Source organism: Klebsiella sp. SWET4 (assembly GCF_024296565.1).
Lineage (GTDB): Bacteria > Pseudomonadota > Gammaproteobacteria > Enterobacterales > Enterobacteriaceae > Klebsiella > Klebsiella variicola.
On the sequence record NZ_JANCOB010000001.1, the window covers coordinates 843,858 to 899,000 of the forward strand.

The window sequence follows — 55,143 nt, forward strand, 5'->3', positions numbered from 1 at the left end:
AGCGCCCTGTTTATCATGGTGGGGATTGGGATCTGCTCGCTGGAGAAACGCCAGGCGGCGGCAATTCGTCTGCGCGGCTAACGTACGCTACCGGGCGCCTGACGACGCCCGGTAGCAGAAGTTAACGGCTGGTGGAGAGCGGCTGGCGATGTCCCGCTCCTGCGGGCTGGATCACCCGTCCCTCGCGACCAAAGAAGGTCAGGACGGTAATGACAATCGCCACCGTACCGGCCACCAGGGCCATCGCCAGACCGTAGTTATGCCCATGATGCTGGGCGATTGACGCCTGGAGAGTGGCATTCACCGAAGCCAGCAGATTACCCAGCTGATAGACGAAGCCAGGCAGCACCGCCCGGGTGTTGGCCGGGACCAGTTCATTGAGCCAGGTGGGGATCACTCCCCAGGCCCCCTGCACCATAAACTGCATCAGAAACGCCCCCGCCCCCAGCGCCAGCGAGCCGCTGGCGAAAGCCCACAGTGGAATGACCGGCAGCGCCAGCAGGGCGGCGATCATAATCGCTTTGCGTCGGCCAATCTTCTCCGACAGCGAACCGAAGAACACTCCACCCATAATCGAGGCGATGTTGTAGCAGACCGCGATGATGCTGACCGTTTTAGGCTCGAAGCCGTGCTGGACTTTCAAAAAGACCGGGTAGAGATCCTGCGTCCCGTGGGAGAAAAAGTTGAAGGCCGCCATCAGCACCACCAGGTACAGGCACAGCTTCCAGTGACTACGCAGTACCGGCAGCAGCGCCGTGCTCGCTTTACTTTGCCGGGCCGCCAGCCAAACCGGGGACTCCTCGACGCAGAAATAGATAAACGGCAGCAGCAGCACCGGCGCGGCGCCAATCACAAACATCCCGCGCCAGCCGAGTTGTTCAAACAGCAGGCCGTAGGCGACGGCCGCCAGCAAATAGCCGAAGGGATATCCCGCCTGGAACAGGCCGGACATCAGGCCACGCGAGCGGTCGGGGATCGTCTCCATCGCCAGCGACGAGGCCACGCCCCAGATCCCGCCCATCGCCACGCCATACAGCACCCGCAGCAGAAAAAACAGCAGCAACGACGGCGCGGCGGCGGAGAGCAGCTCAAAGGCGGAGAAGAAGACGATATTCAGCATCAGAATGGGTTTGCGGCCATACTTTTCCGCTGCCCTGCCGAAAATCAGCGCGCCTATCGGCCGCACGGCCAGGGTAAGCAGAATCGCCAGGGTGACCTCTTCAAGGTCGACGTGAAACGAGTGGGCGATATCGCTCAGTAAAAAGACCAACAGAAAGAAATCGAAAGCATCGAGCGTCCAGCTTAAAAAACTGGCAATCGCCGCGTTGCGCTGTCGTGAAGTCCAGCCATGCATCTTGTCATCCCTATCCCGACGGGGTTGCCGGGAGCTTGCGCGGCGTCCGGCAGAGCAAGCTGGTGTCACCGCTTATGTAAATTGTTTGTATAGAAAGTTGCTCTTTTGTTAATTACACCCTTTTTCCGGCCGCCGGCAAGTTTATTAGCCTGCTAATTTGTTTCAAATTGCGTGTAACGGCCCACCGGATCGGCAATTTTCGACCAGAATTAAGGACAGGCTGGCGACAGTGAACCGCTGTCCATGCCGCATCCGCCCACAGGAAGGGAGAGAATCATGAAGAGAGTTGCCATCGTCGGCGTGGGGCCGACGGGGATTTACACGTTCTATGAACTGGTGAAGCGTGGCGAGCCGCTGGCGATCACCCTGTTTGAAAAAGAGGCGCAGGCCGGGGTGGGTATGCCCTACAGTGACGATAATACGGCGGCGCAAATGCTGGCTAACATCGCCAGCATTGAGATCCCCCCTATCGACCTGACCTATCTGCAATGGCTGCAGCAGCACAGCGACGCCTGGCTGGCGGCGCGCGGCCTCGAGCGGCACACGCTGCATGAGCGCCAGTTCCTGCCGCGAGTGATCCTCGGCGAGTACTATCGCGACCGTTTTCTGTATCTCACTGAGCGGGCCCGGGACGCCGGCTTCATCGTTAGCGTTTGTGAATCCTGTGAAGTGACGGATATTGCCGTCCAGCCCGCCGGGATCGCCATCCACACTGATAGCGCGGCAGAACCGGTTATCGTCGACCTGGTGGCGATTGCCACCGGCCATCTGTGGCCTGAGGAAGAGCGCGCCAGTCGACAGTATTTCCCCAGCCCGTGGACCGGACTGATGGACGCCCGGATCGCGCCCTGTCGGGTCGGGATCCTCGGGACCTCTTTAAGCGCCATTGATGCCGCCATCGCCGTGGTGGCCCAGCATGGTGTTTTCCATACTGAGAACGACAAAACGACCCATTTTACCCTCCATCCTGGCAGCGAGGCGCTGGAGATCACCCTGCTGTCGCGCAATGGGGTGCTCCCGGAAGCCGATTTTTACTGTCCGATCCCATGGGAGCCGCTGGAGATCGCCACCCCTGCCGCCCTTGAGGCTGCCGTCGCGCAGGGCAGTGACGGGCTACTGGATCGGGTATTCGAGCTGGTCGTGCAGGAGCTGGAATATGCCGCCCCGGCCTGGTGCGAGGCGACGGGGCTGCGCCAGCTAACGCCTGACAGCATCGCCGAGGCCTGGTTTGCCGACCGTCTCACCCATGACCCGTTCCAGTGGGCGCAACGCAATCTGCAGGAGGTGGAGCGCAATAAACGCGAACACCACACGGTGCCCTGGCGCTATGCCATTCTCCGCCTGCACGAGGCGATTGAAAGCGTGGTGCCGGAACTCAACGACGAGGACAGCCGCCGCTTCCGGCGCGGGCTCGCCCGGGTGTTTATCGATAACTATGCCGCCATCCCGCCGGAATCCATTCGCCGGCTGCTGGCCCTGCACCAGGCCGGTATTCTGCGTATTGTGGCGCTCGGCGAGGATTATGACCTGCAGCGCGAGTCTCACCGAACGCTGATTGTCCATCATCAGCAGCGCTGTGAATTCGATGTGTTTATCGATGCCCGCGGGCAACAAGCGTTGAAAACCCGGGACCTGCCCTTCCCATCGCTGCGCCAGCAGCTGCTGGCCTGCGGCGACGACATTCCGGACGTCGGCGATGACTACACGCTGCAGGCGCCCGAGACGCTGCGCGGCCGGGTCGCTTTCGGCGCCCTTCCCTGGCTGATGCACGATCGTCCCTTTGTGCAGGGGCTGACGGCCAGCGCCGAAATTGGCAGCGCGATGGCCCGTGCCGTGTCGCAGCAGGCGACGGGCCGCCGGCGCCGCCTGTGGTTTATCGAATAGCGGGCTGCTTAAACGCAATATCCGAATAAAGAAGGGTAAACAGGCGTGCTATAAACAGTGACTGTTCGCCCCCATGCAAGACCCTGTCTAACTTTTACGAGGTACTCATGAGCCATCTTTTTAGCGCGACGCGTATTGGTCAGCTGGCGCTGGATAACCGCATCGTTATTGCCCCCATGTGCCAGTACTCTGCCGACGAGGGTAAAGCCACCTCCTGGCACCGGATCCATCTTGGTCAGCTGGCTTTCTCCGGCGCTGGCCTGTTAATTCTGGAAGCCACGGCGGTAGAGCCAGCGGGACGTATCTCGCCGGGGGATCTGGGTTTGTGGGATGATGAAACCGAAAACGCGCTGCGCGCGGTGGTAGAGGATATTCGGGCCTGGTCGCCGATCCGCCTGGGGATCCAGCTGGGGCACGCCGGACGCAAAGCCTCCTGCGCGGCCCCGTGGCAGGGTGGTCATCAGCTGGCCCTTAATGAGGGTGGCTGGCAAACCGTTGCCCCCTCCGCCGTGGCGTTTCACGATGGCGACCGCGCCCCCGCCGAGCTGAGCCTTGCCGATATGGCGCGCATCAAAGCGGCGTTTGTCGCCAGCGCGTTGCGTGCCCAGCGTCTGGGCTTTGAGCTAATTGAACTGCACGCCGCCCACGGCTATCTGCTGCACCAGTTTCTCTCGCCGCTCAGCAATCAGCGCCGTGATGAGTACGGCGGTTCGCTGGAAAACCGTCTGCGCTATCCGCTGGAAGTGTTTAACGCGATCCGCGAGGCGGTAGGCAACACCATGGCGGTGGGCGTCAGGCTGTCGGCTACCGACTGGGTCGAAGGCGGCTGGGACTGCGAGCAGTCCATTCAGTTTAGCCAGCAGCTGGAAGCGCTGGGCAGCGATTATATTCACGTCTCCAGCGGCGGCTTGTCGCCGGAGCAGTCGATCACCGTCGGACCGGGTTATCAGTTGCCATTCGCCCACGACATTCGCCAGCAGGTTGCCATCCCGGTGATTGGCGTGGGGCTGATCACCGATCCGCAGCAGGCGGAAGCGGCGCTGGAGGATGGCGATGCCGACCTGATCGCCCTCGCCCGCGCGGTACTCTACGATCCGCACTGGCCGTGGCACGCCGCCGCCAGCCTCGGCGCCCAGGTTCGCGTCCCTTCGCAGTACCTGCGCTCCGAGCCACACGGCCTGAAAGGCACCCTGCTGCCAAACCGTTGAACCCGCAGCGCGCATAAAAAAGGGGTATCGTAAGATACCCCTGAGCAGGATGCTATTGCGGTCCACGTGCCGGGCGACGACGGCGCCTTGCCCGGCTTACACAAGGGTGATGCCCGGTCATTGCGCAGCCAACCCACCCCCTGCGTAGGCCCGCGCAAGCGCAGCGCCGCCGGGCAATCTATCAGGCTCCGCTCCCTATATTTCCTGGCGCGGGTCAGGCAAACAGCGCAGGTTACTGCTGGGCGGGCGGTGGCGTGGTGTTCTGTTTGTCCGCCGCGATACTGTCCTGGATGGCCTTGGTTTTGCTCGCCGCCTCCGCCGAGAGCTGATTGGCGTCGCCGATGGCATTGTCTTTGATTTGACCCGCCTCTTTGACTATGCGGTCACTTTCCTGCTTTGCGTTCTGCTTCACGGCATCGGCCTGGGCTTTCGCCTGCTGGGCGATGGCATCCGCTTTCTTGTCCGCCTCCGCCTTGATGGCGCTGGCCTGATCCTTCAGGCGGTCGGCCTCGGCGTCAGCCTGGCTTTTCAGCGTATCGATTTGCTTATCCGCATCCTGTTTAATCGCCTGCGCTTTGTCCGCCGCGGCATCCTTCATCTGCTCCGCATTATCTTTGGCCTTATCCAGTTTGTTATCCACTTTCGACGCATCGTCGCAGCCAAACAGGGTCAGACACAGAGCGGAAGCAAGTAGTGTTTTATTCCAGAGTTTCATCAGCATTCCCTTACAGGTTAAGTCGTTATCCAGCTTTGTGATTCATTGCTTAATAGCATTCACATTTTATATATAAACGCTCAGCCAGCAGAGTCAAGCCGACACCGATCGATCCAGGGTCGCTACCAGCCCCTGCAACCAGTCGGCAAAGACCCGCACCTTATGCGACAGATGCCGGTGCGGATAGAGCAGCGACAACGGTCGACGCGGCGCCGGAAAGTCCGGCAAAATTTCCACCAGTTGCCCGCTGTCGATATAAGGTTGCAAAAAGAAACGCATCCCCTGCAGCATCCCCAGCCCCGCCAGCCCGGCGGCAGTAAAGACTTCAGAGTTGTCCAGCACCAGTTTACCGGGAATGGCGATCTGCCTGATGCCCTCCGGGGTCTGGAATCGCCAGGGCATAATCTGCCGGCTGCTGCTGTTCACCCAGTTCACCGCCAGATGCGACTGCAGGTCCTCCAGCGTCGCGGGCACCCCATAGCGCGCCAGATAGCCCGGACTGGCGCAGGTGGTTAACGCCACCTCCCCCAGCGAACGCGCCACATAGTCGCCATCCTCAAGATCCCCCACCCGCAGCAGGCAATCCAGACCATCGCGCAGCATATCCCGGCGTACGTCGGAGCTGCTGAGGACAATCTCCACCTCCGGATGGGCCTGATAAAAATCCGGCAGATGCGGGATCACCAGCAGCCGGGCAAAGGCGATCGGCATATCAACGCGCAGCTGACCGCGGATCGGTCGGTCCGGCGCGAACGACTCCAGCAGATCGTCGGCCTGGGAGAGCAACGGTTTGCTGCGGCGATAAAACTCTTCCCCCTCCGGCGTAAGATACAGACGCCGGGTGGTGCGCTGCAGCAGCCGGACCCCGCTCTCCTGCTCCAGCTGCTGCAGCGCTTTGGTCACCGCCGGTCGGTGGATCTGCAAATTTTCCGCCGCCTGGGCAAAGCTGCCGGCATCGACGATTTCAATAAAAATTTTAATATTTTCAAACAGATTCATTTGCATGATGGCCCGCCTCCCACCTCTTCATCAGTTCACATTATTACTAATTTAATAATAGTGATGAAAGTTTTTGCTCATTTTTTAAAACAATAAAGACGCCTACACTGCCCTCATTGCCGCATCGCTGGGGCGAAGAAATTTATAACTTATTAACATAAAAGGAAAAATATCATGCAACCTAACCGCGTCGCCCGCATTCTGGGTATTGAAAAACCGGTGGTCCAGGGGCCCCTCTCCTGGCTAACCGATGCTCGTCTGGTGGCGGCCGTCGGCAACGCCGGTGGGCTTGGCGTGCTGGGCCCGAACGCCGGACTGACGGCGGCAACCGCCGTTTCCACCCCGGAGGCCACCGCCGAGAAAATGCGCGAAGAGATCCGTAAAACCAAACAGCTGACGGAGAAACCCTTTGGCGTCAACCTGATCCCGACGGCGGAAAATGACATCTGGACGCCGGCGATCCTGCCGGTGATCAAAGAGGAAGGGGTTAAGGTGGTGGTCTACACCGGCTACGGCGACGGTTCGTTAAAACCGGCGCTGTTCGACGAACTGAAAGCCGCCGGGATCACCATTATCTATCGTGACATCAACCCGACGCCGGAGAACAGCCGCCGCGCGGAGCAGGCCGGAGCGGATATTATTGTCGCCACCGGCTTTGACGAAGGCGGCACGCTGCCGGGGACCGCCCTCGGGACCTTCACCATCGTCCCGCTGATCGTTGACGCGGTACAGCGGGTTCCGGTGATGGCCGCCGGAGGGATCACCGACGCCCGGGGCGCGCGCGCCGTTCATGCCCTGGGGGCGGAGGGCGTCTTCGCCGGTTCGGTATTTATCAGCACCATCGAAAGCCGGGTTCCCGACTCGGTGAAAGCGAAAATTGTGGCCGCCAACGGTCTGGATCTGCGCCTGTTCCGTACTCTGCCGGACTACTACCGCGCGCTGCCCGGCAAACTGAGCGACACACTGGTGGCCATGGACCGGGCCGGCGCCTCCAGGACCGAGCTGGCCCAGGCGATGGGTGGTCTGCGCGGGATGCGGCTGGGCATGCTGGAGGGGAATACCGATGAGGGATATATCTCGGTGGGCGCGGGGATCGGCAACATCCATGCCATCACCTCCGTCGCCGAGGTGGTCAACCAGCTGGCGGTGTAAAGCCGCCAGCCGGGGCACGGTGACCGGCGCGATCAGGCGTCGGCCACCTTATCTACCGCCCGGGAGAAAGCGTCGATAGCCAGTCCGACGTCGGCGGCGGTGACCGACTCCGCCGGGTGATGGCTGACGCCCCCCAGGCAACGCACAAACAGCATGGCCGATGGCCAGCGCTCGGCGATGGCGATGGCGTCATGCCCTGCGCCGCTCGGCAGCGTCAGCGAACGCCCCTGCACCGCCATCACCGCCTCGCCCAGCACCGCGTGCAGGTGACTGTCGCAGGCGGTGGCGGCGATGCGATAATACTCCTCGGCGGCGAAACGCAGCTGGCGACGCCCGGCAATGGCCTGCGCCTCGCCCAGCAGCTCATCCAGCAGCGCCGTCAGCGGCGCATCCTGCGGGCCGCGAATATCCAGCGTCAACTGCACCTCGCCCGGTATCACGTTCACCGCGCCCGGCGCACAGCGCAGGGTGCCGACCGTCGCCACCAGGTTACCGCCGCGCTGCCGGGTCAGGTTTTCCACCTGCACCATCCATTCCGCCGCCGCGGCGAGGGCGTCCTTGCGGTGGAGCATCGGCACCGTGCCGGCATGGCCAGCTTCGCCGGTAAAGCGGCAGTTCAGCCGTCGGGCGCCGTTAATCGCCTCCACCACGCCGAGCGCCAGCCCCGCCTGCTCCAGGCACGGCCCCTGCTCGATATGCAGTTCCAGATAGGCGGCGATATCCCGCGGATGACGGGCCGCGTGGCCGATCCGCGCCGGATCGAGTCCGGCATTCACCAGCGCCTGGGCGACGCTCACGCCGTCGGTATCGCACTGTGACAGCCAGCTTTCAGGCCAGGTGCCGGTGACGCCGCGGCTGCCGAGCAGGGTAATACCAAAGCGGGTGCCCTCTTCATCGCCAAAGCCGACGATCTCGATTGCCTTTGCCAGCCGTCGCCCCTGCTGGTGCAGACGCTGGACCACCTCAATCGCCGCCAGCACGCCGAGCATGCCGTCGTAGCGCCCGGCGTTGCGCACGGTGTCAAGATGAGAGCCCAGCAGCACCGCCGGCGCCCCCTCCTGTTGTCCTTCATAGCGTCCGCAGATGTTGCCGACGCTGTCCTGCCACACCATCATGCCGGCAGCCTGCATCCACTGGCCCACCAACTGGTTGGCCTGCAGATGCTCGGGCGACAGATAGACCCGGGTCAGGGCATCGGCGGTTTCGCTAAGGGTGGCCAGCCGATCGGCACGCGCCATCACCCGGCTGGCAGCCGCTTCTCTCTCCGCCTGCTGGCGGGCGGTATCACTCATAGGGTGGCCTCGGTGCGGTAGTGATCCCAGGCCGCCTGCATCGCCGCGCCCTGAGTGGTGGTGAACTTGAGGTAGTTCAGGACCGCTTCCAGCGCGCTGAGCGTCTGCATCACGCAGTCTTTACGCGCGTTATAGCCCATGGTGCCAATGCGCCAGACTTTACCGTGCAGCGGACCAAACGAGGTGCCAATTTCAATGCCGAAATCTTCCAGCATCAGTTTGCGTACCTGATCGCCGTTGACCCCGTTGGGGATCACCACCCCCAGCACGTTATTCATTTTGTGCCGCAGGTCGCCAAAGGTCTCGAGCCCCATCGCCTGGATGCCCTTCAGCAGCGCATCGCCGTGCAGTTTGTGGCGGGCGATGCCGTTGTCGAGTCCCTCCTGGAGGATCAGGCGCGCGCACTCCCGGGCGGCGAACAGCGCCGAGGTCGCTTCGGTATGGTGGTTAAGGCGCTCCGGCCCCCAGTAATCCATCACCATGCCGAGATCGAAATAGTTGGAGTAGATCATCTCGTCGACGCCGTCGTGATGCGCATCGGTGCGGATCCCCTGCTCAATGCAGCGGCGGCGGCGGATGACCTCTTCCATCCGCGGGCTGAGGGTGATGGGCGAGGTGCCGGAAGGACCGCCCAGGCACTTCTGCATCCCGGCGGACACGGCGTCCAGCTGCCAGGCGTCGGTTTCCAGCGGGTTACCGCCGAGCGACGCGGTGGCGTCGGTATAGAACAGCACTTCGTGACGACGGCAAATCTCCCCCAGCTCCGCCAGCGGCTGCAGCATGGTGGTGGAAGTATCGCCCTGCACGGTGAGCAGCAGGCGCGGGCGCACGCGCTTGATCGCGTCCTCAACCTGATCCGGCGTAAAGACCTCGCCCCACGGCACCTCGATGGTGTGCACCTCTGCCCGGCAACGACGCGCGATCTCGCACAGCAGATGTCCAAACCGGCCGAACACCGGCACCAACACTTTGTCACCCGGACGGATCGCCGACACCAGAATCGCTTCGATCCCGGCGCGCGAGGTGCCGTCGACCAGCATCGTCCAGCGATTTTCGGTGCGAAACACACCGCGGTAGAGCGCCATGACTTCATTCATGTAGTGGGTCATCGCCGGATCGTACTGGCCAACCAGCTGGCTCGACATGGCGCGCAGCACGCGCGGGTCGGCATTGATCGGCCCCGGCCCCATCAGCAGGCGCTGCGGCGGGTTAATTTGCGAAAACTGAGTGATATCCATCTGCCATTCCTTACGTTAGTTAAGACCGCGCACCGAGGAGATAAACTGTTTCAGTTCGCTGGTCTGCGGGCTGGCGAACAGCGTTTTGCTGTCGCCCTGCTCCCAGACGCGTCCCTGATGCATAAACACCACGCGGTCGCCCACTTCGCGGGCAAAATTCATTTCATGGGTGACGAGGATCAGCGTCATACCTTCCGCCGCCAGTTGCTCCAGCACCTTCAGCACTTCACCCACCAGTTCCGGGTCGAGTGCCGAGGTGATTTCGTCACAGAGTAAAACTTTCGGCGACATGGCCAGCGCCCGGGCAATGGCCACGCGCTGCTGTTGGCCGCCGGAGAGATTGGCCGGATAGTAATCCAGACGGTCGCCAAGACCGACCTTCTCCAGCATCCGCTGCGCCAGCTCCCGGCATTCGGCCTGGGACTTCTTCAGCACCCGCCGCGGGGCCAGCATGACGTTCTCCAGCGCCGTCATGTGCGGGAACAGGTTAAAATTCTGGAACACCATGCCGATAGAGCGGCTGATCTCCCGGGCCTGTGAATCGCGGTCGGTGATGGTCATGCCCCCGAGCTTGATACTGCCCTCCTGGTAGCCCTCCAGACCATTGATACAGCGCAGCAGGGTGCTTTTACCCGAGCCGCTGCGACCGATGATCGAGATCACTTCCCCCATGTCGATATCCAGATCGACGCCCTTCAACACATGGTTGTCGCCGTAGTACTTCTGCATCTGATTAATGGTGATGAGAGGCATTGAATTTGTTCTCCAGATAGCGGCTGTAGCGGGACAGCGGATAGCACAGAATGAAATAGCCCAGCGCCACCAGGGCAAACACTTTAAACGGCTGATAAGTGACGTTGGTCAGCATCGTCCCGGCCTTGGTCAGCTCCACAAAGCCAATAATCGATGCCAGCGCCGTGCCTTTGATCACCTGTACGGCAAAGCCCACCGTCGGCGCGATGGCAATGCGCAGCGCCTGCGGCGCCACCACCCGGTACAGGGTCTGGCCGAAGCTCAGCCCGAGACACCGCGAGGCCTCCCACTGGCCTTTGGGCAGCGCGCGAATGCTGCCGAACCAGATATCCAGCAAAAAGGCGCTGGTGTAGAGCGTCAGAGCGACCGAGGCGGCGGTCCACGCCGAGACGTCGACGCCGAACAGCGCCACGCCAAAGAATGCCAGAAACAGCTGCATCAGCAGTGGCGTCCCCTGGAACAGCTCAATGTACCCGCGGATCAGCCGTTTCACCTGGCGTCCGCCGGTGAGGCGCAGCAGCAGTAACGGTAAGGTCACCAGCGCCCCGCCGGTGAACGCGACCAGCGACAGCAGCACCGTCCAGCGACCGGCCAGCAGCAGGTTGCGGATAATGTCCCAGTCAGTAAAAGTGGTCATCAGGCCTGTACCCCCAGCCATTTACGCCCCGCCGCCATCAGCAGCTGGCGCATCGCTATCGATAACGCTAAGTAGATCCCGGTGGTTACCAGATAGACCTCAAAGCTCAAAAATGTCCGCGACTGGATCAGGTTGGCGGCGAAGGTCAGCTCCTCATAGGAGACCTGCGACACCACTGACGAGCCGAGCATCACGATGATGCACTGGCTGACCAGCGCCGGGTAAATCCGCTGCAGCGCCGGGGGCAATACGACGCGAACGAAGGTTTGCGTCCGGCTAAGCCCGAGCACGCGACCGGCTTCCCACTGGCCCTTCGGCGTCACCTGAATACCGGCGCGGACGATCTCGGTGCTATAGGCGCCGAGGTTAACCACCATCGCCAGCAGCGCCGCTTCACCGGCGGTCATCTTCAGTCCAAGGTTCGGTAAACCAAAGACGATAAAAAAGAGTTGCACCACAAACGGCGTGTTGCGGATGATTTCCACATATCCGCCCCATACCCGGCTGAGCATTCCCGGGCGCCCGCTGCGGATCGCCGCCCCGAGGATGCCGATCGCCAGTCCGCCGATCGTCGCCAGCACCGTCAACTGCACCGTCACCCACAGGCCGGCCAGCAGCTCCGGCCAGTGCGGCCAGAGCTCAGAGAAATGAAGTTGCTCCGTCATCCCCAGACCTTACGCGCCGAGGCTGGCAGGCAGTGGCGCTTTCAGCCACTTCTCAGACAGACCGTTGAGGGTGCCGTCCTTAATGCCCTGCTCGATGAGGGTATCCACTTTCGCCTTCAGCGCCGGTTCGTTCTTTTTCAGACCGATAAAGCACGGCGAGTCCTTCAGCATAAAGCTCGGCACCGGCGCTTTGTCGGCGTTCTGCCGGGAGATGGCCGCCACCACCAGATTGCCGGTCGCGACATACTGCACCTGACCGGACAGGTAAGCCGACAGCGTAGTGTTATTATCCTCGTAGCGCTTAATCTGCGCTGCCTGCGGCGCCACGCTGGTCAGTACCATATCTTCCACTGCCCCGCGGGTCACCCCGATGCTTTTGCCGCTCAGCGCGGCCGCGTCCTTCAGTTCCGCCCCTTTCGGGCCAAACACGCCGAGGAAGAACGGCGCGTAGGCGCGGCTGAAGTCGATCACCTTCTCGCGCTCGGCGTTCTTGCCGAGGCTGGAGATCACCAGGTCCACCTTATCGGTCTGCAGATACGGCACGCGGTTGGCGCTGGTCACCGGGACCAGCTGCAGCTTGAGCTTCATCGATTTCGCCAGATAGCGCGCCATATCGATGTCATACCCCTGCGGCTGCAGGTCGGTGCCCACCGAGCCGAACGGCGGAAAATCCTGAGGCACGGCAATACGAATGACGCCGCGTTTTTCAATATCCTGGAGCTGGTCAGCCTGCACGGCAGAAACAGACGAAAGGAGACAAGCGGCCCCGGCCAGTGCGATCAACAGTTTCTTCATGATGTTTACCCGTTACGTTAGCATGAAACAAAAGATTCTTTGAATCTGTTTTTGCAACTAATGTGCCAGATACAGACGAGGCAAGGGTTGGCGAGGAATTAAAACAAAAAGTGAGAAAGGACAAGGATTAACGGGAAAGTGTTCAGCGAGCGGCGGCGCCATCACGTGGTTTTTATTGCACCATAATAATGCACAGCACCACGCTGGCGCCCCATTAGCGTTGTTCCAGCTCGTCCAGTTGCTGATAAAGCGTGGCGATATCGTGGATGCGCGGACGACCGCTGTCGAGCGTTTCATGGAGAAAGGCATTGGCCAGCAGATTAATCAGGCTGTTGACCGAGGCATAGCTGTCGTAGGCGGAGACGCTGTCCAGCGGCGCGCAGAGCTGCCAGCGGGAGAGCGGAAACAGGCTGTGGGCCTGCGGCTCGCACATTAACAGGACCGGCACCCCGTCGCGCTGCAGCTGCTGCAACAGCGGGCGTACTATTCGCGGCCGGCGGCGAAACGCCATCATTACCACCAGATCATCGGCGGTCAGATCGACCAGCTCTTCGCTAAGGCTCTGGCCCGGCTGGGGCAGCACCAGCACCTGGCCGCGGGCCTGCAGCAGCTGCTGGCGCAAGTGCAGCGCCGCCGGATAGGCGTTACGCATGCCCACCACCACAATGCGGCGCGCGGCCACCATCGCCGTCAGCGCCTCGGCGAACTGGCGGGCGTCGAGGGCGTTGACCCACTGGGTGAGATTCGCCATCTCCTGCTTATAATGGCGCGCCAGCAGCGTGTTACCCTGCACCGCGTCGCGCTGGTCGGTGAGCGGCATCCCGCTCTGGCGCAGGGTGCGCAGTTCATCGCGCATATCCTTATATTTGTCGTAACCGAGGCGCTTGAACAGCCGGCTGACGGTGGCTTTCGACACGCCGCTCAGCTGCGCCAGCTCGGCGCTGTTGTAGCTTATCAGGTCATCAAAGTGGTCAAAGATGAAATCCGCCACCCGCTGCTCCTGCGGCGACAGCGAGGCGTATTGCCCTTTCAGTCGTTCATCGAGTTGTTGCATAGCGCCCCTGTAACTTTCGTTTCATCATCCATCCCTCATCATACTGTATCTGCTATGCCTTACACATAGCGTGCCAGTGGGAAAATTCTGGTCATTGTTTTTATCAATGAAACGAAACGTTCAGAGATGGAACAGCTTTTGCAGTGTTCTGCGGGTGATTCGTTCAGAAAGGATAATTTATGCACAGTAGCAACGTTTCGACCCACGGCATGGCGGTGGCCCCCCATCACCTCGCCAGTCAGAGCGCGCTGGCGATCCTGCGCGAGGGCGGCAGCGCCATTGAAGCGATGGTGGCTGCCGCGGTGGCCATCGCCGTCGTCTATCCCCATATGAATGGCCTCGGCGGCGATGGCTTCTGGCTGATCGTACCGCCTGAGGGAGACCCCATCGCCATTGACGCCAGCGGGGCGGCCGGATCGCTGGCGACCCTCGAGGCCTACGCCGGACAGCAGCATATTCCCCACCGGGGACCGCAGGCCGCGCTGACCGTCGCCGGCACCGTCAGCGGCTGGGACGAGGCGCTGCGTATTTCACGGGACTTAACCGGCCGCGCGCTGCCGGTGGCCCGCCTGCTGGCCGATGCGATCGGCTATGCCGAAGACGGTATTCCGGTCACCGCCTCGCAAGCCCACGCCACCGCCAGCAAACTGGAAGAGTTGCGCCATCAGCCGGGTTTCAGCGAAACCTGGCTGGTATCGGGCGAGGCCCCGCGGCCCGGCAGCCGCTTTCGCCAGCCCGCCCTCGCCGGTACCCTGCGCATGCTGGCCAGCGACGGTCTCGACAGTTTCTATCGCGGGCCGCTGGCCGAGCGTCTCGCGCAGGGTATGGCCGCGCTGGGGATGCCGATCACCCTCGGCGACCTGCAGGCCCACCGCGCCCGGCGTCCGGCGCCGCTGACGCTCCAGCACCAGCAGGGCACGCTGTGGAATCTTGCGCCGCCGACGCAGGGACTGGTGTCGCTGGCGATCCTTGGCATCACCGACCGCCTGAACATGGCCGATGCCGACGACGCGCAAACGGTGCACCGTATTGTCGAAGCCACCAAGCGGGCATTTGCCCTGCGCGATGCGCATATCACCGATCCACGCCATCTGGATGTGGATGTACAGCAGTTGCTCACCCCGGAAGCCCTGCAGCCGCTGGCCGACAGCATCGACGACGCCAGCGCTTCCCCCTGGGGCCGCGGCAAAGGCCCGGGCGATACCGTCTGGATGGGCGTCGTGGATAACAGCGGACTGGCAGTGTCATTTATTCAGAGTATCTATCACGAGTTCGGCAGCGGCGTGGTGCTCCCGGACACCGGGATCGTCTGGCAAAACCGCGGGGCGGCCTTCAGCCTCGATCCGCAGCATCTCCTGGCGCTGGCCCCTGGCAAACAGCCATTCCATACCCTCAACCCTGCCGCCGCCCGCCTGAACGATGGCCGGGTGATGGTCTATGGCTCGATGGGCGGCGACGGTCAGCCGCAAACTCAGGCGGCGCTGTTTACCCGCTATATCCTGCAGGGGGTGCCGCTGCAGGAGAGCATCTCCCGTCCGCGCTGGCTGCTGGGCCGCACCTGGGGCCAGTCCTCCGATTCACTGAAACTGGAGGGACGCTTTGCCCCCGCCTGTATCGCGCGCCTGCGCGAGCTGGGGCACGAAGTGGAAGTGCTGGCCGACTTCAGCGAAGCGATGGGTCACGCCGGCGCCATTGTCCGCCATCCCAACGGCCTGCTTGAAGGGGCGACCGATCCACGCAGCAACGGCGCCGCCGCCGGATACTAAGGAGCAGACTATGACCACACAGCCAGACTGGAGCGAGTATCTGACGCAGATGACTCACCTGTTGGATATGGAGCTGGATGCGCCGCGTCGTGAAGAGCTGGAGCGCCAGTTTGCCCGCATCGCCGCCATGGCGCAGCCGCTGATGGACTATCCCCTCGGGCCGCGCGAGGAGATTGCGGGGGTGTATAAAGCATGACTCTTCATCACTTCACTATCGCCGAGATCCAGCGTGCGCTGCACGAGGGCGAACTCAGCGCCCGGGAGATCGCCCGCCAGACGCTGGACGACATCGCCCGTGTGAATCCGCAGATCAACGCCTGGACCGAGGTCACCGCCCAGCGCATGCTGGCGGAGGCCGACAGCATCGACGCCCTGCGCCGGGAAAAGCGCCCCCTGCCGCCGCTGGCAGGCATTCCCTATGCGGTAAAGAATCTGTTTGATGTCGCCGGGCATACCACCCTCGCCGGGGCGGAACTGCTGAGCGACCGGCCACCGGCGACCAGCGACAGCTGGGCGGTGCGCCAGCTGCACAGCGCCGGCGCCCTGCTCAGCGGGATGCTCAATATGGACGCCTACGCCTACGGCTTTACCACCGAAAACAGCCACTATGGCGCGACGCGCAATCCGCACGATCTGTCGCGGATCGCCGGCGGATCGTCCGGCGGTTCGGCCGCGGCGGTGGCGGCCGGGCTGGTCCATTTCAGCCTCGGCAGCGACACCAACGGCTCGATCCGCGTCCCCGCGTCGCTGTGCGGGATCTTTGGCCTGAAACCCACTTTCGGTCGCCTTTCGCGCTCTGGCAGCCATCCGTTTGTCGCCAGTCTGGATCATATTGGTCCTTTTGCCCGCCGGGTGGCCGACCTCGCCGCGGTGTATGACGCCCTGCAGGGGCGCGACCCGGCCGATGACTTTCAGGCTGATAAAGCCAGCGAGCGCACCGGTAATCTGCTGGAGCGCGGACTGGAGGGGCTGCGCTGCGCGCGGCTGGGCGGCTATTTCACCACCTGGTGCGATGACGACGCCCGGGCGGCCGTGGATCGGATCGCCCACGCGCTGGGCGCCGACAGCGAGCTGCAGTTCGCGGATGCCGCGCTGGCCCGCTCGGCGGCCTTTATCATCAGCGCCAGCGAAGGCGGCAATCAGTACCTGACGGATCTTCGCCACTCGCCAGAGCGTTTTGAACCTCACTCCCGCGAGCGGCTGCTGGCCGGAGCGATGATCCCCTCCGCATGGTATCTGCAGGCTCAGCGTTTTCGCCGTCATGCTCGCCAGGCAATGAAATCCCTGTTCAGCCAGGCCGACGTGCTGATCGCCCCCGCCACCCCATGCAGCGCCACGCCGATAGGCGCGGAGGAGATGGTAATTAACGGCCAGCCGCTGCCGGTGCGCGCCAGCATGGGAATGCTAACGCAGCCGATCTCCTTCCTCGGTCTGCCTGTAGTGACCGTGCCCCTGCGTACCGCCAGCGGTAAGCCGATTGGCCTGCAGCTGATTGCCGCGCCGTTTAACGAACAAGCCTGTCTTCGCGCCGCGCGGGCGCTGGAAGCGATGGGCATTACCGATGCCCGAGTGGCGGAGAGTGCAGCATGATCAATCTGGATAATGTAGACCGCCCGGCGATCCTCGCCGAGGTGACGGCGGCGTTTTATCAGTATGAAGAGGCGCTGGTCAGCAATAACATCGAGGCGCTGGATGCGCTGTTCTGGCACGACCCGCGCACCGTACGGCTGGGAGCCGGCGAAAATCTGTATGGCATCGAGGCGATCCGCGCCTTTCGCGCCGCCCGCCCCGCCGCCGGTCTGGCCCGCGATCTGCGCCATACCACCATTACCACCTTTGGCGCGGATATGGCGGTGTGCAGCACCGAGTTCACCCGCGAAGGCAGCGCCCGCCTGGGCCGCCAGCAGCAGACCTGGGTACGCTTCCCCTACGGCTGGCGCATTGTCGCCGCCCAGGTCAGTCTGATGGACTGAGTGGCGTATACGGGAGCGGACCGGAGAATAAGGTATCCACCGGCCCGCTTCCGGTCCGGTAACACGCTATTTGGAGTCGAAGATCATGGTGTTCATCAGAGCGGCTGAATCAAAAGATATCCCCTCGCTGAAAACGCTATTTCTGCAGCTGGGCTATCAGACGGAGACGGCGATCATAGAACAACGCATCACTGCCCCGCAGAGTATGATGAGTGCGCTGGTGGCGGAAACAGAAAACGCCGTGTGTGGCGTAATCGTTATCAATTTTATTTTACCGGTACATGAGAACCGTTTATGGGCATTAATTTCCGCGCTGGTCATCGAGGAATCGTCACGGGGTTCAGGGATAGGCCAGCAACTTCTCCATGCCGCAGAGCGCCTCGCCCGCGATAAACAATGCGCTCAGATCGAACTTTCAAGCGGTGAAAAAAGAATCAGAGCGCATCAATTTTATGAAAATAACGGCTACAAGGAGGTCCGCAAACGCTTCGTTAAACATTTGTCTTAACCGTCAGCGAGCGAGTGCTTTCCCCGGATGAACGTAACTATATTTTGCCCAGCAGGATATTTAACATGCGGCGCAGGGGTTCCGCCGCACCCCATAATAGCTGATCGCCAACCGTTAACACCGAGTAGACGGGTTCATTATTTAACGACATTTTCTTGTAGCGGCCAATTCCTACCTGCAGCGAACCACTAATAGCAGCCGGGGTCAATTGACTGACACTCTCTTGCTTATTATTGCGGATATAGTTTACCCATGGATGGGAATGGGTTATTAACTCAGCGAATTCCGCTTCGCTGACCTCACGTTTAAGTTTAAGGGTAATGGCAGCGCTGTGGCAGCGGATCACGCCGACCCGAATGCATAAGCCATTGACCGGAATGGTGCCGGGCGCAAGGCCAAGAATTTTATTGGTTTCCGCCTCGCCCTTCCATTCTTCGCGGCTGTTTCCATCGCCTAAATCGCTGTCGATCCAGGGAATGATGCTGCCCATCAACGGGACGCCAAAATTCTCCACCGGCATGCCGGCGCTGTTAATCAGCTCACTCACTTTATTGACTAAAGGCAGCACGGAACCTGATGCCGTCAGTTCATCTGCAGATAAATGCTGACTGATATAAGCGCTTTGCGCGATTAATTCCCGCACCTGTTTGGCGCCCGCTCCGGAGGCAGACTGATAGGTCATCACGCTCATCCATTCGATCAGGTCAGCCTTGATCAGCCCGGCCAGCCCCATCAGGCTCAGCGTAATGGAGCAGTTGCCGCCAACAAACAGTTTCACTCCCGCTTTCACTGCGCGATCGATATTATCGCGGTTGACCGGGTCGAGAATAATGCAGGCTTTTTCATCCATCCGCAGCGCCGAAGCGGCGTCAATCCAGTAACCTTGCCAGCCATGGTTAATTAACGCTGGATAGATGGCTTTGGTATAATCCCCGCCCTGACAGGTGATGATGATATCCATTTCGGCGAGGGCGCTGAGGGAATTCGCATCTTTCAGGATGTCGCTTTTACCATTAATAACCGGGCCCACACCGCCCACACTGGAAGTGCTAAAAAAATGCGCTGAAATATCGTCGAAATCATTTTCTTCGATCATTCTTTGCAGTAATACAGAGCCTACCATTCCCCGCCAGCCAACAATACCCACCTGCTTCATTTATTTAACCTTTATAAGTTATGAGAATGTTAATTTGCATTTCACCATACTTTATATCGCATCCCCCAATAAAGGTCATTACCCACCATATCGATTTCTATCATTATTAAAATGTTTCATCCGCCATCAGCGATTTTTATCTCTTATTACGATAAAGCAGGAATAAGGTGGCGGCGGAGACTGTCCCTCTTTTCGGCATTCAAAGGAAGAAACCGCGTAGCGAAACGAGTGCGGCTTCTTCTCTGGGTACCATGAAGAGTAACTTGCATTTTGATAGTGACTATGTCAATTTGCTGGCAAAAGCCACCTGATTACTGGACAGCCCATGAAAAATGAACCGCTTTGCCACGCTCCCTGCCCCATTGCCCGCAGCCTTGGCCGCATCGGCGACAGCTGGAGCATCATGATCCTGCGTGACGCCTTCGCGGGCTTTACCCGCTTTGACGAGTTCCAGAAAAGCAGCAACGTCGCGCCCAATATTCTGTCGCGCCGTCTGAAGGCGCTGGTCGACGACGGGCTGCTGGAGAAGGTGTGCTACAGCAGCACCCCGCCGCGCTACGAATACCACCTTACGCAACGCGGCCGCGATTTTCGCATGGTGCTGCTGGCGCTGGCGGAATGGGGTAACCGCCACTTCGCCCCCGAAGGCCGTCAGATGCAGCTGGTGGAAACCGCCACCCAGCGACGGGTGGAGCCAGTCATGGTGGATAAAGCGACCGGGGAAGAGATTATTCCGGGTAAGTACGCCATGGTGCCGGGCCCCGCCGCCTCGCCGCTGATGAAATATCGTCATGAATATCTGCTGCGCAAACGCGAAGGCGATAGCGGGCAAAAATTCCAGCCTGAACCTTACAGAGATGCCAGCAATGAATCCGACCAGTAAGAAAAATATTCTTGTCCTGGCGGCCCTGGGCGCTGCCGCCCTGGCGGCAGCGAGCTACGGCGCTTACTGGTGGCATACCGGGCGCTTTATGCAGACCACCGATGACGCCTATGTCGGCGGCGACATTAGCGCCATCTCCAGCAAAGTCTCCGGCTATATCCAGCAGCTGGCGGTGCAGGACAATATGGCGGTGAAAAAAGGTGACCTGTTGATCCGCATTGACGACCGCGATTATCGCGCCGCCCTCGCGAAAGCCGCCGGAGAAGTGGCGGCGCAGCAGGCCGCGCTGGCCGATATCCAGGCTACCCGCCAGCTTCAGCAGGCGACCATTGCCGGCTCTGCGGCCTCGTTACTGGCCGCCACGGCGGCAACCGAAAAACTGGCTAACGACAACCGACGCTATAACGCCCTGGCCGCGTCGAGCGCGATTTCCGCACAGATCCGCGATAACGCCTCCGCCGATTATCGCCGGGCGCACGCCGAGCAGGAGAAGGCCAAAGCGGATAAAACCGTGGCCGAACGTCAGCTGGCGGTGCTGGATGCTCGCCAGCAGCAAATCCTGGCTGCCCTGGCGCAGGCCCAGGCTAACCTCGAGATGGCCAGGCTGAACCTCAGCTATACCGACATTCGCGCACCGTTCGATGGGGTGATTGGCAACCGCCGCGCGTGGTCCGGCTCCTTCGTCAGCAGCGGTACGCAGCTGCTCTCCCTGGTACCCGCGCACGGCCTGTGGATTGACGCCAACTTCAAGGAAAACCAGCTGGCGCATATGCGTGCCGGCCAGCCGGTGACCATCGTCGCCGATGTGCTGCCGAACCATACCTTTAAGGGGCATGTCGCCAGCCTGGCGCCGGCGACCGGCTCACGCTTCAGCATTCTGCCGGCGGAGAACGCGACCGGGAATTTCACTAAAATCGTGCAGCGGGTGCCGGTCCGCATTGCGCTGGAAGGTGACGGGGCAAAGCTTGACGTCCTGCGCCCGGGACTGTCGGTGATCGTCACCGTGAACGAAAAGAGCCCTCGATGAGCACCGTTCAGGCGCTGCCCGCCCCGCAGGGACTGTCGATGCCGACGGCGAAGAAGATCTTCGCCTTCGCCAGCATGTGCGTGGGGATGTTTATTGCCCTTATCGACATCCAGATCGTCTCCGCCTCGCTGCGGGATATTGGCGGCGGCCTGTCGGCGGGCGACGATGAAACCGTCTGGGTACAAACCAGCTACCTGATCGCCGAGATCATTATTATCCCGCTTTCCGGCTGGCTGGCCCGGGTCATGTCGACCCGCTGGCTGTTTGCCGCTTCCGCGGCGGGCTTCACGCTGATGAGCCTGCTGTGCGGCTGGGCGTGGAACATCCAGAGTATGATCGCCTTCCGCGCCCTGCAGGGACTGGCGGGCGGGTCGATGATCCCCCTGGTGTTCACCACCGCTTTCGCCTTTTTCCAGGGCAAACAGCGGGTTATTGCCGCGGCGACGATCGGCGGCCTGGCCTCCCTCGCCCCTACGCTGGGTCCAACGGTGGGCGGCTGGATCACCGAAAACTACAACTGGCACTGGCTGTTCTTTATCAACGTGGTTCCGGGGATTTACATCGCGGTGGCAGTGCCGCTGCTGGTAAAAGTAGACAGCGCCGACCCCACTCTGCTGCGCGGCGCCGACTATCTCAGTATTCTGCTGCTGGCCTTGTCCCTCGGCTGCCTGGAATATACCCTCGAAGAAGGTCCGCGCTGGGGCTGGTTTGATGACGCGACCCTGACGACCACCGCCTGGGTCGCCCTGCTCTGCGGCGTGGCCTTTGTTATCCGCACCCTGCGCCATCCGCAGCCGGTGATGGATCTCCGCGCCCTGCAGGATCGAACCTTCAGCCTCGGCTGCTATTTCTCGTTTATGGCCGGCGTCGGCATCTTCGCCACCATCTATTTAACCCCGCTGTATCTGGGGAGCGTGCGCGGTTTCAGTGCGCTGGAGATCGGCCTGGCGGTATTTTCCACCGGTCTGTTCCAGGTCATGTCTATTCCGTTTTATTCGTGGCTCGCCAACCGCGTCGACCTGCGCTGGCTGCTGATGGCCGGGCTGATCGGCTTTGCGGTGTCGATGTACAGCTTTGTTCCGATCACCCACGACTGGGGGGCGGATCAGCTGCTGCTCCCGCAGGCCTTTCGTGGACTGGCGCAGCAGTTTGCCGTCGCGCCAACGGTGACCCTGACGCTGGGCAGCCTGCCGCCCGCGCGCCTGAAGCTGGCCTCCGGGCTGTTTAATCTGATGCGCAACCTCGGGGGCGCCATCGGCATCGCCCTGTGCGGCACGGTGCTTAACGACAGAACCAATTTGCACTACAGCCGCCTGGCGGACCATCTGAATAACGCCAACCTGGCAATGAGCGATTTTGTTCAGCGCAGCGCGGCAAACTTCACCGTCCAGGGGATCTCGCCGGATGCCGCGCAGACGGCGGCGCTGAAAAATCTTTCCGCGCTGGCGCTGCGGGAGGCGCGAACCCAGGCATTTTCCGATGCTTTCTACCTCATCATGATGGGTTTTTTGCTTGCCGCGCTGCTGGTTCCCTTGATGAAAAAGCCGCCGGCACACTAATACTACAGGAGAGTTAACTATGGGCGTTTCCGTTAAACGCATTGTCGTCACCGGGATGGGGATTGTCAGCCCGCTGGGCTGCGGTGTACAGCACGTCTGGCAGTCGCTGCTGGCAGGAAAGTCAGGGATCACCCGGCTCAGCGAGCAGCTGGTCGCGGATATTCCCTGCAAAGTGGCCGGCCAGGTGCCGTCCATTGACAGCGATCCGCTGCACGGCTTCGACCCGCTGGCGACCATCCCGGCGAAAGAGCGCAAAAAGATGGATCGCTTTATTGAGTTTGCGCTGGTCGCCGCCCGCGAAGCGCTGGCCCAGGCCGGTTGGTCGCCAGTATCCGAGGCCGAACAGGAACGCACCGCCACGGTGATCGCCACCGGGATCGGCGGGTTCAGCGAGATCGCCAATGCGGTACATACCACCGATGAACGCGGGCCGCGTCGCCTCTCGCCGTTCACTATCCCCTCTTTTCTGGCCAACCTGGCCGCCGGGCATGTGTCTATCGCCCACGGTTTCCGGGGGCCCATCGGCGCACCGGTCACCGCCTGCGCGGCAGGCGCCCAGGCCATCGGCGATGCGGCGCGGATGATCCGCAGCGGCGAGGCGGATATTGCCCTCTGCGGCGGCGCGGAAGCGGCAATTCATCGCGTTAGCCTGGCCGGGTTTGCCGCGGCAAGGGCGCTGTCCAGCGCCTACAGCGACCAGCCGGAAAGCGCATCCCGCCCCTTTGACCGAGACCGCGATGGATTTGTGATGGGAGAAGGCGCGGGGCTTATCGTGATCGAATCTCTGGAGCACGCGCTGGCGCGCGGCGCCACGCCGCTGGCCGAGCTGGTGGGCTACGGCACCAGCGCAGATGCTTATCACCTGACCGCTGGCCCGGAAGACGGGAACGGCGCACGTCGGGCCATGGAGACCGCTATTCGCCAGGCCGGGGTGACCGTCGACGAGATTGACCATATCAACGCCCACGCCACCTCAACGCAGGTAGGTGATAAAGGTGAGCTGGCGGCGATTAAAACGCTGTTTGGCGCCCATCCGGTCGCCATTACCTCGACGAAATCCGCCACCGGCCATCTGTTAGGCGCGGCCGGCGGGATCGAGGCCATCTTCACCATTCAGGCCCTGCGCGATCAGGTGGTGCCGCCGACGCTGAACCTGCATCACCCCGATGAAGAGGCGGCAGGTCTCAATCTGGTGGCGCTGCAGGCCCGCCCGCAGAAAATGCGTTATGCGCTGTCGAACGGTTTTGGCTTTGGCGGCGTTAACGCCAGCCTGCTGCTGAAACGCTGGGAATAATCGTCAACTCCCCCCGCCGGCACTGGCCGGCGGGGAATTTCCACCCGGACACCCTACTCAGTCACTGATCTCCCTCTTCTGCCACAGCAGACGACGAAGCGCCGCCACGGCGTGGCAGTGACCTTTATCAAGATCTTCGCTATCGGTCATCTTTGCCAGAAAGGTCAGCATCATCATGATGAATTCTTCACGCAATTATGAGGTGGCGCTCATTTTATGCGCATGGCGAGTCATATCCTGTGACTAATTCTCAGGAGGTAAAACCATGAAAAAGCTTCTGATATGTTGTTTGTTTGGCAACACTGCCAATTCTCTCGCCAAAAAGATACAGTTACTGGCGGAAAAAAAGGGCCATCCTCTCATTGTCAGCGCAGTGGGCCTGGAAAATTTTGCCAGCGTGGCGCCCGCTTTCGACGGAGTTCTCGTTGCGCCACATATTCAGTATAAGGTCGCGGAGATAAGAGGGATCGTTGGCGACGCTCGTTCTATTGCGGTGATTGAAAGTCTGCCCTATGCCTCACTCGACGCGGAAAAAGTTTTCGCGTTTGTGATGGCGCAGATGCCTGAACTGGCAATCTGACGCCAAAGGCCGCCTCTCTTGTGCGGCCTTCTCTACGCATGTCGCCTTCTACCTGCCCTGTTGAGACGCTTCAGCCCGTAATGCCGCCTGTACAGCAGGACGGGCATTTATTATTTCCATATACGACGATAGCGCTGGCCAGCGATCCAGTGGGATCGCGAAGAATTTGCACCATCCCAGCACCGTGAAGAGGTAGGCATCCGCCACGCTAAAGGACGGGCCAGTCAGATAGTTTTTTTCGCTGAGCGTCGTCTGCAGAAAATCGAAGCGTCGGAATAGCTTGTCTCGAAAAATCGTTTTGACATCTTCCGCCAGCGCGGAGTTAAACAGCGGCGCCGAACCCGCGTGTATTTCACTGGTGATAAAGTTAAGCCATTCCTGCAGGCGCACCCTTTCCCAACTGCCCGCGCGTGGCGCCAGGCCGTATTCAGGTTTACGATCGGCGAGGTACTGCACCATCGCCGGCCCTTCGGTGAGGATCTGCCCATCATCCAGCTCAAGCGCAGCAACATATCCTTTCGGGTTAATGGTGAGGAAGTCGCGACCATCAGCGGTGATCTTGCTTCTGTTGTTGACTCTCACCAGTTCAAATTCAAGGTTCAGCTCGCGCAGCACGATGTGCGGTGATAATGAACAGGTATCTGGCGCGTAATAAAGTTTCATCTCGTCTCCGTTAATGTGTAAAGCCGTCGGACAACGTCCTGCACGATCCTCAGCACACTGTATTTAACGCCGATCGCACTGTAAAATTAATGATAAAGAAAAGAACTATTAGCTGAGCTACTGATAATCATGATGAATCTTTTACACTGGCGCCTGCTGGTAGCCGTGGCGGATGCCGGCAATATCTCACGTGCTGCCGAGGAGATAGGCATGACCCAGTCCGGCGCCAGCCAGGCCATTGCCCAGCTGGAGGCTTCTCTGGGCTTTCCGGTATTTACCCGTGAGCGACGATACATCGGGATTACCGCCCTGGGTGAGCAGGTGGTGGAACATGCCAGAAACATGCTTTCGCAGCTGAACGCCATCCGTGAACTGGCTGATCGGGGCCGGAACGTCACCCGCGGGCGCATTCGGCTGGCCAGTTTTCCCTCCGTGACGTCTACCTTGTTGCCCGGCCTGCTGCGCGACGTTAAGCGCCTGCATCCGGGTATTGACGTTGTTGTGCTGGAAGGCTCTGACGAAGAAGTCGAAGCGTGGCTTGCCGCAGACACCGTTGAACTTGGGGTGGTCATGAATCCCGTTCCCGGACGTGCAGAGGTGGTACTAGGACAGGATGCATGGGTCGCGGTCCTGCCCGCCAGCCATCGGTTGGCACAGCATGCGAAAGCTGATGGCATAACGCTAAAGGCGCTGGCGGACCAGCCCTTTGTTCTGGCGACGGGCGGCTGTGTCGTGAATGGCAAAAGCCTGATGGAAAAGGCCGGGTTGCAACTCTCTGATATTCGCGTGACGGTTCGCGACTGGATAAGCGCCTGTAAACTGGTCGGTGAAGAGATGGGCGTCGCGCTGGTACCGGAATCCGCCCTGCCGGAGACCTTGCGCAACCTGTGCGTGGTGCCAGTGACGCCGGCTATTCATCGTGAATTTGGACTGGTTTGTTCGCCATCCGGAACGTCCTCTGATGCCACACAGGCGCTGCTTAATGCGCTACGTAAAAGAAGATGAGCGCTCAAGCGTGAATCATCTTATCGCCATGTTAAACGGCTATTTCTGACAAAGCGTGGGCCCTCTGAAGCGTCACGAGGTCAGCCATGAGCGAGGTGCGGAAATTGATAGCTGTTTTAAAGGGTGCTGATAGTATTACTAAAATTGCGGTGGGTTAATAGACGGGGAGGAGGTCATTTCATTGCTTGTTTCACCATTTGTTCAGATGTTAAGACTAAAAAAAATGGGAAAATTGTTTTTTTTGACCTTTATGTGATGTAAGGTAGGCTAACAACCTGTTTCCTATATGAAAAATGGTATTTTGAATAGCGTTCACTGAGGAATGTATTATGTTTTCTGAATCAGAATTATCAATGTGGGATGTTGCACCTAAGGATAGACCTACAAAAATGAATACGAGTGAAATAAATGAAAAATATGAGCGAGGAGAGCATAGAATTGTAACTGAGACTAATAATGAGAAGTTGCCAAATTTCATTCAGGCGCTTGAGCGGCAAAATTACATGGAAATCAGACCATTTTACCAAAGAAGATCTCGCTGGGATGAGGAAAGACAATCTAAACTTATTGAGTCCTTCATAATAAATATCCCCGTCCCTCCTGTGTTTTTATATGAGAAATCTTTTGGGGCTTATGAGGTAATGGATGGTCAGCAGCGAATCACAGCCATATCAGATTATTACAACAATCGTTTTAAATTAACCGGATTAGATTTATGGCCTGAACTGAATGGTATGTATTATGCTGATCTACCTAATAAAATTAAATCAGGCCTTGATCGCCGCTCTATTTCTTCAATCGTTTTATTAAAAGAGTCAGCTCCAGATGAAGAAGATGCAATATTTTTACGCCAATTGGTTTTTGAAAGATTGAACACAGGCGGGGTACGCCTAGAACGGCAGGAAATAAGAAACTCTTTAAGTAAGGGATTGGTGAATGACATGCTTTTCATACTTGCAAGAGATGATCTTTTTAGGAAAATATGGGGCCTTCCTATTTTTACGGAGGAGGAGGAGAGAAATCATAAACTGGAGATTTATGGAGAATCTTTTTATAAAAAAATGGAAGATCTTGAAGTTATTTTGAGGTTTTTTGCTTTAAGACATTTACAGCATTTTAAATATGGAATTCAGGGTTTTTTAGATTTGTATTTAATACGTACGAAAGAATTTACGCATAATGACGTTGACGTATTGAAAGATATATTTTTGAGAACACAACTGTTAGCTTATAAAATCTATGGTGATAATGTTTTTAAGTTGTATAAGAACGGCGAATTTTACGGCCATCCAGTGAAAGGGGTTTATGATGCAGTAATGGTTTCATTTAGCGAGCGATTAGATGACTACGATTTAATATTAAACAACAAAGAGTCAATTTTAAAACAGACAATAGAACTTTTCGAAGCTAAAGGTGTTTCATCTTTTACAGGGCGAGCTAGCACTAAGAAAGATATTGAATTAAGAGTAAATGATTTTCGACAGATACTGGTCAATGTAATTGGAAGATAATTATGCTCGAAGTTATCAAGGATAATACAGAAAAAGATATCATAGTTGTTTTGGATGTTTTTAATGATATTTATTCTGGGCTGACTAAAGCATCACCATTTAAAGTGACGAAAATAAGACAATACGCGTACGCTACTGCCGTAACTCGTTTATACGCTATTTTTGAACACTTTATCGAAAAAACGCTTTCATCATATTTGGATTATTTATCGGAAAACAAAACCTATGCGGATTTATCTCCTGGTCTAAAGAGGGAGTATAGGATTGGGTTTTCTCATGTTTTGAGTCGAATAGATCAGCCTAGATTTAGCTCTCTCAGTCATGAGGGTTTAATAGAGAAATATCATAGGGCTATTAATGAAAGTGTCTCTGACTATCAATTTATTGCAGAGGCATTGATAAGGCATGATAATAATCTAAGGCCTAATGTCATATTTGAGCTTTTTAGCCGGTTAGGGTTAACTGGTCTTGAAAGTTGGCTAATTATGTCTGTAAAAGAGTATGGTTTATATGAAAGCGAGGAAAGAATTAAGGAGCAGTTTGAGTCAGAGCTTAATAATATCATTGAAGTTAGAAATGATTCCTCACATGGTGTGCCAGAGCAAATAGGCAGCCAGAGTATACTCCAACGGCACTGCGAGTTAATTTTTTTATTAGTTAGCAGCATTACCTCTTTTGTTGAAAGAGAAATCTTTATTCTTTTACAACTGACTGGAAAAACTTTCAAAATAGGAAATGTAACCGAGGTATTTAATAAGGCTGGAGCATCTATTGCTAAAGTTAATAAAAAATCGCTTATAAGCTTGAGTGTGGATTATGTATTTGAAGATTCTTTTCATTTTTACACGCAAAAATTTTGTGCAGTGAAATTAAATGATGATGATGTGAGTACGGAGTTTTCAGTATTGGAAAATAATGTGGAAATAGGAATAAAATGCGATAGACTTCCTAAGAAAAAAACCAACATACATGTTTTTTTGTAAGCGAAAAAAAGGCGAAGTCATGAGCCTGTCAGTAATTCTGTGTAACTACCCACTCGTTAAAGGTGATCGCTCAGGCGGTCACCGGACTCGATAATAAAACGACTCATTGCAATCCGCCAGTTCTGGATCGGCATAGTCCATTTTTTCGACGCATCTTTGATCGCCATATAAATAACCTTTCGTACCGAGTCATCTGTCGGGGACATTTTGCGTTTTTTAATCGCTGCCAAGATCATTCTGTTCAGCTATTCGATAGCGTTTGTGGGTAGATGGCTTCGTGGATGTCTGACGGATAGCTGAACTGATCTTACCCACCAAAAGTGGACACTCGACTATAAATGAGTCCCCCTCAACCTGAGGTTGATCACTCGTAACAATACAACATCAACTAAATTAATGACTAATACCCGTAGGTAAACTGCTTTATGAGCAACGTCCGCTCTTGGCACAGAGCGGACAAGCTAACTGAGCCAAAGGTCAGCCATGAGCGAGGTGCGGAAATTTGAGTGTTGCCCGCCCCGGACATCTGAACTTAGCTTTGGCATTGCAGTGTAACACCTGAACTGGCCGGGCTTATATGTTAGCGTTCTCCTGCTGCCGGGGAGTTTTCGCCGTTGCGGCTTTTGACTTACTGCTGGAGTAAATGAAGAACAGCGCGATACCCAGGCAGACAATGGCGCCGAGACGGCTCATCGAGAATGGAATCGACGCATTGCCAAGCCAGCCGAAGTTATCGATCAGCATGCTCATGGTTAACTGGCCAAAAATGACAGCGACCGTAGCCACTGCCGCGCCAATACGCTGGACGGCCAGTACCATAATAACGATATACGGTACGCCAAACATTGCGCCCAGCAGCTGCCATTTAGGCACGTCCATCAACGTCAGGGTGTGTTTGGGTTCGAAGAAGAAGATCAGCAGCCCCGTCACCAGGGCGCCGATAGAAAATGTCAGGAACGCGCTTTTGAATACGCCGACCTTGCTGCCCAGCTGGCCATTGATAGCCGCCTGGATACTCAGCATGGCGCCACCGGCGACGGCGAGCAGAATCATGATAATAGTCATAATGTTACTTTACCCCTGTGCAACCATAGCCAGCGCTGCAATGATGAAAATCAGCGCAATGATACGCTTACTGTCAATTTTCCGGCGCGACGTACCGAGCAGACCGAAGTGATCAATAATCAGGCTCTTGAACACCTGGCCTGCCAGGATGCCGATCATAGTCATGGCGATGCCGATTGCCGGCGTTACCACGGTCAGGATGATGACGTAAATCGGCCCAAGCACGCCGCCAAGTAGCTGCCACGCTGGTTGCGCAAAGAATGACGGGCTGTTACGCGGGCTGAAAAAAAGCATCAGCAGGAAGGTCAGCGCCGCGCCCACGCCAAATATGCTGAAGGTAGCCCAGAGGTCACCGACCTCCCCACCCAGTGGCCCGAGCAATCCTGCCTCTATGGACAGTCCCATGCCTCCGGCAATGACGATAAAAATCAATATTAGTTGCATAGCAATCAGTCTCCCAAAGTCCAGGCGGAGAAGATTACGACTTAACATGGATGAGAAAAATGCCATAATGAGATAAACACCTGTGCAGGATATGCATTAATGAATGGCCTTGGGAACATCAGTATTCGCGCCCTGCTGATTTTTATAGACGTTTATGAAACGCAGAATTTCTCTGTGGTGGCCCGGCGGGAAGGGATATCGGCCTCTCAGGTATCACGCGTCATCCATCAGATGGAGGATGTGCTCGGGCAGCAGCTTTTTTACCGCAATACCCGGGCTATAATTCCGACGGAAAGCGGCCATCTTTTTATCCGCTATGCGCGTGCGATGACGGGCAGCATGGAGGAGGCGCGGCGGGAACTCAATGAGAGAACGCTTGAGCCTTCCGGAGTGGTCCGCATAAACGCACCGGTGTTCTTTGGACAGCGCCATGTCGCACCCGCGTTACCCGGCCTGACGGAGCGATACCCGAAGCTTAGTATTGAGCTTACGCTGACGGATGATTACATCGATCCGCACCGGGAGCCGGCTGACGTGATTTTCCGGATTGGCGTGCTGACGGATTCCGCCTTTCATGCGCGCGTGTTTGGCCAGCAGTTCTATCATCTTGCCGCGTCACCGGATTATATCCGCCGGCACGGCATGCTGGGATCACCCGAAGAGCTCGCGCGGCATAAATGCCTGGTCTATCGCGGTTCATCAGGACCAAACCAATGGCTGCTGCGCAGGCGCGGAGAGGAATGGGTGCACTATCCCGTCTCGCCCCTGATGTCATCGAATAATGCGGAAACCCTGCTGATTGCCGCACTCGGGGGGATGGGGATTGTGCTGTTTCCTGACTGGCTGATTGGAGACCGGCTGAAGAGCGGCGAGCTGGTCGGACTGCTGCCGGAACTGGATACATCCATAAAAACGGAGCCACAGCACATCGCGGCAATCTATCCGAATGCCCGCCACCCTCCGCTGAACGTGCGGGCGATTATCGATTACTACTTGGACGCGTTCGGTTCACCGCTTTACTGGCAGTCTGAATAAGACAGGCGACTTTATGGCTCGTCTCGAAGTTAACTTCCGTTTCTGGCGCAGAGCACACGCGTTAAATGCGCTTAAGGTCTGTTTTGAGCGAAGAACGGACCACACTATCTAAAGAAAGATATCGCTGATAATGTTGGGACCGCTCATGTTAAAAAAGGTATGCCATTTCTTTTCATTGACGATAACGAAGGGATTTTCATGGTTGAGGTTGAGGAAATAAAAAAGAAGTATCCCGGCGCAGATGCCTGGCAAATGGGTGACAGTCCGGAGCTGGCTAACGAGCTTGCTGACCTGATCAAAAAAGGGATCAAAACGGCCTCTTGCGGATCTTTTGCCTCTTACCAGCAGGAAGAATCTGCCCCGAGAATTGGGAGTTATCACATTATTCTTGATGGCCAGAATGTTCCAGTTTGCGTGACCAGACTGGTTTCAATGCAGCTGGTCCGTTTTTGTGATGTGACTGAAGCGTTCGCCCGCAAAGAAGGTGAAGGCGATTTAAGCCTTGAATACTGGAAGAGAGAGCATCAGAGATTTTTCAGCTGCGAAGGTCATTTTTCTGAAGATATGGAGTTGATCGCAGAAGAATTTGAAGTGGTTGAAGTGCTGTGAGACAAGGTCAACGGGTTGACGTTTTATCACTGACCACTGATAACACTGTTCGCTTCTGGCGCGGAGCGGACAAGCTGTCGAGCTAAAGGTCCGCATTGAGCAAGGAGCGGACGTGCCAGCTATAATTGGTAATAAAATGAGAGTAGAACTATTCTGATTTGTTTAAAAAAACATTTTTATATCCAAGGGCAAAATATTTTTATGCTATCTTACATGCTATCTCAATATGCCAGGCTACCTGTGCCTGAAGTTACTCTACGTTCATGGTTAAAACAATGGTTGTCAGAGCAGGAATCGAGGTGTACGGACAGAAGTTTCTCGGCGCGATTTCCCTGGAGAGAAACTGGATTATGTCAGGAATATTTTTTACAACGAAAACTGAAAATTGATGGAAAGCAATTTCTTACTGGCCCCCGTTATCAGGGCGGAAATATTAACAAACCTTTTATTGATATTGTAGGTATGGATTCTGACCTAAATCATACTGCATTAGAACTCATTAGTAAGGAATGGTCACAACTCAGAGCTCAGTATGTCCGCATTCTTGTGCCAGGCCAGTCCTTCCCGCAGGGTATTCCCGACCAGTATATATATGCCACCTCTTTTTCTGAACCCCCTGAATTCAATGATAAATCTCTTACTTTGCAAGTGGCGACATACGAAGATTTTGACTGGTGTTGTCAGGCTCTGGGCGATGCCTATAAGCATACATGGCAGACAGTTCGCGAACTGTCTGCAAGCAATTTGGTAGCAGTTGATGACGAAGAGTTGTGTGACCATATTTCTGAGAGAGAAGTATATATTATCTATGAAAACGATGTTCGCGCCGGGTTGCTAATATGCCAGAAAGGAAACCTCGCTTTTCTGAGAGGATATCGTATTACTGACAAAGTAATACTTCCTGCTTTTCGTGGTCGATCATTGTCGGCCCGAGCGCAACGCCTGCTGTACCGATTATTAACTCATTCCGATTCGGAACTATCTTTGTATATGGGCACAATTATTCCGGAGAATATACCCTCGATGAAAACTGCAGAAAGAGCGGGACGAACTTGCATCCTAAGTTATCAATTTCTACCCATCTGCAGCACCCACGACTAACAGCAATGCTAATTTATCTTCAGCCTACTTCCGCTTTTGGCACACAGGGGACGTCCAGGGCCCGGGAGTACTCCCCTGGACGCATTAATGGACGGTATGTGATTGTTGTGCAGGCTATCATATGGCTTGAGGTACAGCAGAATCAGGCTTCGTAGCAATGAGTCGGCTCACAGCGTCCGGAATCCACCCGGTGCCGTAAATCACCGCAAGGTCTGTCATAAGGTAATTTCATCACGCATCGCGACACCTTTTTTCTTTACGCAGGCCTTCTCTTTCACGGTTTGTCAGAACTGTGGACCGCAGTAATCTCCACTCCGTGCTTTAATCAATGAGAGTGTGTCGGGTGCAAATTAAACTACCTTTCTCAACAGCAAAGGCGGGATACCCCTACCCTCGCAGGGTTTCTGCGTCTGGTAATATGCCCATGACAGTCTCAAAGACCGCTTTGAGGGTTTCCCGGTTTAAGGCACAAAATCGCGTGGCGTTGACCCCAGAATGCAGCGAAAAGCAGCGGTAAATGCCGCCGGGCATGAGAAACCAAGCTGGTAAGCGACCTGTTTGATTGGAACGTCGTTCGCGAGAAGATCCAACGAAGCGCAAATTCTGGCTCTCTGCTTCCATGTTCTAAAACTAAAGCCTGTATCCTTCATAAACAAGCGGGAAAAGGTCCGTTCCGACATGGCCGACATAAAAGCCAGCTCGCTCAGCGATGCCTCCCAGCGCTGATTGACCAGTAGCGATCTGGCCGCGCTAAATAATCGCTCATCATTCGGCATGGGAAGCGCCATCGTTAAAGGTGGAGCCTCGCTGAGAATTTCCAGAAGCAACAAAGCTATCTTCCGTTGACTCGGTCTGGCGTAGTCCTCACTGAACAGCCCAGCGATAAGCTCTTTGACTAACGGCGTAGCCGTGATCACATGTACCTGCTGACTCTTCGTAAAGCTCGTACATTCTGCGATAAGGCTACTGCTGAAATAGATCGCCCTGAGATCAGTTTGTGAAAGCAGATGATAACTATGGATATGCAAAGGCGGTAGCCATAATGCCCGCTGAGGAGGGATCACCCAACGGTCGCTCTCTGTTTGCACCAGCATAACCCCTCTGGTGGCGAAGAGTAGCTGCCCCTCAACATGATGATGGGGAGGATCTGCCTCGCCGCGTTGATAGCTTATCGCAGTACTGGACCAGCCTGTGGCCTCATCATGTCTTGGCGCTTTATCTATACTACCTGGCATTTCAGATTTAGCCCCTGCCATTATCATATCGGAACTGGAACCACCCGGAGTAGAGCCTTAGGCAATGGGTGCGTGACTTATCATTCTGATCATCAAAGATATTACAGGAGCTTATCCTCATGCGCGTACACTTTATCGTACATGAAAGTTTTGAAGCCCCGGGCGCATATGAAACCTGGGCAATAAACCAGGGTCATGATGTAACTTACTCACGCGTCTATGCGGGCGATCGGCTACCTGATGACGCCGTAGGCATCGATTTTCTTATCGTTATGGGCGGTCCGCAAGATCCGGACACCACGCTTGAAGCGTGCCCGCACTTTAATGCTAAAGCGGAACAGGCGCTGATTGCTTCCGCGGTTAAAACCGGTAAGGCGGTGATCGGTATCTGCCTGGGTTCACAGCTAATCGGTGAAGCGCTGGGCGCGCCGTTCTCTCATAGCCCGGAAAAAGAGATTGGTAAATTCCCGATCACATTGACCGAAGACGGCGGGAAGGATGAGATGTTCTCTCACTTTGGGAAAACACTGGCAGTGGGTCACTGGCATAACGATATGCCAGGTTTGACGCCGGGGGCTAAAATTATTGCTTACAGCGAAGGCTGTCCGCGGCAGATTGTTGCCTATTCAGACCGCGTCTTTGGTTTCCAGTGCCACATGGAGCTCACATTGGACGTTGTAGAACGGCTGATCGCTCATTCTGAGAAAGACCTGAGCCGTGCAGCAGAATATCGTTTCGTTGACACGCCTGAAGCGCTCCGGGCGCACGATTACAGTGAAATGAATCAAGTACTTTTTGGCTTTTTGGATAAGCTGGAAGCACGTTACAAAGCAGCGCAAGCATAATGTCATGCTCGGTGAGCTTGCCATCGGTTTTGATTTTAATGTCCGCTCCTGGCACAGAGCGGACAAACTAACTGATTTGAAGGTCCGCTATGAGCGAAGAGCGGACAGTGGCTTTACCCTTTCGGTAAAACTTAACTGGAAGGTTTCGATACGACACCAGACCCGCTAAACAACATGCGGATACCGAGGCCTATCATGACAACGCCTGTAAATCGTTCCTGCCATTTGATAAAGCCTGGGTGTTTACTTAGCCAGTTTCCAAATGTCCCTGATGCCATCGCGACTGACCCCAGGGAAATAATTCCTGCCACCTTCTGGATACTACCCAGAACAAGCAATTGCAGCCAGACAGGACCCGCGGCAGGATCGACAAACTGAGGAAGAAAAGCGAACATGAACAGCAGGGATTTTGGGTTGGTCAGGCTGTTCAGGGCGCCTTCCTTAACGGCACTCCAGTCAGAAATTTTGGCTGTTTTTCGCAGCCGCGTATCTGTGCCTGAAGTCGCAATCATTTTTATGCCCAGCCACATCAGATAAGCCGCACCAGCCCACCGTAACAGATCTAGCGCGACTGGGCAGGCATGAACAACGGTTACCAGCCCCAGGACCAGAAATGAAACTTGCACAAAACCCGCTACAAATACATTGCCCAGTACCGTAAGCAGTGCGATACGTCTTCCCTGACCGACGCCTCTGGCAATAGTCAACATCATGTCTGGCCCCGGAGAGATCTCCAGAAGCGTTAGCGCGAGGAGGAAAGTTATAAACGTTTCGATAGAAGGCATCGTGGTGGAGTCCGGAAAAATATTTCCGCTACGTTACCTCAGTCCGATTCGAGCCGAAAGCGGAATGTACTGCAGCGTCAGCTTCTGGCACAGAGCGGAACTTCCCCTTTGCCGACGTGAAAACCGCTATTGTCTGACCTCATTCTGGTCAGCCAGATGTTCTGTACCGTCGCCCTGCCGGCGGCCTCTATCTCAGTAAAACCTGAATCAACTGCACGACGATATACACTCCCGCTACCACCTGTATGATCCGAAACCCCCATCTCAGATAGCGCCATTGATGGCGTTCGCTGGCATCAGCGGCTTCAATGGCGGGATCATAACGTTTTCTTTTCCTGGTTCTGAATGTATCGAATCCCCACAGGATGAGAAGAAAGATGATGATGATTTTTTCAACGATAAGATGGTTCACTAAGAGAGACTCCGGTCTTCTCACGGTTACAGGCAGAATAGATAAACCGCCTGGATGTAGCCACCACTAAATGTAGGGGTATCTGAAGACGCAAGCCAGGCATTCCCGGATTGTCTGTCTTATGACTACGTTAGCGCATAGCAACGCCATAAAAGCGACATTCATTTCCGACACATGCTGCCGGAGTCCCCTTCCCCGACGCATCAGGCTGGGTGATAAAACGATGGCGGCTGCCCGGTCACGCGGCGGAACATGGTGGCGAAAGAGGACGCATTATCGTATCCAAGAGATAATGCCACTTCGTTCACCGGTTTCCCTGCTATCAACCATGCCAGGGCGCTCACCACGCAGGCTCGCTGACGCCAGGCGGAAAATGACAGGCCCAACTGCTTCAGGAAATGCCGGCGAAAGGTGCTCTGGCTCATAAACAGCGCCCTGGCCCAGCGTGCCGCAGGATCATGGATAGAGGGGTTAAGCAAAAAAGCCTGACAAAGCGCCAGCAGCGCCGGATGCTGCGGAAACGGAATGTCAAATTCGCGGACCGGCATGGCGGCCAGTTCCAGCAACATCAACTGTATCAGCGTGCGATCGCGTGGGCTGTCGTACAACGGTGGTAAATCCACAGCCTCAAGCAGTAGCTGGCGCAACAGCGGCGAGACGCTGATCACTTCACAACGACGGTGTTTAATGAAAGCGGCCACATAATCTGGCTCAATATATAAGCTACGCGTGGTCACCCCCACAAATCTGACGGCGTGCACGGTTTCAGGAGGGATCCAGACAGCATGTTGCGGAGGAACCACCCATTCTCCGTCCTGAGTGGTGACATACATCAGTCCGGTCGCGCCATACAGCAGCTGTGCGCGACGATGCTGGTGCGGTGGCAGTATATACCCTTGCGCATAGTCATTGCCTAACGCCACCACTTCGCGATCGAGCCGATCGACCTCGTCAATTTTTACGTTGCGCACACCTGCCCCCCTCTGACCGATTTACAAAGGTAATTGAGCGCTACGCAAATGGGAAGCCGTACGCGACCGGTATAAGCTGCTCGCTCATTTTCAGGGCGGGGATATTCTCTTGAATGATATCGTTATTATTGCGCTGGCAGGCTTTACGACCGGCATTACCACCGTGCTGTTCGGCTTCGGAGGGGGCTTTGTGGTGGTGCCCTTTGTCTATCAACTGATCCTTCGGCAGCCGGAACTCGCGGGAAACGCCATGCATGTCGCGGTGGCTACCTCAACGGCGGTGATGATATTTAACGCCGGCTGGGTCAGCTATCGAAACTGGCGGGCGGGTAAGCTTGCCGCGCAGACGCTGTTTCCGTTGTTATGGTTTATTGCCATTGGGGCGGTGGTCGGCTCCTGTCTGGCGGGGATATTGAGCGAGAAGATCGTTCGCGCGCTGTTTATTCTCTATATGCTGGCAACCATCAGCGATTGTTTGTTGCGCAAAGGTTTTTTCAGGGGCAGCGCTCGGCGTCGGCTGTCCCTGCCAGTGGTCACTGGCGGCGGTATGGTTATCGGTATGATTGCCGCATTGCTGGGCGTGGGTGGCAGCGTCATGACGGTGCCCCTGCTACGGCGACACGGGTATGAGATGCAGGAGTGCGTTAGCGCATCCAACCCGCTTTCTTTGCCCGTGGCGCTATGCGGCGCTGTGACCTATGCCGTCATTGGCTGGCACAGCATTCCGCTGAGCGGATTTCTGGGGTTTATCAGCCTGAAAATTTTAGGCCTGCTCGTCCTGACCGGCTGGGCCGGGATAGTGTTTAGCCGCCGGGCAATCCCTGCGGTACCTGATGTATGGTATGCACGCATCTATGTGCTGCTGCTGTGCCTGGTACTCCTCGCCATGCTCATTCAATAATCAGAAATACATCCTGGTGAACCGGTTCAACAGACGCGACCGGGCGGTACCCTCTCCCTGTGGAGAGGGCCAGATGAGTGGCAGCAAGCTACCCGCGATACGGATGGGTTTCGCGCCAGTGGTCGGCAATTTGCTGCCGGGTGCAGACCCACACCTTGTCGTGCTGCTGGATATAGTCAAGGAAACGCTGCAGCGCGCGGAAACGGCCCGGACGCCCAAGCAGTCGGCAGTGCATCCCCACGGACATCATCTTCGGCGCGGTTTCACCCTCGGCGTACAGCACGTCAAAGCTGTCTTTCAGATAGGTATAAAACTGCTCCGCGGTGTTGAACCCCTGGGCGGTGGCGAAGCGCATGTCGTTGGCGTCGAGGGTATAAGGCACGATCAGGTGCGGCCGCTGGCTGCCGTCGCTGCAGGCCACTTCGCTCCAGAAAGGTAAATCATCGCCGTAATAATCGCTGTCGTAGTCAAAGCCGCCGTGCTCCACCACCAGCTGGCGGGTGTTGGGGCTGTCGCGGCCGGTATACCAGCCGGTGGGCGGTTTGCCGAACAGGTCGGTCAGTACCTGCACCGCTTTTTGCAGATGCGCGCGCTCCTCGGCAATATCCATGTGCTGATAGTGGATCCAGCGCCAGCCGTGGCTGACCACATCGTAATCCGCAGCCTTGATCGCCGCCACAATCTCCGGGTGCCGCGCCAGCGCCATCGCCACGCCGAAGACCGTCAACGGCAGCCCGCGCTGGCTGAACTCACGATGGATGCGCCAGAACCCGGCCCGGCTGCCGTACTCATAGAGTGAATCCATCGACATATGGCGTGCCGGGTAGCTGGCGGCGCCAATAATATCGGACAGGAACTGTTCCGACCCCTCATCGCCATGCAGGACGTGATTCTCAGCGCCTTCCTCGTAGTTGAGGACGAACTGCACCGCGATCCGCGCCCCGCCCGGCCAGCGCGCGTGCGGCGGCTGCCCTGCATAGCCTCGCAGATCGCGAGGATAGTGCTCCTGGTTCTCTCCCATCTCCTGCCCCTTTTAAAATGGATTTAACGACTGAAACTGTCCGCTTAACGCTTTTTTCTCCGGGAACGCTAAGTCCCCGTGCTTGCTGGTCGCCAGGCCCAGCGCGACCAGTGACTCCACCATCTTCACCGCCGCGCTGACGCCATCGATCACTGGCACCCGCAGCTCGCGGGTCAGCTCCTGCGCCAGGGTCGCCATGCCACCGCAGCCAAGGACAATCGCCCCGCTACCATCCTCTTTCAGCGCGCGAATGCAGCGCTCACGCACTTTCTCCTGCGCCAGGCCGCTGCCGTCTTCCAGCGCCAGCACCGGCAAATCAATGGCGTGCAGCGCCGCGCAATGTTGATGAAATCCGTACTGGTGCAGCAAATGACGGGCGATGATCAGCGTGCGCGGCAGCGTGGTCACAATGGAGAAACGAGTGGCGACCATCGTCGCCATATGCATCGCGGCTTCCGCAATGCCGATCACCGGCCCCTGGGCCAGCTCCCGCGCCGCCAGCAGCCCCGGGTCGCCGAAGCAGGCGATCACATGCCCATCCACCCCCTGCTCGCGTCCGGCCTTGATCTGCTCCAGCACGCCGACCGCCGCGATGGCTTCGTCAAAGTGGCCCTCAATTGACGGCACCCCGGCGCGGGGACAGACCGCAAGGATCTCGGTACCCGGCGCAGCGACCGCACGCGCGGCGGCGCCTATCGTTTCAGTCATCGCCAGGCTGGTATTGGGGTTGATCACTTGTATACATATGGCAGACATCACGACTCCTTGTGGCCGGCGAACAGCCGGGAAAAATCGGGCAGGCTGACACCATCGCGCTCGAAGCACAGGCTGGCGACAATATGATCAAAATGGTGCATCAGCGCCTCGCTGAGCGGCTGCAGGGCTTTATCCCGTAGCAAACCCACCAGCTGCTGGTGATCGTCGCAACGGCAGCCCTGTCGCCAGGGAGCGCCCCAGGCGGCAATCACTAAAGAGGAGCGCTGGCTGAGGCGGGTCACCATCTCGGTGAGCACCGGGTTGCCGGAGATAGCCTGCAGCTGAATATGAAAGTCAGCGGAGTGGCGGATCGCCGCCGGGCCGTCGTGCGCCTCATGGGCCTGCTGTTCACGCTGAATAATGTTCTCCAGCGCCGCCAGATGCGGCGGCTGGCAGCGCGCGATCACATCCGGCAGATTAGCGACCTCAAGTAGCGCCCGGGTACGAAAGATCGCCTGGGACTCTTCCACGCTCGGGCTGGTGACGTGTGCACCACGTTTGGGCGTTAACGTGACCAGTTGCACAGCGGCGAGTCGTTGCAGCACCTTTCTGATGCCGGTGCGACTCACGGCGAACACCTCCGCCAGCGCCTCTTCCGGTAGTTTGCTGCCCGGCGGCAACTGATGTTCGACGATGGCCGTCATCAGCGCCTGGTAAATGCTTTCGTCCTTGTCCTGCAGCGCTGGCGCGGCCTGGAGACGATGTTCATTATTCATTAACCCACTCCGGTTTCACTTATCGATAGCAGATCGTATACATAAAATTTATTTTTTGTATACAAGATTCATCATTCTGGCCTGGATCCTGCAATAGCCTCAGCAATCCATTTCACAGGGTTTTCATTCAGAGGAGCAGGTTTCATGCCACATTCATCCCACACGCAGCAGAAGAAGACTCACGAGGCGGCCGCCAGCTACAGTCCGCGGCTATGTAATGAGGATCTGGCGCCCACCCGCGACCAGAACTGGAGCTGGTACAATATTTTTTCATTCTGGATGTCGGACGTGCACAGCATGGGCGGCTACGTAGTAGCGGCGAGCTTCTTTACGCTTGGACTGGCCAGCTGGCAGGTTCTGCTCTGCCTGCTGGTCGGCATCTGTATTGTGCAGCTGTGCGCTAACCTGGTGGCGAAGCCGAGCCAGATGGCCGGGGTGCCATACGCCGTTATCTGCCGTCAGGCGTTTGGCGTCTTCGGCGCCAATATCCCGGCGGTGATCCGCGGGCTGATCGCGTTCGCCTGGTACGGTATTCAAACCTATCTGGCGGCGAATGCCCTGATGCTGGTTCTGCTCAAGTTCTGGCCCTCCCTTGCCTCGCTGACCAGCAGCAGCTTTCTCGGGCTGTCAACGCTCGGCTGGCTGTGCTTCGCCACCATGTGGCTGCTGCAGGCGATGGTGTTCTGGCATGGCATGAACGCCATCAAACGCTTTATCGATATCGCCGGTCCGGCGGTTTATGTGGTGATGCTGGCGCTGGCCGGCTGGATTGTATACAAGACCGGTCTGGATGGGATCTCCTTTACCCTCGCCAGCAAATCCCTGAGCGCCGGCGAGCAGACCTGGCAGATGATCACCGCCACGGCGCTGGTGGTCTCCTACTTCTCCGGGCCGCTGCTTAACTTCGGTGACTTTTCCCGCTACGGCAAAAGCATGGGCGAGATCCGCCGCGGTAACCGCTGGGGTCTGCCGTTTAACTTCCTGCTGTTCTCGGTGGTGACAGTGGTGATTGTCTCCGGCACCCAGTCGCTGTTCGGCAAAATGATCACTGACCCGATCGAAACCGTCAGCCGCGTGGGTAACGATCTGGCGGTGGCCATTGGCCTGCTGACCATGATTACCGCCACCATCGGCATTAATATCGTGGCTAACTTCGTCTCTCCGGCCTTCGATTTTTCCAACTGCGCGCCACAGAAAATCAGCTTCCGTACCGGCGGGATGATTGCCGCGGTGGGATCGATACTTCTGACGCCGTGGAATCTGTTTAACTCGCCGGAGCTGATCCACTATACCCTCGACGTACTGGGCGCCTTTATTGGCCCGCTGTTTGGCATCCTGATCGCCGACTTCTACCTGATCAAACGCGGCCGGGTGTCGGTGGACGATCTGTTTGACGATACGCCGAAGGGCAAATACTGGTACCGCAACGGCTTTAACCCGAAAGCGATTGCCGCCCTGCTACCTTCGGTAGGCCTGGGGCTGATCATCAGCTTTATTCCGGCCCTGCATGAAGTGGCGAACTTTAGCTGGTTTATCGGGGTCTTCCTCGGCGCCACCCTCTACCGCTGGCTGGCCCGCGACGAGCGTGAAGTACAGGCGACCGCAGCCTTTCATTCCGGCGCGGTAGCGCAAAAAGAGTAACCCTCCCCACCTGCCGCGGCGTCTGGCCGCGGCAGGCTGCAAACTGGCACCAATCTTGCTGTTTATCACTATTCCCAGGCGTTAAGAGAAGGCAGGTTCGATGATGGATTACCAGACCGCGGTACGCGGTGCATTTTTTGATATCGCCGGCGTGGCAGAGACCCCGGATGAGGTGGCTGCTCAGGCCCGTTATCTCGATGATGGCCTGTTGTTCTTGCGGGACGGGAAAATTATCGCGCTGCTGCCATGGCAGGAGGGCGAAGCCTTTCTGCATCCACTGAAGGGTTATGTCGATCAGCGAGGCAAGCTGCTGCTGCCCGGGTTTGTCGATACCCACATTCACTATCCGCAGACTGAAATGATCGGCGCCTTTGGTGAACAGCTGCTGGAGTGGCTCACCACCTACACCTTCCCGGTGGAGAGCCAGTTTGCCGATGCGGATTACGCGCAGGAGATAGCGCAGTTTTTTGTTAACCAGCTGATTAGCCATGGCACCACCACCGCGCTGGTGTTTTGTACACTGCACCCGGCTTCGGCCGAGGCGCTGTTCAGCGAGGCGCTGCGTCTGAATATGCGGCTGATCGCCGGCAAAGTGATGATGGATCGCCATGTGCCGGATTATCTGTGCGAAACCGCCGGGGAGAGCTACGAGCAGACCCGGGAGTTAATCCTCCGCTGGCATCAGCGCGGGAGGCTGGGCTATGCCATCACCCCGCGCTTTGCCCCTACCTCGACACCGGCGTTGCTGGAGGCCGTGCAGCGCCTGCGGACTGAGTTTCCCGACACCTGGCTGCAGACACATCTCAGTGAAAACCGCGAGGAGATCGCCTGGGTTAAACAGCTGTGGCCTGAGCATGCGCGCTATCTGGATGTCTATCATCACTATCAGCTCACCGGCGAACGCAGCGTATTTGCTCACGGGATCCATCTCGATGATGCCGAGTGGCAGTGCCTGCATGACACCGGGTCCGCCGTCGCCTTCTGTCCGACTTCGAATCTGTTTCTCGGCAGCGGGCTGTTCCGCCTGCCCGCCTGCTGGCAGCACCAGGTGCGGATGGGCATCGGCAGCGACGTCGGGGCCGGCACCACCTTCAGCATGTTGCGGACGCTGGGCGAGGCCTATAAGGTAGGACAACTGCAGAGCTATCGCCTGCGCGCCAGCGAGGCCTTCTATCACGCCACCCTCGGCGGGGCGCGCGCCCTGCGGCTGGAGGATAAAATTGGCAATTTTCAGCCGGGCAAAGAGGCAGATTTTGTGGTGATTGACCCGGCGGTCACCCCGCTGCAGCGTCTGCGCACAGGCCGCTGCCATGACATTTATGAGCAGTTGTTCGTGCTGATGACCCTGGGAGATGAACGCAATATCAGCGAGACGTGGGTGAATGGCGAGCGGGTGTGGTGTCAGGATTGACCCTCACCCTGGCCCTCTCCCAAAGGGAGAGGGAACCGTTCGGTCATCGTTGCGACGCTGGCACGCCTCCAGGCCCTCTCCCGGAGGGCCTGTGAATTGCCTGGCACCAGAATTTGGGTAATCAAAAACTCATTGCCAGGCCTACGCCATAGCCCGTGGTGTTATTGCCGAACATATAGCGCGCCACCAGTCGGGTGCGGGTGATAAAGACCGGGTATTTACTGCTGTCCAGCTCGAGGCCAACCCCCAGGGAGGTCAAACCGGTAAAGCCCAGCGCCCCTCGCTGCTCGCCGAGAAATTCAGTATGCGCCCCCTCCAGCACATAACGCAGCGGGTTGCCCAGCAGCGTCCAGTCGGCTATCGGCGCGCGGCGGCGCAGATACAGGCCGAGATTCTCCGCGCTGGCCTCGCCCTGTACCACCTCGGCGCTACTGCCGAAACTTTGCAGATGCATATAGGAGTAACGCAGTTCGGCATCAATATCCTGGGTGGCAGAGAAGCGTTCGTAATCCAGCATCAGTGCCCCGCCCAGCCCCCAGGCGTTGAACCGACCGCCGTCGAGAAATTGCAGATCGGCGTTGGTTTTTCGCTCAATTGCCCAGCTACCAATACGCGCATCGCTGGCCAGGGTACCGAGCATCACATTGACGATCGGCCGCAGCACCAGGTTGCCTCCGAGGCTGTCCCGGTGCAGCGAAAAATCCCAACCGACGCCGCCGGTGGTGGTCAGACTGTTCCATTTGGTCGGCACATTCCGCGTCTGTTCGCCATTGCTGACCACAAAGCGCGGGTCGTAACGGCTGTAACCCATCGTACCTTCAAGGTACAGAGGAAACGACTCGCTGAGGGTTGCCCCGCCGCCAAACTGGGTGATGGCCAGATTATGTTTGTCGTTGCTGCCGGAACCAATGTTGAGATCGCTGGCGGTCACGTCAGGGACGACGGTATAGCTCATCAGAGTCAATACGGCATCGGCACGCTGTTTGATGGCGTGGCCGTTCGCCGCCAGCGTCGCTGGCGCGGAAAGCGAAAGTACCGACAGGAGAACGAAAAGACGCACCATATGTCGTTTGCCACCTCAGCGACAGGCTAACAATATTGCCACCTAAATCAGCAGGCTGGCGTTCACTCAGTATAGTCGGTGAGTCAGCCTGCGCGTCCGGCGGGGAGAAAAAGCATCGGGCTGGTCAGGCCGCGCCTCCGCGGCTGTGCAGCAGTTCCACATTTTCAAACGGCAGGCGCGAGACCCGGTTGCGCCCACCATTTTTGGCCACATACAGCGCTTTATCAACGCGGGAAAAAAGCTGATCAATCGCTTCCCCGTCATGGTGTTCGGCCACGCCGATGCTCACCGTCACCGACAGCGTCTGATACTCGCTGACCGCCTGGCGGATCCCTTCCGCCAGTATCAGGGCGCGCGCAATCGGCGAATGGGGTAAAAAGAGCAGAAACTCTTCTCCCCCCCAGCGATAAATTTTATCTTCGCGATCCACCGACGTTTCCAGAATGCGGGAGATCACCAGCAGGACTTCATCCCCTTTTTGATGACCGTGAATATCATTAATGCTCTTGAAATGATCGATATCGATTAACAGCAGACAAAAGCCTTGCGCGATAAATGACGGCGCCTCGACGAGGCGATAAAATTCACGGCGATTAAGCAATCCGGTGAGCGGATCGTGGGCGGCAGAGAATTCCAGCTCTTTTTTCAGATGCACTTCTTCGGTGATATCGTGAATAATGCATAGCATCAGTCGAATATTATAAAGCACTACGGGCCCGGCATAGGTTTGGACATGGCGCAGCGTACCGTCGGCTAAAATATGCGTAAAATTAAGCGGTTTATGCCCGCCTGGCATATTAGCAATATTATTCATGATGGGGATCACGTCCCGACCAAGGGTATTAATTTGCCAGGTATGTTTATTGCGCATTTCCTCATCGGAATAATGATAAAAACGCAGCGCCGCAATATTGGCATCGACAATTCGACCATCCTTACTGGGATCGATCAATAGCATCGGCGCGGTATTGGTCATAAAAAAACGGGCAAAAAAACCATTGTTGCGTCGCTGATAGCGGCGGGAGCCGGTATGAATGGATTGATTTTGCGCCAGCAGCTTCACGGCTTCAAACAGCAATAAGGTACCGCTGTCGTCGGTGTCGACCAGGGTGGTTTTACAATATACCGACTGCAGGCCCTTGCCCGTCTGTAACGTCCAGACTTCAAATATCTCGGTCATCGTATCGAGATAGCGAAGATAATGTTGTAACTGCGTTTCAGGACAGGTCGAATAGATACCGTTACGCATCTCCTTCAGCGACATATCGCCGCTCAATGTCCGGGAAGCCGGATTGGCATAGACCACACTTTCAGTAAAAGGATGGACTACCCATATCGGGGTACTTAATACATCAAAAACAGCCAGTTCTTTTAATAACATACAGGCCCCAAACCGACCAATTCCCGGCGCAGAAGCGACACATAACGATATGCGTCCCTGACGCTGGTATAAAGTGATAACAAAACAACCGAATAGCCTTAATGACGCGCGTGCGCGGCAAGTATAGTCGGTTCTGCACGCAGCGACGCCCACCCGAGGCGACTTTGCGCGTGGTTTAACCGTCTGGATGCGATAATGTCTTTTTTATTAATTCTATTTCAACAGCATAGCAGCAATACCAGAACTGGTAGTCGCTTTTGATCACAGAGTGTGTCTATCGGTCTTCTCGCCCGTTGGCTGCGTATTGGCTTTGTCCAGGATGCCCGCATTGCGGCTTTTATGCCCAGACTAATCGTGATAGTTTCTATCATAACTCTCATCACAAACGGCCATCATAGTGAAAAAATCCGCTACTAAAATCACGCTTGCCGATATCGCACGTGAAGCCAACGTCGGTATTGCCACCGTCGACCGGGTGCTCAACAAGCGTGCGGCGGTGAAGGAGTCCACGGCATTGAGCGTACTGGAGGCGGCACGACGACTGGGGTTTACCCTCGAGCAGCCCCACTATCGCCTGGCGGCGGGGAAAGCGCCGGTCACGGTCAGAATGGGGTTTATTCTGCTGCAGGAGACCCACTCCTTCTACCTGCCGCTGGCCCAGGCGCTGACGCGAGAGGCCGCCCCATGGCTACCGGCGGGCCAGGTGCCGGTGATACTGCATTTTGCCATCGATGCGGTGGAAGCGATGGCTCAGGCCATTCACCGGCTAAGTGACGAAGTGGACGTGTTAGGCCTGGTGGCGCTGGACCACCCGCTGATTCGCCACGCGGTGGCCCGGGCTGCCGCCCGTGGCGTTCGCGTGTTCACCCTGCTTTCGGATCTGTCGGTCCCTCAGCGCAGCGGATATATCGGCCTCGATAATCAAAAAGCCGGGCGCACTGCGGCCTGGTTTATTGAGCGCTTATGTCGGGGTAATGGTGAAATAGGCATTATCATTGGCGACAATCGTTTTACCTGTCAGGAAAGCTGTGAGATCAGCTTCCGCTCCTGCCTGCGTGAACAAGGCATGGGGCAGCAGATCCTGGAGCCGGTTCGCAGCCATGAACGGGCGGATATCGCCAGGAGCGTGACGGAGCAGATGCTGAGTCAGTACCCGGCCCTGCAGGCGATCTATGCCCCCTGCGGCGGCGTCGAAGGCATTGTCGAGGCGCTGCGCGACAGCGGCCGTCAGCAGGCGATCACTCTCGTCTGCCACGGTCCGCTAAACGACAGTGAACTGGCGCTGATCGATGGCACCATCGACATCATGCTTAACCACCGGCTGGAGGCGTTTGCCGCTGCCACGCTACGCACCATAACGGACGCGGTTTCTCGCTCGCACAGCGAGGTGATTTCTCTCCCTCAGCCTTTCGATATCATCACCAAAGAAAATATGTAAATTCCCGGCCCCGCCGCCGCCGGGGCCAGTTAACGGGCAGACCGCGCCCGCCCTCAATTTGATAAAAAACTATCAAAAACCACATCAATTCAAAGCATGATGGCCATCAAAAAATCATCATTCCATCATTGTTGAGAATGAAATATTTATTCAATACTCAGCGGCATCCCCTGTGTAAAAAGGAAGCCAACATGACACTCTCAATCGCCAATGCCCCCTGCAGCTGGGGCGTGGATGACCCGAAAAACCCTGACCTTCCCGCCTGGGCTACCGTGCTGAAGGAGGCGGCGCAGGCCGGCTATCGCAGCATTGAGCTGGGGCCCTGGGGCTACCTGCCCACCGACCCGGCCAGCCTGCGCGCGGCGCTGGAGCAGCATCAGTTGTCGCTGGTGGCCGGTACGATCTTTGACGATCTGGTCAGCGAGGCCCATTTCCCCACCCTGGTGGCGCTGACCCATCAGATCTGCCGCAATCTGTCGCAGGTTCCGGCCGCCGAACCCACGCCAGGGCATCCTGTTCAGCCGCCTTACCTGGTAATTATTGATTTCGGCAACCCTGAACGGGCGCGCTTTGCCGGGCGCGGCGCGCTCGCTCCACGTCTTGATGACAAAGACTGGCAGCGCATGATGGCGCACATTACCGCCATCAGCACCCTCGCCTGGCAGGAGTACGGTGTGCGGGCGGTTATCCATCCCCACGCCGGGGGCTGCATCGAATTTGCGGATGAAATCGAGCGGCTGGCGAACGATATTCCACACGACGTCGCGGGATTGTGTCTGGATACCGGGCATCTCTACTACGCCGGTATGGATCCGCTCGACTGGCTGGATCGCTACTACGCGCGACTCGACTACCTGCACTTCAAGGATGTGGATCCGCAGGTTTACCAGCGCGCCATCGCCGAGGGCATCGACTTTTTCACCGCCTGCGCCGAAGGGGTAATGTGCCCGCTCGGCAGCGGCGCCATTGACTATCCGGCCATCAAAGACTTTCTCGCCCGCCGAGGATATCAGGGCTGGATAACCATTGAACAAGAGCGCGACCCGCGCCATGCCGCAGGCAGCCTGCAGGCGGTCACGGAAAGTCTGCGCTATCTGCGCGACGTGGGATTCTGACAGGAGACGCAACATGATTAACGGTTTAAAACCTCTCGATCGCACCCTGCGCTGGGGCATGGTCGGCGGCGGCGGCAGCAGCCAGATCGGCTATATTCACCGCTCAGCGGCGCTGCGTGATAACACCTTTACGCTGCTGGCCGGCGCCTTTGATATTGATGCCGAGCGCGGACGCCAGTTCGGCCAACAGCTGGGGGTGGATCCCGACCGCTGTTACGCCGACTACCAGAGCCTGTTCCGCGGTGAAGCGGAGCGTCCGGACGGCATTCAGGCGGTGTCGATTGCTACACCAAATAACACCCATTATGCCATCTGCCGGGCGGCGCTGGAGGCCGGGCTGCACGTGGTGTGCGAAAAGCCGCTGTGCTTCAGCAGCGAGGAAGCTGACGAACTGGTGGCGCTCAGCCAGCGGCAGCAGAAGATCCTCGGGGTGACCTACGGCTATGCCGGCCACCAGCTGATCCTGCAGGCCCGGCAGATGATCGCCGACGGGCTGCTGGGCGACATCCGTATCGTCAATATGCAGTTTGCCCACGGTTTTCACGCCCAGCCGGTGGAGCTGGAAAACGCCAGTACGCGTTGGCGGGTCGATCCTCGCTTTGTCGGCCCCAGCTATGTTCTGGGCGACCTGGCCACTCATCCACTGTTTCTGGTTGAAACCATGGCTCCGCAGCTGAACATCACCCGGCTGATGTGCGCCAGACAAAGCTTCGTCAAAAGCCGCGCGCCGCTGGAAGATAACGCCCATGTGCTGATGGAGTATGACAACGGCGCCGTTGGCTCGCTGTGGAGCTCCGCCGTTAACTGCGGCTCCATGCACGGACAAAAGGTGCGTATCGTCGGTGAAAAAGCCAGTCTCGAATGGTGGGATGAACAGCCCAACCAGTTGCGCTATGAAATCCAGGGCGAGCCGGTGCGTATCCTCGAGCGCGGCATGGACTATCTCGATCCGCTGGCGCGTCAGGATGACCGCATCGGCGGCGGCCATCCGGAGGGACTGTTTGAGGCATGGTCGAATCTCTATCGCCGTTTCGCCATCGCCATGGATGCCGCCGACCGTCGCGACGAAGCGCTGCTGGCCGACTTCTGGTATCCGGACGCTCGCGCCGGCGCGTTCGGCGTGCGCTGGGTGGAAAACTGCGTACGGTCTGCCGACAACGGCGCCTGCTGGGTCGACTTCCGCTAACTCACTGGCTCAGGGCGCTCGCCCTGAGCCTTTATGGCTATTTTTCAATTCGTGCCAGCTGGGTCTTATCCGCCTCACGTGCGCTATCCGCCAGCGCCTGGAACGCGCCGGCGCCATAGTATTGCGCGGGAACCGGCAGCGCCTGCATATCATGCCCTGGGTAGATCTGCAGTTCGCCGAGGTCGCGTAAGCGGAACCCCCCAACCTGCTCCGGCATGGTCAGGCGATACGGCGGCAGGGTTTCGAAAGGGACCGGCGTCGGCAGTCGATTCTCCTGCAGATCATAGTTACGCTTCAGCACCAGAAACTTATCCGGCACCCGCCGGTGACTGTTCCACCAGTCGCCGTCGATCCGCTGAAACATCGCTTCCGTCTCCCCTCGCGTCGCCACCATCAGTCGGGTCAGCGCCTGTTTCAGCGCCGCATCCATGGCCTGGTTATAGTCTTCCAGCGAACCACCGTGGCCGCTGAGGATCACGTTAATCGCCAGCCTGGCGCCGAGTAAATTGGAGTAGAGATCCTCTGGCGAAAAAGCGGAGATCTCCTCAGAAAACCCGGGGACCGACTGGAAGCCATACCACTGGGCAATCTCATGCCATTGGGCAATTTCGAAGGCCAGATGACCCGCCAGCCAGGCGGCCAGCTGATAGCGCTGCCTGACGCCCGCCGGCGGCGTAAAGGCATTCAGCTGAACGCGGCGTACGCCCAGCTCTTCACTGTAGAAGATCCGCCCCGCCTGGCCCAGCGTCGGCGCAATACGATTGAACAGATAGAAGGTGTAGTCCGCCGTATCGCGCACATGGGCGATATCAATAAACCCGCCGCGACGGGTATAGATGAGCCCGTTCTGCTCCTCGCTGAGCCCCAGCAGGTTTTTCACCGCCCCGAACGCGCTGTCGTTGTAATGGTGCTTGCCCAGCGTATCCAGGGTCAGCACATTACCGATCTGGTATACCGGGATCGGGATGCCCACCGCGCGCACGTGCAGGTCGTAACCAAAAGCGCAGCACGGTCGCAGCGACTCCGGCGGCGGCAGCTCACCCAGGGTGGGCACCGGATGGATCGCCGTCACAGCGGGCAGCACCGGATCCTGCGCCAGCGCCGGCAGCGACAGTGCAAACAACAGCCATAAGGCTTTACGCATCAACAGCCTCTCCACAACAACAAAAGAGCGCGCATCTTACCGGCAGATGGCGCCAGCAGTTTTAGTTAAAAACGGTATTCACCGGAGACAAAGAAGCTATTGCGCTCGTTAAAACCAAATTCAGTCAGCACGTTAAAGTTTTTGGTAACTTCATACTGGGCGCCAATCAGCATATTCCAGGGTGAGGTTAGCTTCTGCTTGACGTCGAATTTCCCCTCGCCGTCTTTATTGACTGCGGCAATCAGGGGCTGAAGCTCTGGCGGCATATGCAGGTCGGCCAGATCGCCTTTAAACTCCTGCTGCACGTCCTGATACATGCTCCCGACCCACAGGCTGAGGTGGGACGGCCCGTCGATCCCCTGAAAACTGAAGCGGTAGCCGACGCGCGGCGAGACGGTGACCGCCGAGATGCTGCCGTCGAGAATATCGAAATCGGTACGGGTGTAGTTAGTGTCTACTAACCCGAACCAGTTGCCGTATCCCCCGGCGAGCGTAAAGCCGGTTCCCCAGGTGGTTCCTTTGAAATCAAGCGTAAAATCAATATCCTGCAGTTTTCCGCTCTGATAAAGCTGGTGAACCGCGCCGGCGATCACCCGATCCAGACCGCGAAACTGCGACGGATCCGAATCCACGGAGACCTGGGAGACAGACGACCCGCGGGTATGCCCCACCAGCCCGTAAACGTTGAGAAACGGAAAGACCCACATATCGAGGCGCAGGTTTTCGGTTTTGCTCTTCTCGCGGGTGTGCCCGGCATCGATGGCGAACATATCGCTGGGAATGGGATGGTTGCCCAGCTTAAGCCCGGAAAAGGTAATACTGTCGACCATGATATCCTGACGGATATTCATATAGCTCAGGTTGACGCCGTAGGGTAACGGGATCGAATACCCCCGGGCGCGTGCCTCATCGCCCCATATCGGAAAATAGCTGTCGCTCTCGCTCTGCTCCGCGGCCGACGCGCCACAGGCCGCCAACAGCAGCGTTAACACCGTTCCGGATGCTCTCATTGTTATTCTCATGTGTAGTTATAAACCCGAACCGACATTGCAATAGACCGCCTGCTCATGCTCACTGAACGCCACGTCAATCCCGGTACGCAAACCGTACTGCCGTGCAATCAGGTAACGAAAACCGGCCCCCCATGCCACCTCTGACTGTTCCGCTGGCGTGCGCGCCGCGCACCCCGCGCCAACGAATCCCTGCAGGATCCAGCGCGGGGTGAAGGCCCAGGGAGGTTTGCGCCGTGACCACGTCGTCGCCCTGATAGCGGTAGCGCGAAATAGGGACATCAAAGGGTTATCATGGTGGATGAATGACTGATTAATGGCCCGCGACCGCCAGTGCGGACAACAGGAATTTCATGCTTACTCCGGGGCTTTGGGGACGCACGACACGCCTCACGAACAGTATTAACGCGACGGGGTAATGAAAATATAACGTATGAGAATAATGCTCACCAACGCGCAGTCGCCTGTTTTTCGGGTATTTTTAAACGAAAAAGTGCTGGCTATCACAGAAAAATGCCATCGCGATACAGGGCAGCGCGGTGATTGTATTCAAAAGGTGAATATCGTATAACATAGCGCTACCGAGGGGTGTCCCGTGAGGGCTGAGATGGCGCAAGCCGAACCCTTTGAACCTGATCTGGGTCATGCCAGCGAAGGGACGGGTCGGCAATTTTGCCTGCATTACCGCCATTGCCTGTTCACACCCCTGCACGCCCGGATCTCCCCTGAATATCTGGAGGTCCTGTGATAATTCCCGCGTTTAGCCATGGTCTTTATGGCCGTTTACGCCAGCTGGCCGCCGCTGACTGGCAGCACTATGTGGCGCATCCTTTCGTCCAGCAGCTTGCCGAGGGCACCCTGGCGGAAAGCGCATTTCGTCGCTACCTGACCCAGGATTATCTGTTTCTGATCCACTTTGCCCGCAGCTATGCGCTGCTGGTGAGTAAACTGCGCACGCTGCCGGAGATGCGGGCCGCGGCCGCCTCAATGAACGCCATCCTCAACGAACTGCCGCTGCACGTCGGTTACTGCGCTCAGTGGGGCATTAGCGAGCAGGAGATGGCTACCCAGCCTGAAGCGCCGGAAACCATTAACTATACCCGCTACGTGCTGGATATTGGCCACTCGGGTGACGCGCTGGATCTGCTGGTCGCGCTGATGCCCTGCGTGGCCGGTTATGCGGAAATCGGTCTCGGCCTGCTGCAGCATCCCGCCACCCGACTGGACGATAACCCCTACGCCTCGTGGATCCGCAACTATGGCGATGAAGGCTATCTGCACGGCGTCAACGCCGCGCTGGCGCTGCTGGAAACGGTGTGGCAGCAGCGCGGGAGCGAGGCCCGGATCACTGAGCTGAGCGAGATTTTCACCACTGCCACCCGCCTTGAGGCGCAGTTCTGGCAGATGGGCCTCAACGCGACGGCGGAGACCCGGGCGTGACGGCGCCGGGTATTGAGGTCCGTGGCCTGAGCCTGCATTTCGGCGACCGTCGGTTGTTCGACAACCTGTCGTTTACGGTCCCCGGCGGGCAGTGGGTGTCGCTCCTCGGCGCCAGCGGCGCCGGCAAAACCAGCCTGCTGCGGGTGATGGCCGGTCTGGCGCCCGCCACCCGGGGAGAAGTGGTCGCCAGCGATGGGCAGCCTATTCAGGGCCGTCTGGCGTGGATGGGGCAGAAAGATCTGCTCTACCCCTGGCTGAGCGTCCGGGACAACGTCGCCCTCGGCGCGCGGCTGCGCGGTGAAAAAGTCGATCGTGCCCGGGTCGCCGCCCTGCTTGATCAGGTTGAGCTCTCGTCCTGCGCCGACGCCCGGCCGGCAACCCTCTCCGGCGGCATGCGTCAGCGCGCCGCGCTGGCCCGCACCCTGTATGAGGATCGCCCCATCGTGCTGATGGATGAGCCTTTCTCGGCGCTGGATACCCTCACCCGCACGCGCATTCAAACTCTGGCAGCCACCCTGCTGGCTGGTCGCACGGTGGTGCTGATCACCCACGATCCGCAGGAGGCCTGCCGGCTGAGCCACCGCCTGCTGGTCCTCTCGGCGGCCGACGGCGACATCGATGACAGCCATCACCTCGCCGGCACACCTCCGCGCGCGCCGGACGCGCCCGATCTCTTGAACAGCCAGGCCGCCCTGCTGCAGCAACTGATGAGGGCTCATCCATGACCGGACGTCTCTGGCGGGGCAGCATGGTGTTCTGCGGGTTGATGATCCTCTGGGGTCTGGCCAGCCGCAGCGGCATTCCTCACTTTCTTTTACCCTCCCCGATGGCGGTCGCCGAGGCGCTGTGGGTTAATCGCGCCTATCTCGGCTGGAACACGCTTATCACGCTCAGTGAGATCCTGAGCGGCCTGGCGCTAGGCGTGACGCTCGGTGTCACCCTGGCGCTGGGTATGATCCTCTCTCCGCGTCTGCAGCGCTGGCTGATGCCGCTGGTCCTCACCAGTCAGGCGATCCCGGTCTTTGCCCTCGCCCCGCTGCTGGTGCTGTGGCTGGGCTTTGGCATGAGCGCCAAAGTGGCGATGGCCGTGCTGGTGATTTTCTTTCCAGTGACTTCCGCCTTCTTTGATGGCTTGCGACGGGTCAACCTGGAGTATCTCGATCTGGCGCGCAGCATGAACGCCTCCTTCGGCGCTCAGCTGCGGCATGTCCGCCTGATGGCTGCCCTGCCTGCGCTGGGCTCGGGCCTGCGGATGGCGGCGGCGGTGGCGCCCATCGGCGCGATTATCGGCGAATGGGTCGGCTCCGCTGAGGGGCTGGGCTACGTCATGCTCAATGCCAATGCGCGGCTGCAAACCGATATCTGCTTCGCCGCGCTGTTTATTTTAGTGCTACTGACCCTCCTGCTGTGGCTGGCGGTAGATACCCTGCTACACAGGCTGATCGACTGGTCACCGGAATAAAGATGAAGTAATAAAGGAAAACAGATGAAAAAGTCGCTTTTCGCCGGGGCATCCCTGACGGCCCTGGTCAGCGGCCACGCGCTGGCCAATGAACCGCTGACGCTGGTGCTGGACTGGTACATTAACCCCGACCATGCGCCGATTATGGTGGCCGAGCAGATCGGCGCCTTTAAGGCTCAGGGGCTGGACGTCAAGATTGTCCCTCCCTCCGATCCCGCGCTGCCTCCCCGCATGGTGGCCGCCCGTCAGGCGGATCTGGCCATCACCTACCAGCCGCAGGTGCACTTCTTCGCTGACGAAGG

At 57.8% G+C, this 55,143-nt stretch carries 56 protein-coding genes, 3 pseudogenes and 1 riboswitch (2 of these 60 running past the window's edge); of the genes and pseudogenes, 32 read left to right on the forward strand and 27 right to left on the reverse strand.

The window, feature by feature from the left end; translation table 11 throughout:
* Positions 1-81, forward strand: the final stretch of a protein-coding gene (locus tag NKJ21_RS04360) for a DMT family transporter (RefSeq protein ID WP_117116100.1). The gene continues 834 nt to the left of window position 1, outside the view; only the last 81 of its 915 coding nucleotides appear in the window; its start codon lies beyond the left edge, outside the window; its stop codon occupies positions 79-81.
* Positions 82-121: 40 nt separating this feature from the next.
* Here the strand turns inward: NKJ21_RS04360 and NKJ21_RS04365 are convergent, their stop codons facing one another.
* Positions 122-1,354, reverse strand: a complete 1,233-nt coding sequence (locus NKJ21_RS04365) for an MFS transporter (protein WP_012541690.1) — start codon at positions 1,352-1,354, stop codon at positions 122-124.
* Positions 1,355-1,630: 276 nt separating this feature from the next.
* On the opposite strand from NKJ21_RS04365, the gene NKJ21_RS04370 reads away from it, so the two are divergent.
* The gene (locus tag NKJ21_RS04370) at positions 1,631-3,238 is read left to right on the forward strand and encodes an FAD-NAD(P)-binding protein (RefSeq protein ID WP_023340169.1); all 1,608 of its coding nucleotides are present in this window, start codon (positions 1,631-1,633) and stop codon (positions 3,236-3,238) included.
* Positions 3,239-3,345: 107 nt separating this feature from the next.
* A complete protein-coding gene (locus tag NKJ21_RS04375) occupies positions 3,346-4,446 on the forward strand; it encodes an NADH:flavin oxidoreductase/NADH oxidase (RefSeq protein WP_254732723.1) in 1,101 nt (366 codons plus the stop codon).
* A 232-nt stretch (positions 4,447-4,678) separates the two neighbouring features.
* On the opposite strand, the gene NKJ21_RS04380 is transcribed toward NKJ21_RS04375, so the two are convergent.
* Together NKJ21_RS04380 and NKJ21_RS04385 are read right to left on the reverse strand one after the other, a co-directional pair.
* Entirely contained in the window at positions 4,679-5,167 is a 489-nt protein-coding gene (locus NKJ21_RS04380) for a hypothetical protein (protein ID WP_025712450.1), read from the reverse strand.
* 87 nt (positions 5,168-5,254) lie between these two features.
* Entirely contained in the window at positions 5,255-6,160 is a 906-nt protein-coding gene (locus NKJ21_RS04385) for a LysR family transcriptional regulator (RefSeq protein WP_162542831.1), read from the reverse strand.
* A gap of 174 nt (positions 6,161-6,334) precedes the next feature.
* Here NKJ21_RS04385 and NKJ21_RS04390 point away from each other — a divergent pair, with 174 nt between their 5' ends.
* Complete coding sequence (locus NKJ21_RS04390; protein ID WP_004179941.1) at positions 6,335-7,312, forward strand: nitronate monooxygenase family protein; 978 nt, start codon at positions 6,335-6,337, stop codon at positions 7,310-7,312.
* Between the two features lie 32 nt (positions 7,313-7,344).
* Here the strand turns inward: NKJ21_RS04390 and hpxK are convergent, their stop codons facing one another.
* From hpxK to hpxU, 7 genes are all read right to left on the reverse strand, one after another.
* A complete protein-coding gene (gene hpxK, locus NKJ21_RS04395) occupies positions 7,345-8,604 on the reverse strand; it encodes an allantoate amidohydrolase (protein ID WP_254732725.1) in 1,260 nt (419 codons plus the stop codon).
* Complete coding sequence (locus NKJ21_RS04400; protein WP_008804831.1) at positions 8,601-9,842, reverse strand: alanine--glyoxylate aminotransferase family protein; 1,242 nt, start codon at positions 9,840-9,842, stop codon at positions 8,601-8,603. Before NKJ21_RS04400 ends, hpxK begins: the two co-directional genes overlap by 4 nt.
* A gap of 15 nt (positions 9,843-9,857) precedes the next feature.
* Entirely contained in the window at positions 9,858-10,595 is a 738-nt protein-coding gene (locus NKJ21_RS04405; protein WP_004179947.1) for an amino acid ABC transporter ATP-binding protein, read from the reverse strand.
* The gene (locus NKJ21_RS04410; RefSeq protein WP_004176118.1) at positions 10,576-11,232 is read right to left on the reverse strand and encodes an amino acid ABC transporter permease; all 657 of its coding nucleotides are present in this window, start codon (positions 11,230-11,232) and stop codon (positions 10,576-10,578) included. Before NKJ21_RS04410 ends, NKJ21_RS04405 begins: the two co-directional genes overlap by 20 nt.
* Entirely contained in the window at positions 11,232-11,897 is a 666-nt protein-coding gene (locus tag NKJ21_RS04415; RefSeq protein WP_004176117.1) for an amino acid ABC transporter permease, read from the reverse strand. The genes NKJ21_RS04410 and NKJ21_RS04415 overlap by 1 nt, the downstream gene beginning before the upstream one ends.
* Positions 11,898-11,906: 9 nt before the next feature.
* Positions 11,907-12,692: a transporter substrate-binding domain-containing protein gene (locus tag NKJ21_RS04420; protein ID WP_254732727.1), complete on the reverse strand. Its 786-nt coding sequence runs from the start codon at positions 12,690-12,692 to the stop codon at positions 11,907-11,909.
* 214 nt (positions 12,693-12,906) lie between these two features.
* Positions 12,907-13,746 carry a MurR/RpiR family transcriptional regulator HpxU gene (hpxU, locus tag NKJ21_RS04425; RefSeq protein ID WP_008804829.1) on the reverse strand — a complete coding sequence of 280 codons (840 nt, stop codon included), beginning with the start codon at positions 13,744-13,746 and terminating at the stop codon, positions 12,907-12,909.
* A 179-nt stretch (positions 13,747-13,925) separates the two neighbouring features.
* Here hpxU and hpxW point away from each other — a divergent pair, with 179 nt between their 5' ends.
* From hpxW to NKJ21_RS04450, 5 genes are all read left to right on the forward strand, one after another.
* Positions 13,926-15,512, forward strand: a complete 1,587-nt coding sequence (hpxW, locus tag NKJ21_RS04430; RefSeq protein WP_254732729.1) for an oxamate amidohydrolase — start codon at positions 13,926-13,928, stop codon at positions 15,510-15,512.
* Between the two features lie 10 nt (positions 15,513-15,522).
* Entirely contained in the window at positions 15,523-15,708 is a 186-nt protein-coding gene (hpxX, locus tag NKJ21_RS04435; protein ID WP_004179955.1) for an oxalurate catabolism protein HpxX, read from the forward strand.
* Positions 15,705-17,102, forward strand: coding sequence for an AtzE family amidohydrolase (locus tag NKJ21_RS04440; RefSeq protein ID WP_080928602.1), 1,398 nt, complete (start codon positions 15,705-15,707; stop codon positions 17,100-17,102). The genes hpxX and NKJ21_RS04440 overlap by 4 nt, the downstream gene beginning before the upstream one ends.
* Positions 17,099-17,485 carry an oxalurate catabolism protein HpxZ gene (gene hpxZ / locus NKJ21_RS04445; RefSeq protein ID WP_002905421.1) on the forward strand — a complete coding sequence of 129 codons (387 nt, stop codon included), beginning with the start codon at positions 17,099-17,101 and terminating at the stop codon, positions 17,483-17,485. The genes NKJ21_RS04440 and hpxZ overlap by 4 nt, the downstream gene beginning before the upstream one ends.
* 85 nt (positions 17,486-17,570) lie before the next feature.
* Complete coding sequence (locus tag NKJ21_RS04450; protein ID WP_254732731.1) at positions 17,571-17,993, forward strand: GNAT family N-acetyltransferase; 423 nt, start codon at positions 17,571-17,573, stop codon at positions 17,991-17,993.
* Between the two features lie 37 nt (positions 17,994-18,030).
* On the opposite strand, the gene asd is transcribed toward NKJ21_RS04450, so the two are convergent.
* Positions 18,031-19,149: an aspartate-semialdehyde dehydrogenase gene (asd, locus tag NKJ21_RS04455; protein WP_254732733.1), complete on the reverse strand. Its 1,119-nt coding sequence runs from the start codon at positions 19,147-19,149 to the stop codon at positions 18,031-18,033.
* A 197-nt stretch (positions 19,150-19,346) separates the two neighbouring features.
* Between asd and NKJ21_RS04460 the strand changes: the two genes are divergently transcribed.
* The 6 genes from NKJ21_RS04460 to NKJ21_RS04485 all read left to right on the forward strand — a co-directional run bounded on the left by NKJ21_RS04460 (position 19,347) and on the right by NKJ21_RS04485 (position 24,492).
* Positions 19,347-19,460, forward strand: a complete 114-nt coding sequence (locus NKJ21_RS04460; RefSeq protein WP_254732804.1) for a hypothetical protein — start codon at positions 19,347-19,349, stop codon at positions 19,458-19,460.
* A gap of 14 nt (positions 19,461-19,474) precedes the next feature.
* Positions 19,475-20,032 carry a helix-turn-helix domain-containing protein gene (locus tag NKJ21_RS04465; RefSeq protein WP_012541677.1) on the forward strand — a complete coding sequence of 186 codons (558 nt, stop codon included), beginning with the start codon at positions 19,475-19,477 and terminating at the stop codon, positions 20,030-20,032.
* Positions 20,016-21,059, forward strand: a complete 1,044-nt coding sequence (locus tag NKJ21_RS04470) for an HlyD family secretion protein (RefSeq protein WP_004179962.1) — start codon at positions 20,016-20,018, stop codon at positions 21,057-21,059. The genes NKJ21_RS04465 and NKJ21_RS04470 overlap by 17 nt, the downstream gene beginning before the upstream one ends.
* Complete coding sequence (locus NKJ21_RS04475) at positions 21,056-22,618, forward strand: DHA2 family efflux MFS transporter permease subunit (RefSeq protein WP_110227437.1); 1,563 nt, start codon at positions 21,056-21,058, stop codon at positions 22,616-22,618. Before NKJ21_RS04470 ends, NKJ21_RS04475 begins: the two co-directional genes overlap by 4 nt.
* Before the next feature lie 19 nt (positions 22,619-22,637).
* Positions 22,638-23,912 (forward strand): beta-ketoacyl-ACP synthase II, encoded by a 1,275-nt coding sequence (fabF, locus tag NKJ21_RS04480; protein ID WP_064838987.1) that lies wholly within the window; start codon positions 22,638-22,640, stop codon positions 23,910-23,912.
* Between the two features lie 265 nt (positions 23,913-24,177).
* A complete protein-coding gene (locus NKJ21_RS04485; RefSeq protein ID WP_239270401.1) occupies positions 24,178-24,492 on the forward strand; it encodes a PTS sugar transporter subunit IIB in 315 nt (104 codons plus the stop codon).
* 48 nt (positions 24,493-24,540) lie between these two features.
* On the opposite strand, the gene gstA is transcribed toward NKJ21_RS04485, so the two are convergent.
* Positions 24,541-25,155 (reverse strand): glutathione transferase GstA, encoded by a 615-nt coding sequence (gene gstA / locus NKJ21_RS04490; RefSeq protein ID WP_239270402.1) that lies wholly within the window; start codon positions 25,153-25,155, stop codon positions 24,541-24,543.
* Between the two features lie 129 nt (positions 25,156-25,284).
* On the opposite strand from gstA, the gene NKJ21_RS04495 reads away from it, so the two are divergent.
* From NKJ21_RS04495 to NKJ21_RS04505, 3 genes are all read left to right on the forward strand, one after another.
* Positions 25,285-26,160: a LysR family transcriptional regulator gene (locus tag NKJ21_RS04495; RefSeq protein WP_032700956.1), complete on the forward strand. Its 876-nt coding sequence runs from the start codon at positions 25,285-25,287 to the stop codon at positions 26,158-26,160.
* 329 nt (positions 26,161-26,489) lie between these two features.
* The gene (locus NKJ21_RS04500; RefSeq protein WP_254732735.1) at positions 26,490-27,671 is read left to right on the forward strand and encodes a DUF262 domain-containing protein; all 1,182 of its coding nucleotides are present in this window, start codon (positions 26,490-26,492) and stop codon (positions 27,669-27,671) included.
* A 2-nt stretch (positions 27,672-27,673) separates the two neighbouring features.
* A complete protein-coding gene (locus NKJ21_RS04505) occupies positions 27,674-28,654 on the forward strand; it encodes an MAE_28990/MAE_18760 family HEPN-like nuclease (protein WP_111459912.1) in 981 nt (326 codons plus the stop codon).
* Between the two features lie 56 nt (positions 28,655-28,710).
* Here the strand turns inward: NKJ21_RS04505 and NKJ21_RS04510 are convergent.
* The 3 genes and pseudogenes from NKJ21_RS04510 to NKJ21_RS04520 form a co-directional block, all read right to left on the reverse strand.
* Positions 28,711-28,955 (reverse strand): annotated as a pseudogene (locus NKJ21_RS04510) (transposase); the annotation flags it as partial.
* Between the two features lie 272 nt (positions 28,956-29,227).
* Complete coding sequence (locus NKJ21_RS04515) at positions 29,228-29,719, reverse strand: DMT family transporter (protein WP_111459913.1); 492 nt, start codon at positions 29,717-29,719, stop codon at positions 29,228-29,230.
* 9 nt (positions 29,720-29,728) lie between these two features.
* Positions 29,729-30,163, reverse strand: a complete 435-nt coding sequence (locus NKJ21_RS04520; protein WP_012541664.1) for a DMT family transporter — start codon at positions 30,161-30,163, stop codon at positions 29,729-29,731.
* Between the two features lie 99 nt (positions 30,164-30,262).
* Here NKJ21_RS04520 and NKJ21_RS04525 point away from each other — a divergent pair, with 99 nt between their 5' ends.
* The 3 genes from NKJ21_RS04525 to NKJ21_RS04535 all read left to right on the forward strand — a co-directional run bounded on the left by NKJ21_RS04525 (position 30,263) and on the right by NKJ21_RS04535 (position 32,908).
* Complete coding sequence (locus tag NKJ21_RS04525) at positions 30,263-31,198, forward strand: LysR family transcriptional regulator (protein ID WP_254732737.1); 936 nt, start codon at positions 30,263-30,265, stop codon at positions 31,196-31,198.
* A gap of 252 nt (positions 31,199-31,450) precedes the next feature.
* Positions 31,451-31,807, forward strand: a complete 357-nt coding sequence (locus NKJ21_RS04530) for an ASCH domain-containing protein (RefSeq protein WP_162822798.1) — start codon at positions 31,451-31,453, stop codon at positions 31,805-31,807.
* A gap of 201 nt (positions 31,808-32,008) precedes the next feature.
* Positions 32,009-32,908 (forward strand): hypothetical protein, encoded by a 900-nt coding sequence (locus tag NKJ21_RS04535; protein ID WP_022065952.1) that lies wholly within the window; start codon positions 32,009-32,011, stop codon positions 32,906-32,908.
* A gap of 461 nt (positions 32,909-33,369) precedes the next feature.
* On the opposite strand, the gene NKJ21_RS04540 is transcribed toward NKJ21_RS04535, so the two are convergent.
* Positions 33,370-34,170 (reverse strand): helix-turn-helix domain-containing protein, encoded by an 801-nt coding sequence (locus NKJ21_RS04540; protein ID WP_171888092.1) that lies wholly within the window; start codon positions 34,168-34,170, stop codon positions 33,370-33,372.
* Between the two features lie 92 nt (positions 34,171-34,262).
* On the opposite strand from NKJ21_RS04540, the gene NKJ21_RS04545 reads away from it, so the two are divergent.
* A complete protein-coding gene (locus NKJ21_RS04545; RefSeq protein WP_110242419.1) occupies positions 34,263-34,988 on the forward strand; it encodes a type 1 glutamine amidotransferase in 726 nt (241 codons plus the stop codon).
* A 131-nt stretch (positions 34,989-35,119) separates the two neighbouring features.
* Here NKJ21_RS04545 and NKJ21_RS04550 read toward each other — a convergent pair whose 3' ends face one another.
* From NKJ21_RS04550 to NKJ21_RS04560, 3 genes are all read right to left on the reverse strand, one after another.
* A complete protein-coding gene (locus tag NKJ21_RS04550) occupies positions 35,120-35,773 on the reverse strand; it encodes a LysE family translocator (protein ID WP_032733156.1) in 654 nt (217 codons plus the stop codon).
* Between the two features lie 187 nt (positions 35,774-35,960).
* Positions 35,961-36,185, reverse strand: a complete 225-nt coding sequence (locus NKJ21_RS04555; RefSeq protein WP_004199962.1) for a hypothetical protein — start codon at positions 36,183-36,185, stop codon at positions 35,961-35,963.
* Positions 36,186-36,388: 203 nt separating this feature from the next.
* Entirely contained in the window at positions 36,389-37,156 is a 768-nt protein-coding gene (locus NKJ21_RS04560; protein WP_023340185.1) for a helix-turn-helix transcriptional regulator, read from the reverse strand.
* Between the two features lie 109 nt (positions 37,157-37,265).
* On the opposite strand from NKJ21_RS04560, the gene NKJ21_RS04565 reads away from it, so the two are divergent.
* A complete protein-coding gene (locus NKJ21_RS04565) occupies positions 37,266-38,057 on the forward strand; it encodes a sulfite exporter TauE/SafE family protein (RefSeq protein WP_023340186.1) in 792 nt (263 codons plus the stop codon).
* Positions 38,058-38,145: 88 nt separating this feature from the next.
* On the opposite strand, the gene puuE is transcribed toward NKJ21_RS04565, so the two are convergent.
* The 3 genes and pseudogenes from puuE to NKJ21_RS04580 form a co-directional block, all read right to left on the reverse strand.
* A complete protein-coding gene (puuE, locus tag NKJ21_RS04570) occupies positions 38,146-39,078 on the reverse strand; it encodes an allantoinase PuuE (protein WP_023340187.1) in 933 nt (310 codons plus the stop codon).
* Positions 38,966-39,834: pseudogene (locus tag NKJ21_RS04575) on the reverse strand (aspartate/glutamate racemase family protein); the annotation flags it as partial. The gene puuE and the pseudogene NKJ21_RS04575, both read right to left, overlap by 113 nt.
* On the reverse strand, positions 39,834-40,550 hold the full coding sequence (locus NKJ21_RS04580) for a GntR family transcriptional regulator (RefSeq protein ID WP_002905523.1): 717 nt from the start codon (positions 40,548-40,550) through the stop codon (positions 39,834-39,836). The gene NKJ21_RS04580 and the pseudogene NKJ21_RS04575, both read right to left, overlap by 1 nt.
* A gap of 144 nt (positions 40,551-40,694) precedes the next feature.
* Between NKJ21_RS04580 and NKJ21_RS04585 the strand changes: the two genes are divergently transcribed.
* Both NKJ21_RS04585 and guaD read left to right on the forward strand, forming a co-directional pair.
* Positions 40,695-42,191: an NCS1 family nucleobase:cation symporter-1 gene (locus tag NKJ21_RS04585; RefSeq protein ID WP_042948098.1), complete on the forward strand. Its 1,497-nt coding sequence runs from the start codon at positions 40,695-40,697 to the stop codon at positions 42,189-42,191.
* A gap of 100 nt (positions 42,192-42,291) precedes the next feature.
* Positions 42,292-43,602 (forward strand): guanine deaminase, encoded by a 1,311-nt coding sequence (gene guaD, locus NKJ21_RS04590; protein ID WP_050887133.1) that lies wholly within the window; start codon positions 42,292-42,294, stop codon positions 43,600-43,602.
* A gap of 121 nt (positions 43,603-43,723) precedes the next feature.
* Here guaD and NKJ21_RS04595 read toward each other — a convergent pair whose 3' ends face one another.
* Together NKJ21_RS04595 and NKJ21_RS04600 are read right to left on the reverse strand one after the other, a co-directional pair.
* On the reverse strand, positions 43,724-44,665 hold the full coding sequence (locus NKJ21_RS04595) for a hypothetical protein (RefSeq protein ID WP_004189966.1): 942 nt from the start codon (positions 44,663-44,665) through the stop codon (positions 43,724-43,726).
* A 124-nt stretch (positions 44,666-44,789) separates the two neighbouring features.
* On the reverse strand, positions 44,790-46,046 hold the full coding sequence (locus tag NKJ21_RS04600; RefSeq protein ID WP_012541652.1) for a sensor domain-containing diguanylate cyclase: 1,257 nt from the start codon (positions 46,044-46,046) through the stop codon (positions 44,790-44,792).
* A gap of 397 nt (positions 46,047-46,443) precedes the next feature.
* Between NKJ21_RS04600 and NKJ21_RS04605 the strand changes: the two genes are divergently transcribed.
* The 3 genes from NKJ21_RS04605 (at position 46,444) to NKJ21_RS04615 (ending at position 49,785) form a co-directional block, all read left to right on the forward strand.
* On the forward strand, positions 46,444-47,484 hold the full coding sequence (locus NKJ21_RS04605; RefSeq protein ID WP_039103584.1) for a LacI family DNA-binding transcriptional regulator: 1,041 nt from the start codon (positions 46,444-46,446) through the stop codon (positions 47,482-47,484).
* Between the two features lie 191 nt (positions 47,485-47,675).
* The gene (locus NKJ21_RS04610; protein WP_032740587.1) at positions 47,676-48,599 is read left to right on the forward strand and encodes a TIM barrel protein; all 924 of its coding nucleotides are present in this window, start codon (positions 47,676-47,678) and stop codon (positions 48,597-48,599) included.
* Between the two features lie 13 nt (positions 48,600-48,612).
* Positions 48,613-49,785, forward strand: coding sequence for a Gfo/Idh/MocA family protein (locus NKJ21_RS04615; RefSeq protein WP_023340191.1), 1,173 nt, complete (start codon positions 48,613-48,615; stop codon positions 49,783-49,785).
* Between the two features lie 37 nt (positions 49,786-49,822).
* On the opposite strand, the gene NKJ21_RS04620 is transcribed toward NKJ21_RS04615, so the two are convergent.
* From NKJ21_RS04620 to NKJ21_RS04630, 3 genes and pseudogenes are all read right to left on the reverse strand, one after another.
* The gene (locus NKJ21_RS04620) at positions 49,823-50,929 is read right to left on the reverse strand and encodes a DUF4056 domain-containing protein (protein ID WP_032740586.1); all 1,107 of its coding nucleotides are present in this window, start codon (positions 50,927-50,929) and stop codon (positions 49,823-49,825) included.
* 65 nt (positions 50,930-50,994) lie between these two features.
* Complete coding sequence (locus tag NKJ21_RS04625; RefSeq protein ID WP_012541648.1) at positions 50,995-51,939, reverse strand: hypothetical protein; 945 nt, start codon at positions 51,937-51,939, stop codon at positions 50,995-50,997.
* 18 nt (positions 51,940-51,957) lie between these two features.
* Positions 51,958-52,213, reverse strand: a pseudogene (locus NKJ21_RS04630) (glyceraldehyde-3-phosphate dehydrogenase); the annotation flags it as partial.
* A gap of 300 nt (positions 52,214-52,513) precedes the next feature.
* A riboswitch (TPP riboswitch) is annotated at positions 52,514-52,615 on the forward strand.
* A 68-nt stretch (positions 52,616-52,683) separates the two neighbouring features.
* On the opposite strand from NKJ21_RS04630, the gene tenA reads away from it, so the two are divergent.
* The 4 genes in view from tenA to NKJ21_RS04650 are tightly spaced (at most 24 nt apart) and all read left to right on the forward strand, a layout consistent with a single transcriptional unit that may run on beyond the window.
* Positions 52,684-53,379: a thiaminase II gene (tenA, locus tag NKJ21_RS04635; protein WP_012968150.1), complete on the forward strand. Its 696-nt coding sequence runs from the start codon at positions 52,684-52,686 to the stop codon at positions 53,377-53,379.
* The gene (locus NKJ21_RS04640; RefSeq protein ID WP_032730433.1) at positions 53,376-54,104 is read left to right on the forward strand and encodes an ABC transporter ATP-binding protein; all 729 of its coding nucleotides are present in this window, start codon (positions 53,376-53,378) and stop codon (positions 54,102-54,104) included. The genes tenA and NKJ21_RS04640 overlap by 4 nt, the downstream gene beginning before the upstream one ends.
* On the forward strand, positions 54,101-54,841 hold the full coding sequence (locus NKJ21_RS04645) for an ABC transporter permease (RefSeq protein ID WP_032754450.1): 741 nt from the start codon (positions 54,101-54,103) through the stop codon (positions 54,839-54,841). Before NKJ21_RS04640 ends, NKJ21_RS04645 begins: the two co-directional genes overlap by 4 nt.
* 24 nt (positions 54,842-54,865) lie before the next feature.
* A protein-coding gene (locus NKJ21_RS04650) for an ABC transporter substrate-binding protein (protein ID WP_032740580.1) crosses the window boundary here: on the forward strand, positions 54,866-55,143 show its beginning. It continues 658 nt past the right edge of the window; 278 of the gene's 936 nt are visible here — the first part of the coding sequence; it begins with the start codon at positions 54,866-54,868; the stop codon falls past the right edge of the window.

What these genes read in the sequence shown, in the direction of transcription:
- NKJ21_RS04450 (WP_254732731.1), top strand. Translation starts at nt 17,571, where the DNA reads ATGGTGTTCATCAGAGCGGCTGAATCAAAAGATATCCCCTCGCTGAAA.
- NKJ21_RS04545 (WP_110242419.1), top strand. Translation starts at nt 34,263, where the DNA reads ATGCGCGTACACTTTATCGTACATGAAAGTTTTGAAGCCCCGGGCGCA.
- NKJ21_RS04400 (WP_008804831.1), bottom strand. Translation starts at nt 9,842, where the DNA reads ATGGATATCACTCAGTTTTCGCAAATTAACCCGCCGCAGCGCCTGCTG.
- asd (WP_254732733.1), bottom strand. Translation starts at nt 19,149, where the DNA reads ATGAAGCAGGTGGGTATTGTTGGCTGGCGGGGAATGGTAGGCTCTGTA.
- NKJ21_RS04370 (WP_023340169.1), top strand. Translation starts at nt 1,631, where the DNA reads ATGAAGAGAGTTGCCATCGTCGGCGTGGGGCCGACGGGGATTTACACG.
- NKJ21_RS04505 (WP_111459912.1), top strand. Translation starts at nt 27,674, where the DNA reads ATGCTCGAAGTTATCAAGGATAATACAGAAAAAGATATCATAGTTGTT.
- hpxU (WP_008804829.1), bottom strand. Translation starts at nt 13,746, where the DNA reads ATGCAACAACTCGATGAACGACTGAAAGGGCAATACGCCTCGCTGTCG.
- NKJ21_RS04415 (WP_004176117.1), bottom strand. Translation starts at nt 11,897, where the DNA reads ATGACGGAGCAACTTCATTTCTCTGAGCTCTGGCCGCACTGGCCGGAG.
- NKJ21_RS04540 (WP_171888092.1), bottom strand. Translation starts at nt 34,170, where the DNA reads ATGATAATGGCAGGGGCTAAATCTGAAATGCCAGGTAGTATAGATAAA.
- NKJ21_RS04465 (WP_012541677.1), top strand. Translation starts at nt 19,475, where the DNA reads ATGAAAAATGAACCGCTTTGCCACGCTCCCTGCCCCATTGCCCGCAGC.
- NKJ21_RS04620 (WP_032740586.1), bottom strand. Translation starts at nt 50,929, where the DNA reads ATGCGTAAAGCCTTATGGCTGTTGTTTGCACTGTCGCTGCCGGCGCTG.
- NKJ21_RS04610 (WP_032740587.1), top strand. Translation starts at nt 47,676, where the DNA reads ATGACACTCTCAATCGCCAATGCCCCCTGCAGCTGGGGCGTGGATGAC.
- NKJ21_RS04495 (WP_032700956.1), top strand. Translation starts at nt 25,285, where the DNA reads ATGATGAATCTTTTACACTGGCGCCTGCTGGTAGCCGTGGCGGATGCC.
- NKJ21_RS04530 (WP_162822798.1), top strand. Translation starts at nt 31,451, where the DNA reads ATGGGTGACAGTCCGGAGCTGGCTAACGAGCTTGCTGACCTGATCAAA.
- gstA (WP_239270402.1), bottom strand. Translation starts at nt 25,155, where the DNA reads ATGAAACTTTATTACGCGCCAGATACCTGTTCATTATCACCGCACATC.
- NKJ21_RS04470 (WP_004179962.1), top strand. Translation starts at nt 20,016, where the DNA reads ATGAATCCGACCAGTAAGAAAAATATTCTTGTCCTGGCGGCCCTGGGC.
- NKJ21_RS04410 (WP_004176118.1), bottom strand. Translation starts at nt 11,232, where the DNA reads ATGACCACTTTTACTGACTGGGACATTATCCGCAACCTGCTGCTGGCC.
- hpxW (WP_254732729.1), top strand. Translation starts at nt 13,926, where the DNA reads ATGCACAGTAGCAACGTTTCGACCCACGGCATGGCGGTGGCCCCCCAT.
- puuE (WP_023340187.1), bottom strand. Translation starts at nt 39,078, where the DNA reads ATGGGAGAGAACCAGGAGCACTATCCTCGCGATCTGCGAGGCTATGCA.
- NKJ21_RS04645 (WP_032754450.1), top strand. Translation starts at nt 54,101, where the DNA reads ATGACCGGACGTCTCTGGCGGGGCAGCATGGTGTTCTGCGGGTTGATG.
- NKJ21_RS04580 (WP_002905523.1), bottom strand. Translation starts at nt 40,550, where the DNA reads ATGAATAATGAACATCGTCTCCAGGCCGCGCCAGCGCTGCAGGACAAG.
- guaD (WP_050887133.1), top strand. Translation starts at nt 42,292, where the DNA reads ATGATGGATTACCAGACCGCGGTACGCGGTGCATTTTTTGATATCGCC.
- NKJ21_RS04390 (WP_004179941.1), top strand. Translation starts at nt 6,335, where the DNA reads ATGCAACCTAACCGCGTCGCCCGCATTCTGGGTATTGAAAAACCGGTG.
- NKJ21_RS04405 (WP_004179947.1), bottom strand. Translation starts at nt 10,595, where the DNA reads ATGCCTCTCATCACCATTAATCAGATGCAGAAGTACTACGGCGACAAC.
- hpxX (WP_004179955.1), top strand. Translation starts at nt 15,523, where the DNA reads ATGACCACACAGCCAGACTGGAGCGAGTATCTGACGCAGATGACTCAC.
- NKJ21_RS04515 (WP_111459913.1), bottom strand. Translation starts at nt 29,719, where the DNA reads ATGACTATTATCATGATTCTGCTCGCCGTCGCCGGTGGCGCCATGCTG.
- NKJ21_RS04535 (WP_022065952.1), top strand. Translation starts at nt 32,009, where the DNA reads ATGCTATCTTACATGCTATCTCAATATGCCAGGCTACCTGTGCCTGAA.
- NKJ21_RS04365 (WP_012541690.1), bottom strand. Translation starts at nt 1,354, where the DNA reads ATGCATGGCTGGACTTCACGACAGCGCAACGCGGCGATTGCCAGTTTT.
- NKJ21_RS04380 (WP_025712450.1), bottom strand. Translation starts at nt 5,167, where the DNA reads ATGCTGATGAAACTCTGGAATAAAACACTACTTGCTTCCGCTCTGTGT.
- fabF (WP_064838987.1), top strand. Translation starts at nt 22,638, where the DNA reads ATGGGCGTTTCCGTTAAACGCATTGTCGTCACCGGGATGGGGATTGTC.
- NKJ21_RS04485 (WP_239270401.1), top strand. Translation starts at nt 24,178, where the DNA reads ATGAAAAAGCTTCTGATATGTTGTTTGTTTGGCAACACTGCCAATTCT.
- NKJ21_RS04585 (WP_042948098.1), top strand. Translation starts at nt 40,695, where the DNA reads ATGCCACATTCATCCCACACGCAGCAGAAGAAGACTCACGAGGCGGCC.
- NKJ21_RS04420 (WP_254732727.1), bottom strand. Translation starts at nt 12,692, where the DNA reads ATGAAGAAACTGTTGATCGCACTGGCCGGGGCCGCTTGTCTCCTTTCG.
- NKJ21_RS04500 (WP_254732735.1), top strand. Translation starts at nt 26,490, where the DNA reads ATGTTTTCTGAATCAGAATTATCAATGTGGGATGTTGCACCTAAGGAT.
- NKJ21_RS04375 (WP_254732723.1), top strand. Translation starts at nt 3,346, where the DNA reads ATGAGCCATCTTTTTAGCGCGACGCGTATTGGTCAGCTGGCGCTGGAT.
- NKJ21_RS04615 (WP_023340191.1), top strand. Translation starts at nt 48,613, where the DNA reads ATGATTAACGGTTTAAAACCTCTCGATCGCACCCTGCGCTGGGGCATG.
- NKJ21_RS04440 (WP_080928602.1), top strand. Translation starts at nt 15,705, where the DNA reads ATGACTCTTCATCACTTCACTATCGCCGAGATCCAGCGTGCGCTGCAC.
- NKJ21_RS04475 (WP_110227437.1), top strand. Translation starts at nt 21,056, where the DNA reads ATGAGCACCGTTCAGGCGCTGCCCGCCCCGCAGGGACTGTCGATGCCG.
- NKJ21_RS04625 (WP_012541648.1), bottom strand. Translation starts at nt 51,939, where the DNA reads ATGAGAGCATCCGGAACGGTGTTAACGCTGCTGTTGGCGGCCTGTGGC.
- NKJ21_RS04595 (WP_004189966.1), bottom strand. Translation starts at nt 44,665, where the DNA reads ATGGTGCGTCTTTTCGTTCTCCTGTCGGTACTTTCGCTTTCCGCGCCA.
- NKJ21_RS04550 (WP_032733156.1), bottom strand. Translation starts at nt 35,773, where the DNA reads ATGCCTTCTATCGAAACGTTTATAACTTTCCTCCTCGCGCTAACGCTT.
- NKJ21_RS04385 (WP_162542831.1), bottom strand. Translation starts at nt 6,160, where the DNA reads ATGAATCTGTTTGAAAATATTAAAATTTTTATTGAAATCGTCGATGCC.
- hpxZ (WP_002905421.1), top strand. Translation starts at nt 17,099, where the DNA reads ATGATCAATCTGGATAATGTAGACCGCCCGGCGATCCTCGCCGAGGTG.
- NKJ21_RS04525 (WP_254732737.1), top strand. Translation starts at nt 30,263, where the DNA reads ATGAATGGCCTTGGGAACATCAGTATTCGCGCCCTGCTGATTTTTATA.
- NKJ21_RS04520 (WP_012541664.1), bottom strand. Translation starts at nt 30,163, where the DNA reads ATGCAACTAATATTGATTTTTATCGTCATTGCCGGAGGCATGGGACTG.
- NKJ21_RS04600 (WP_012541652.1), bottom strand. Translation starts at nt 46,046, where the DNA reads ATGTTATTAAAAGAACTGGCTGTTTTTGATGTATTAAGTACCCCGATA.
- hpxK (WP_254732725.1), bottom strand. Translation starts at nt 8,604, where the DNA reads ATGAGTGATACCGCCCGCCAGCAGGCGGAGAGAGAAGCGGCTGCCAGC.